This window comes from Devosia sp. Soil_C_22 (genome assembly GCF_057657195.1).
Genome location: NZ_JBDGIY010000001.1, coordinates 1,625,943 through 1,682,547, shown reverse-complemented (window position 1 = coordinate 1,682,547; position 56,605 = coordinate 1,625,943). Strand labels below are relative to the sequence as shown.

Genomic DNA, 56,605 nt, shown 5'->3' with positions numbered 1-56,605 from the left:
CGCCGCCTCCTCGTTCTTGCCGATGGCGAACAGGTAGCGCCCGAACACCGAGCGATGCAGCACCACCCAGGCGATGACGCCGACGATCACCAGCAAATAGAGCGATACCGGCACGCCGAAGATGCGGGCGACGAAGAAGTCGAGGCCCGGATATTCCGAACCGAACGGGAAGCCGGCGGTGGCATCCGCGGTGTAGCCGCGCGCCACGCCGCGATAGATCAACAGGCCGCACAGGGTCACAACGAACGGTTGCAGCTTCAGCCGGGTGATCAGCAGCCCGTGGATCAGCCCGAGCGCGAGGCCCAGCACCATGACGATGGCAAAAGCGATCGGCCACGGCACGCCCTTGTTGCCGACGAGGTCGACGAACAGCACGCCGAGCAGCGCGATCATCGAGCCGGCGCTGAGGTCGATGCCACCGGTAATGATCACAAAGCCCTGGGCGATCGAGAACAGCCCGAACAGGCCGATCAGGTTGGCCGTGTTGGCGAGGTTGTTGGGGCTGAGAAAGGCCGGATTGCGCAGGTAGACGAACAGGCCAACGACGACGATGAGGACCAGAAGGCCCAAGTCCTTCTTATTCATGGCTCTCTTTCTTGTTCACAATTCCCCCTACCCGGCTTTCCTGAGCGGCTGGCCGATGGCCAGCGTCAGCACGTTTTCTTCACTGAACTCGGGGCGCGCCAGCAGGCCCGAAATCCGGCCCTCGTGCATCACGGCGATGCGGTCGGAGACGCCGATCACCTCCTCCATATCCGAGGAAATCATCAGCACGGCGACGCCGGCATCGGCGAGGCCGCGCATCAGCCGATAAATCTCGGACTTGGCGCCGACATCGATGCCGCGCGTCGGCTCGTCGAAGATCAGCACTTTCGGCTTCATCGCCAACCACTTGGCCAGCACCACCTTTTGCTGGTTGCCGCCCGACAGGCTGCCGGCGCGCGTCGCCACGGTGGGCGCGCGGATGGCCAGCTCGCGCTTGGATAGCTCGGCCCGCTCGCGCTCCCGCGCCGGCGCGACGATGCCACCTGGCGCGTAGGTCGCGAGGTCAGGCAGCGAGATGTTCTCGGCGATCGACATGTCGAGCAGGATGCCAGCGCCCTTGCGGTCCTCGGGCACGAGGAAGATGCCGGCAGCCACCGCGTCGGAGGCTGCCTTGAGTGCGATCGGCTTGCCGTCCAGCGTCACTGTGCCGCCCGGGCTGTGATCGATACCGAAGAGCGCCCGCGCCAGCTCGGTGCGCCCCGAACCGACCAGCCCGGCGAGTCCGAGGATTTCCCCGGCATGGAGATCCACATCAACGGCATGGGTCGGGTAGGCCGTGGTACGCACGCCGCGCGCCGACAGCACCGCGCTGCCCCGCGCGGCCGCCGGCGGCGCGTAAGCCACCTTGAGGTCGCGGCCGATCATCAGCCGGACCATGCGGTCATGGGTGATCTCCGCCTTGTCGAGCGTGCCGACCAGCACGCCGTCGCGGAGCACCACCACGCGGTCGCAGGCCGCTTCGACTTCGGCCAGCCGGTGCGAAATGAAGATCACCGCGATGCCGTGCGCCTTCAGCCCCGCGACCACCTCGAGCAGCTTTTCGGTCTCGGCCAGCGGCAGCGACGAGGTCGGCTCGTCGAGGATGACCAGCCGGGCGTTGACGCTCAGCGCCTTGGCGATCTCGACCAGTTGCTGCTGCGCCAGCGACAGCCTGGACACGGGCGTATCCGCCGTGAAGCTCGCCCCCAGCTGCTTCAGGTAGGGCGCCACGTCGGCGCGCATCTTGCGCTCGTCGACCAGCACGCCGGCAATGCGCGGCTCGCGGCCGATATAGACGTTGGCGGCGACATCGAGATTTTCGAACAGGTTGAGTTCCTGGTGCACGAAGGCGATGCCGGCATCCATGGCGCCGCCGACGGTCAGTCCGTCATAGGCGGTCCCGTCGATCTCCACGGTGCCGCTATCGGGCCGGGTCACGCCGCCCAGGATCTTCATCAGCGTCGATTTGCCGGCGCCATTCTCTCCAACAAGGCCGATCACCTCGCCGGGGGCGATGCTCATGTCGAAGCCGGCCAGCGCCACGACGCCGGGATAGGTCTTGCGCACCCCGATCAGCCGCAGGAACGGGCGATCGGCTTCCTCCTCAGGCATCGAACCTCCCCAGTTCACTGCCGACCGGAACGGTAACACCGGCAGCAGGCCGGATTACAGAGGTTTCGGGCGGCAGGGCTCCCAAGCGCGCCGCCGCCCGCATTTGTGGATCAGCTGCCGCTGATCTTGGCCTTCAGGTCGGCCTCGAAGGCATCGACATTCGCCTTGTCGACCACCTTGGTCGGCACGATGATCAGCTTGTCCTCGGGAATGCCGGACTTGTCGCCCTCGAGGTACTTGGCCATCAGCAGCATGCCCTGGTAGCCCCATTCGAACGGCTGCTGCACGACGGTGGAGACGAACGAGCCTTCACGCACGGCGCCCAGCGTCACCGGATCCTCGTCGAAGGCGACGACGGTGATCGCGCCGAGCTTGCCTGCGGCCTGCAGGGCTTCGTAGATCTTGGGCGAGTTGTACGAATAGAACCCGACCATGCAGTTGATCTCGGGGTTGGCCACCAGCACGTCGTCGACATTGGTGCGGGCCTTGGTGAAGTCCACATCGTCGCCGCGCACGTCGACCAGTTCGATGCCTTTGCCCTCGATGGCGTTACGGAAGCCCTGGATGCGTTCCACGGCGTTATCGGCGCCCAGGAACCCGACAAAGCCCATGCACTTGCCTTCCTTGCCGGCCATGGCCTTGACCATTTCCTCACCGGCCTGCTCACCTGCCAGCGTGTTGGACGAGCCGAGATAGGCGATGCGGTCTGACTGCGGGGCGTCCGAGTCCGTGGTGAACAACGGCACCTGCGCGGCGATGCGGTTGAACGCATCGATCGAGTTCTTCGGGTCGGCCGACGAGATCATGATCGCGTCCGTGCCGGCGGCGACCAGGTCGTCCATCAACGCGTTCTGCAGCGCTGCGGTGCCCTGGGCGGGATAGCGGAACTGCAGCTCATAGTTCGGCAGCTCGGCCTGCGCCTTCTTCACGCCGGCCTCGGCCAGCTTCCAGAAGTCGGACGAAGCGTTCACGACGAAGGCCAGTTGCTGTTTGTCCTGTGCGACGGCGCCGCCGACGAGCGCAAGCCCGGCGACGGCAAGAGCCGCGAAGCTGACTACGATCTTCTTCATACTCTTCCTCCTCATGATCCACCCTCGTGGGCGGTTTCCTCCACACCGCGCGCGCCGGCCTCCTCCCGAAGCCGGCCGGTGCGAACTCAAACTCTCCTCAGTCGCCGATCTCGCGGTTGCGCAGCCGCTCGAAGGCTACCGCGAGGATGATGAAGGCGCCGACGAACGTGCCCTGCCAGAAGGTCGAGATCCCCAGCAGCGTCAGCGAGTTGCGGATGATCTCGATCAGCAATGCGCCGATCACCGCGCCGAGCGCCGTGCCCGAGCCGCCGGCGAGGTTGGCGCCACCGATCACCGCCGCGGCGATCACCGTGAGCTCGAGCCCGGTGCCGAGGCCGGTGGTCACCGAGCCGAGCCAGCCGGTCATCAGGAATCCGGTCACGCCGGCGCAGAAGGCGACGAACATGTAGACCGAGATCTTGATCGCCTTGACCGGCACGCCGGTCAGCACCGCCGCCTTCTCGTTGCCGCCGATGGCGTAGAGGTGCCGGCCCCAGCGGGTCGAGCGCAGCGCAAAGCCGGTGATCAGCGCCAGGACGATCATCACGATCAGCGGATTGGGAATGGGCGGCAGCCCTGGAATGGTCACCGAGCCGCCCCCGATCGAGAACAGGATCGGCTGGTCCGGCCCGAACTCGTAGATCAGCGCATTGTTCGACAGCACCATGCCGATCGAACGTGCTACCGACATCATGCCGAGCGTCACGACGAAGGCCGGCATTCCGGCCACAGCGATCAGCACGCCGTTGATGAGGCCAACCAGCAGCGAGGCGCCGATGGCGGCCGGCAGGGCGAGCCCGATCGGCAGCCCGGCGTGCATGATCAGCGTCGTCACCATGGCCGAGATCAGCACCGTGGCGCCGACCGACAGGTCGATGCCGCCGGAGATGATCACCGCCGTCATGCCCAGCCCGACAATGCCGACAAAGGCGAAGTTGCGGGTCACATTGAACAGGTTGTTCGGCGTCGCAAAGGTCGTGGTCAGCAGCGACATGGCGACGATCGCCGCAATCACCGCGCAGACGATCCAGAACGTCTGCTGGCTGACGATGGCGCTCAGCCAGTTGCCGTGGGTGCGCTGCTCGATGGCGTCCTTGAGGGAAGTATCGGTGGTCATCGCATTCTCCCTCAGGCGGTCTGCAGCGCGCCGGTGATCAGGCCCGTGACTTCCTCGGGCGAGGAGTTGGCCACCAGCTTGTCGGCCACCTTGCGGCCGCGCCGCAGCACCACCAGCCGGTCGCACACCGCGAACACGTCGGGGATACGATGGCTGATCAGCACCACCGCGATGCCCTGCTCCTTGAGCCGGCGGATGAGGTTCAGCACCTCGGCCACCTGGCGGACACTGATCGCTGCCGTCGGCTCATCCATCAGCACGATCTTGGGGTTGGACAGCCGCGTACGGGCGATGGCGACGGCCTGCCGCTGCCCGCCCGACATCTTGCGCACGACGTCACGCGGGCGGGTCTCGGACTTCAGTTCGGCGAACAGCTCGCCCGCCCGCTTGTACATGGCGCGATAATCGAGAATCTCCGGCATCAGCCATTGCAGCCCGCGCCGGCGCCGGCTGGCCGGCAGTTCCGCCTGCTGCGGCGTCCTGGCGATATTGGTGAGTTCGCGGCCGAGGAAGATGTTGGCCGCCGCCGTCAGGTTATCGGCCAGCGCCAGGTCCTGGTAGACGATCTCGATGCCCTTGGAGCGCGCATCCTTGGGGCCGTGCAACTGCACGGGCTTGCCGTCGAGGCTGATCGTGCCCTCCGACGGATGGAAGTTGCCGGCGATGATCTTGACCAGGGTCGATTTGCCCGCCCCGTTGTCCCCGACCAGGCCAACCACCTCGCCGCTGTTGAGCGTCAGCGAAATATCGGTAAGCGCAGTGATCGCGCCATAGTGCTTGGCGATCCCCGCCAGTTCCAGAACCGCCATCCAAGCCCCTCCCAAGGCCGGGAGCCCCCTCGCTCCCGCCAGATGTTGCGGCAATTCTATGGGCCACAGCCGCCGCGCCGTCAATCTAGGCTTCGATCATCGGCGAATGACGATAAATGGCGAGGGCAATCATTCGAACTGATCGGGAAACTCTACTGTTTCCCCACTTGTCATACAACATTGTCGCCATAGTTGCTGCACGTACATCAGGAGATTGACTACTGCGGATCGCGCTCATTAATATCGACCGATGAGGGAGAAATCGCCGGACATGGGCGCCGGCGACGCTTGTTTGCTTTACGCCGCGAGGACCGATGCCGTAACAGACGGCCGGCTTTTCGTGCGCGAACGGATCGACGGAGCTTCGGCTGGCCGACGGGGTGAGGGACCTCCCGGCCGCAACGCCGAAGCCCGGCGAAGCAGCCGGTCGAGGGACCGGCTTGTGCACAACGGGAGGACTTGAATGCGTAAGAACATGCTGATGCTCGCCGGAGCGACCCTCGCGGTCGTCTTTGCGGGTAGCGCCGTGGCCCAGGACAAGAAGATCCTGGCCGTGGTGGTGAAGGGGCTCGACAATCCGTTCTTCACGGTAATGGGCCAGGGTTGCGCCGACTGGAACGCGGCCCACGCCGACAGCGAGTATGAATGCCTCTATACCGGTCCGGCGCTCAGCTCGGACGAAGCCGGTGAAGTGCAGATCGTGCAGGATCTGATCAGCCGCGGCGTGGCCGGCATCGCAATCTCGCCGTCCAACGCCCCGGCCATGGCCAACATGCTGCGCACCGCGGCGCCGACCATGCCGATCATCACCGTCGACGCCGACCTGCTGCCGGCCGACGCCTCGCTGCGCAAGACCTATTTCGGCACCAACAACTACGACATGGGCGTGGGCATGGCCCAGGAAGCCATGAAATTGAAGCCCGAGGGCGGCACTGTCTGCCTGCAGCTCGGCAACGTCGCCGCAGCCAACATCAACGAACGCGCCGCCGGCTTCCGCGACACCATTGCCGGCGCCAAGGGCACCGAGCGGCTCAACGACTCGAACGGCTGGACCGAGATCGAGGGCTGCCCGACCTACACCAATGACGATATCCCGACGGCCAACCAGCAGATGGCCGACGTGTTCACCGCCAACCCTGATCTCGACGCCTTCGTCCTCGTCGGCGGCTGGGCCCAGTTCGGCCCGCAGGCCTATGCCCAGAACACCGACCTCGTGAAGGCCAAGCTCGACAGCAAGGAGCTGATCATCATCGCCGGCGACACGCTGCCCCCGCAGACCCAGGCGTTCCGCGAGGGCCGCAGCCACTTCCAGATCGGCCAGCGTCCCTACCAGATGGGCAACGAGGCGCCCGATATCCTGATCAGCCTGATCAACGGCGAAACGGTCGAAGACCCGAAGTTCACCGGCCTCGACCTGTGCACGCTGGAAGACCCCGGCATCTGCGCCCAGTAACGGCGCACCAGCACGAACAAGGAAGGGCGGCCCAGTGCCGCCCTTCTGCTTTTGTGCCCCGGAACCGCGCTCCAGAGGCAGCGCATCACCCCTCGCCACACCCACGGTGTCACCCCGGCGCAGGCCGGGGCCCATCCTGAGATGCGGCCCTGAGGGCACAACCCCACCTCCCCACCAGCTGTCACTCCTGCGAAAGCAGGGGTCCAACTCTCAGCTCCGCACCGGCCGCCCCATGGATCCCTGCTTTCGCAGGGATGACATCCTGTGGAGGCTGCAACCATCGGGGTCCGCCAACGCTCACCCCAGCGCCAGCCCCGGCTCATTCAGCATCAACCCATCCACCCCGACCGCGCGCAGCGCGGCGACGCCGCCCCGATCAATGTCCCCAACGGCCCGACCCGTCCCATTGCCCCCCACCATCGCCAGCACCGGCGCGCCCAGCGCCTGGATGGCCTCGACCCGCGCCGCTGAAGCATCGCGCTCCCATAGCCGCACCCAGCGCCCGCCGGCCGCAACGAACTGTGCATTATCGGCGGGGTCCTCGAGCAAGCCGAGCTGCACCATCCCGGGAGCGAGCCGGCCGACCAATTGCTGAGCCGCCAGCGACCGCACGCCAATGGCGACGGTGTCGTCCGCGCCGAAGCCCCCGAGCACGTCCATCAGCGCCACGAGGTCAGCCTCGGCGCCCAGCTTCACATCGAGCAGCAAATTGATGCGACCGCGCAGGCCATCGAGCACATCGGCAAGCGGCAGCGTCGCGCCGGGCGCGAGCCGCCGCAGTTCGGCAAAACTCACATCCGCTATGGCCTGCTCCACACCAGCCGTGCGCTGCAGCGTCTCGTCATGGTGGCAGACGAACACCCCGTCGGCCGTGCGCCGCACATCGGTCTCGCTCGCCGACGCCCCCGCGGCAATCGCCGCCTCGAACGCCGCCGTGGAATTCTCGCTGTGCTCGGACGACGCGCCGCGATGCGCCACCACCCAGGTCGTGCCGCCCCGCTCAAAGCTCGCCCAGCTTTCCCTTCGCATCGCGAATCTCCTTCGTGCGGCAGAACGATAGCGCGGCGCGCCGGCCTCACGACCACCCATTTCCACCGCGCCCAAATGCTCGTAAACCTCGCCCCAACGTGAAGTGCAGGCAGAACCGCCTGGCCCGGTTCGGCCTTGCCCACCGCGCCTCGATCGTGAAAAGCCTACGTCGACGGGCGAGTCCCCCTGCCCCCGCGCCAGCCAGTTCGAGTTCCTGCCCCGTGCCAGACACCGTGATCAGCGTCGAAGACCTGCATGCCAGCTACGGCGCCAATACCGTGCTGGACCAGGTGAGCCTGAACATCGAGCGCGGCTCGAGCTTTGCGCTGCTCGGCCCCAATGGCGCCGGCAAGACCACCCTGCTCTCGATTCTCAGCACGCTGCGCCGCCCCGATGGCGGCCGCGCCACCGTGGCCGGCGCCGATGTGGTGCGCGAGTCGAGCAAGGCGCGCCGTTCGCTGGGCGTCGTGTTCCAGGATTCGAGCCTCGACGACCGGCTGAGCGCCGCCGAAAATCTCGAGTTCCACGGCCTCGTCTATGGCCTCGCCCCGCGCGTCCGGCGCGAGCGCAGTGCCGCCGTGCTGGCGCTGGTCGAGCTCGAGGAGTGGCGCGACGAGATCGTGCGCTCGTTCTCGGGCGGCATGCGCCGTCGCCTCGAGATCGCCCGCGCCCTGCTGCACGAGCCGCAGATCCTGTTCCTCGACGAGCCCACCGCCGGCCTCGACGCGCAGACCCGGCAGCGCATCTGGACCTATCTCGACGAGCTGCGCCGCGAGCGCCAGCTCACCATCCTCACCACCACCCACTACATCGAGGAGGTCGAGAGTGCCGACACGGTGTGCATCATCGACCATGGCAGGATCATCGCCCAGGGCACGCCGGAGGCGCTCAAGGCTGAGCATGGCAGCCGCTGGCTGCACGTCGTCCCGCGCGACGAGGCCGCGGCTGCGGCGATCCGCCTGAGGCGGCCCGACGCTCAGCCGCTCGGCACGCACAGCCTCGCGCTTCCCGCCGACAACGGCGCCGCCACCGACGTTTTCCTCGCCGAGTTCCGCGACCGGCTCACCGAGGTGCGCTTCCAGGATCCCACGCTCGAAAGCGTCTTCCTCGCCCTCACCGGCCGCGAGCTGCGCGACCGGGCCGACGGTCAGCGCGACGCCGAAAAAGCCGCCGGACGGCGGGGAGGCCGGCGATGAACAGCTTCGTCGTGGCCATGCGTGGTCTCTACGGCGTCTGGCTGCGCGAAATCACCCGCGCCACCCGCGACCGGGCCCAGCTGATCGGCGGCATCAGCCGCCCGTTGATCTGGCTGCTCATCCTCGGCGTCGGGCTCAACCCCTATTTCCGCGGCGAGGTGTATGGCGAGGTCCGCTACGTCATCCCCTACACCTACCTGCAGTTCCTGTTCCCCGCTGTCATCGTCCTCAACATCATGTACACCTCGATCCAGTTCGCGGTGTCGGTGATCTGGGACCGCGAGTTCGGCTTTCTGCGCGAAGTGCTGGTCTCGCCCATGCCGCGCTGGCTGATCCTGCTTGGCAAGGTGCTGGGCGGCGCGACCGTCGCCACGCTCCACGGTGCGCTGGTCCTCATCCTCGCCCGCTTCGCCGACGTGACCATGAGCATCGAGCAGATGGCCGTGGCGCTGCTGCTGATGTTCATCCTCGCCTTCGGGCTCACCAGCTTCGGCGTCATCCTCGCCGCCCGCGTCCGCAGCTTCGAGGGCTTTGGCGTGTTCTCGAACACGGTGATCCTGCCGCTCTATTTCACCTCGTCCTCGATCTTCCCGCTCGATCCCGCGCTCACCCGGGCGCAGCAGGCGGTGACCTATCCCGAGTGGCTGGTCTTCCTCGTCCAGATCAACCCGATCACCTATGCGGTCGATGCGCTGCGCGGCGTCTTGATCAACTTCAACCAGTTCACGCCCTACTGGGGTCCCACCATCATCGCGGCGATGGCGGTGGTGTTCTTCGTCATCGCCATGATCGACTTCAGCCGGCAATGACGCTCCGCACAAAGCGCTGGCTGCAGGTGGCGATCAACCTCGTGGTCGTCGTCGTGCTGCTGTTCGCGGTGAGCTTTTTGCCGCCCGATACCTCGCTCGCCGACCGCCGCCGCGCCGGGGTACTGAAGCTGTGCGTGCCACCGAGCTATCCGCCGCTGGTCACCGGCGATCCGGCCAAACCCGGCTTCGATGTCGAGCTCGTCTCCGCCATCGCGGCGCAGATGGGGCTGAGGCTGCTGGTCAACACCGTCGCCTCGATCGGCTCGGACTTCAATCCGCGTAACTGGGCGCTTACGCGTGGCCAGTGCGATGTTGTCGCCGGCGGGGTGGCCGACACGGTGCAGACCCGCAGCTTCCTCGAAACCATCCCGACTCCGGCGCAGACCGGCTGGGTCGGGGTTTCGGCAACAGGGCGGTTACCGGAGGCAGGCGGGTCGGTCGCGGTGCTCCCGGGCACCAGCGGGCTCGACCGGCTGCAGCTCTCGAGCTGGTTGCGCGAACAGTCGCTGCGCGTGGTGCCGGCTCGCACGCCGCAGCAATTCGCCGATGCGGTGGCGAGCGGGCGCGCCGATGCCGGCATCACCGAGCGATTTGTTGCAGCGACGCTGAGCCTCGGCACCGGCCTGACCCTGTTCTGGCTGCCCGAGGATCGCTTCGCCCACTACACGATGGCGCTCGGCCTGTGGAAGGGCGACCAGACGCTGAAGCGGGCGATGGAGACCGCGCTCGCCGCACTGGACGCTTCGGGCGAGCTCGCCGCGCTCACTGGTCGATACGGGCTCGATGACGCGATAAACTCGTATCCGTAGTACGGATGTTCGCGGCCGCGCATAGCGGAATACCCTGATCCCGTACTCGTTCACCGCGCCCGGCAGGACCGCCGCGAGCAGATTTCTGTCCTTCAGACTAAAGTTTGATCACGCCAACTGGACGTTTTGAGCGAGAGTGGCATTGAGCCTTCTCGACCAACGTGCCACTGAGAGCTCCTGCGGCCGCCGACAGAGTCCCTGCCCGAGGCGCCCGCCAATCTTCCATACTCGGGAGGAGAACGTGCCCCTGAAACCTCTATCGCTAGCAGCCGTGACGGCGCTGGCCGCGATCGCTGTTGCCCCCGCCCATGCGGGCGGGTTCACAGCCGATCAGGCCACCGCCGGCGAAGCGGCCTACAACACCAATTGCGCCCAGTGCCATGGCCGCCAGCTCGAAGGTCCCGACGCTCCGGGCCTTGCCGGGCAGGACGTCATGCAGAACTGGGCCACGGCAGGTGGTCTGTTCGACTTCATCCACGTGGCCATGCCGCCGACGGCGCCGGGCCAGCTGGGTGACGAAACCTATCTGAACATCATCGCCTACATCATGAAGTTCAACGGCGCCCAGCCGGGCGACCAACCTCTCACCACCGACCCGGACCTTCTGGCCTCGATCTCACTGCCGGCCGAAACGGCTGCCGGTGCCGCCAGCATGGCGGCCGCCCAGGCCGATGCCGGCGGTGCACCTGCCGCCGATGCGGCCGCCACCGCCACCGCGGTGCCGCAGGCCTTCACCTGGGGCAAGCAGCTGCCGGGTGGTCCCGCCCCCGCAGATCAGACCGGAGCCGCCGCGGCGCCTGCCGCATCCGGGGTTCCGCAGGCATTCACCTGGGGCAAGCAGCTCCCGACGGTCGCAGGCGCCGCCGCCAACTGATGTCAGTTTAGGCGCACGGATGTGTGCCGGTATTAGGAGACCTCGATGAGAATCGATCTTTTGAAGTCCATGATGGTCGCAACGACCGCGCTGGCGCTGATCGCGACGCCCGCATTCGCACAGGGCGTGCGGGAGAATTATGCTCCCGTCACCGACGAGATGCTGCTGAACCCGCCGGCCGGTGACTGGCTGTTCTTCCGCGGCAACTACAACAACCAGGGCTACAGCCAGCTCGACAAGATCAACAAGGATACTGTCGGCGGACTGCAGCTCGCCTGGGCCTGGCCGATGGCCGAGGCCGGCATCCAGGAAACCGCCCCGCTCGTCCATGACGGCGTGATGTTCCTGCAGACCAACAACAACATCGTCGAAGCGCTCGACGCCAAGACCGGTGATCTGATCTGGACCTACCGGCACGCGCTCACCGAGCTGCCCGCCACCTGGAGCTACCAGCTCAACCAGGCGCGCCGGCAGAAGAACTCGATCGCGCTCTACGACGACAAGGTCATCCTCACCGCCGCCGACGCCAAGATCGTCGTGCTGAACGCCAAGGACGGCAAGGTGGTGTGGGAGAAGCAGGTTCTCGATACCCAGAAGGGCTACAGCTACACCGTTGGCCCGCTGATCGCCGACGGCAAGATCATCTCGGCCATTTCGGGCTGCTCGATCGCCGGCACGGCGGGCGGCTGCTTCATCATGGCGCACGATATCAACAGTGGCGAAGAGCTGTGGCGCTTCAACACTATCGACGACCCCGACAATCCGGCACAGGGCGCCAGCTGGGGCGACGTTCCGCCCGAGAACCGCTGGGGCGGCACGCCGTGGACCACCGGCGCGTATGACCCGGAAACCAAGACCACGTTCTGGGGCATCGGCATGCCTGGCCCCTATTCCGAGCTCATCCGCGGCTCGGGCGAAGGCAACGTGCTCTACACCAACTCGACGCTCGCGCTCGACGTCGAGACCGGCAAGCTCAAGTGGTACTACCAGCACCTGCCGCGCGATAACTGGGACCTGGACAGCCCGTTCGAGCGTATCCTCGTCGACGAGGAAGTCGACGGCCAGACCCAGAAGCTGCTGGTCACCGCGGCCGGCAAGAACGGCATCGTGTTCGCCCTCGATCGCGATACCGGCAAGTATCTGTGGTCCAAGGAGACGGTGAAGCAGAACGTCGTCAGCTCCATCGCCGAGGACGGTACCGTCAACATCAACACCGACCTCATCTCGCAGGCCGTTGGTGAAGAGCACCTGGTGTGCGCCTCGGTGTCGGGCGGCAAGCTCTGGATGGCCGGCGCCTACAGCCCGCAGACCAAGTCCTACTACGTGCCGCTGACCGAGGCCTGCAACACCACGGCCCCGACGCAGACCGAGTTCACCGCCGGCAACGCGGTGGGCGCCATGAAGTTCGGCCCGCGCGTGCTGCCCGAGGGCATCACCGAGGCCGGCCTGCTCGACGCCATCGACGTCTCCAAGGGTGACCACAAGTGGCAGTATCGCAGCCGTCCGTCGATGACGAGCTCGGTGCTCACCACTGCCGGCGGCCTGGTGTTCGGCGGCGACGCTGCCCGTAACATCAACGCCTGGGATCAGGAGACGGGCGACGTCGTCTGGTCGCAGCGCCTGAACGCCCCGGTGGGTGGCTATCCGATGACCTACGAGATCGACGGCGAGCAGTACCTGGTCGTGCCGACCGGCTACTCGAACGCGGCGAGCTCGATCTCCTCGGCCTTCCCGGAGATCCCGCTCCCGACCGGCTCGGGCAACTCGATCTTCGTGTTCAAGCTGCCCGCAGCGACGAACTGAGCCTGCCATACTATCGGACGGGAAAGGGGCTACGGCCCCTTTCTCTGTTTTAGGAGCGCTTCCGGACGGTTTGCCGGCTCGGAGCGCGACCAAAGGAAGATACAGAGCACCACATTGTTCTCCTGGAACAGTCGGGTGCTCCAGGAGACAACCATGTTGCGTTTCATCGTCCCGGCGCTGCTGCTGTTCACCACCGGCGCGGCCATGGCGCAGAGTTCCGGCATTCCGCCCGAAGAGCTGAACAACACCCGCCGCCAGGCGGGCGATGCCATCAACGTGTGCTTCGACCGCACCAGTCTCGGCCGCCCGTTCGACGAGGCCGTGGCCAAGGCGCTGGGCGACGCGCTGTTCCTCGAGGTCAACGTCATCGAGGGCTTTGGCGGCTTCCCGCTCAATGGCGATGGCTTCATGGACGAGCTCAACCTCGCCATGAACAATACCTGCGACATGTTCATGGGCGTCTCGGTCTCCGAGAACACGCCGGTATCCGAGGCCTTCTCGATCACCCGGCCCTACGCCACCATTCCGTTCGTGCTCGCGGTCAAGAACCCCGACTGGCAGAGCCTCGGCGACATCCCGCTCGACCAGCGGCTGGGCACGGCCATGGCCTCGATGGGCGAGATGAACTACATCACCTGGGCCCAGCAGCGGCCCAAGCCCGAGCGCTGGATCCGCCTGCCCTATGCCGATCCCAACCTCATGGCGACGCGTGTGCTCGATGGCACCATTGCCGGCATGATCCTGTGGCAGCCGGTGCTGGCGCGCCTCAAGCAGGAACGGCCGGAAGCCGCCGAACTCCACGTCATCGCCAACGCGCCGATCCCGGAATCCGAGACCCGCGTCGGCGCCATCGTCTCGTCCCGCAACAGCTTCCTGCGCAGCCAGATCGACCAGGCCATCGACGCACTGGTCGCCGACGGCACCGTCGACGATCTGATGACGCAGTATGGCTATGAGGGCCGGGCGGGCGGCTAGGCCCCGACCAGCGTCACATAGGGCAGCACCGCGGCGCCGAGGCTGGGCACCAGTCCTGCGACCACCGCCGCGGTGACGATGGCGAGCCCGATGGCCTCGTAACGTCCGAGCCGCTTACCCTGATCCTGCCGCACCGCCTGCCAGATGGCGCCGGCAGCGAGTCCGGGGATCGGCAGCAGGTTGAGCAGCACCGAACCGGCCGTCACCAGCTGGAACTGGTTGATCGAATAGAGCACGGCATAGCCGCCGGTCCGCGGTAGCATCAGCGCCAGCGGCCGCAGCAGGTCGGCCAGCGGCACCAGCAGCGCCATCGCCACGAGCCCGGCCAGCACGACCAGCACCACGCCCCAGGCGCCGAACCGGTTCGTCGCCGGGTCGTAGCGCAGCGGCCGCACCCAGCTCATGGCGAACAGCACGCCGACGGCCATGCCCCAGACCGAGACCTGGGCGAAGGGATTGACGGTCAGCCGCCCCTCATATTGCGGCCGGCGGTCGCCGAGCAGGCGCGCGAACGCGGCAAACAGCAGCCCCTGCAGCCAGGCATAGACCAGCACCGCGCCGATGCGCGACACGATCTCGCTCATGCTCAGGTCCCGAAGCAGTGCCATATGCCGTGACTGCCATGCTTTGCCGGCGACGCCAAGGCGGAACGGGGCACGCGGGTCCATCCGGCCGATGAAATCTCCGCTATGCCCCGGCCACGCAGTCGGGACTCCCTCCCCCTTGTGGGGAGGGGGGACCCGCAAAGCGGGTGGGTGGGGGTGGCCCCACCCACCGGCGAGTGTGGCCACCCCCACCCAGCTTCGCTACGGCTTCGCCTAGCTACGCTACCCTCCCCACAAGGGGGAGGGAGACCCGACTGAGAGATGGAGCGGTATGAGACACAAGCGTCCCACCAGCTGTCACCCTGTGTTCGCGTCACCCCGCCCCATCCTTGCCCAAATCCCCCCACCCTGCTCTTCTCCCCCATCACCCGCGACTCCGGAACCACGCCCTTGCCTACGCCCCTCCCTGTCTTTGACGGCCATAACGACGCCCTGCTCCGCCTGATGAAGGACACTTCGCCCGACCCGGTGGCGAAATTCCTCGAAGGCGGCGGCCCCGGCCATATCGATCTGCCTAAGGCGCGCGCGGGCGGGTTCGCCGGCGGCATGTTCGCGGTGTTCTGTCCCTCGCCCAACGAGCGCACCGATTTCACCACCGCGCGCGACATGTCGAACACCCCGCTGCCGCCCGAGCTCCCCATGGACCTCGCCCGCCGCATGACAGTGCATCAGGTCGCCCTGCTCCTCCGGCTCGAAGCCGCCTCGAACGGCCAGTTCGCCGTGTGCCGCTCGGCCGCCGACATCCGTGCCGCGATGGCGCGCAATGCCATCGCCGCGGTCCTCCATATCGAAGGCGCCGAGGCGATCGACGAGGAGCTCTACTTCCTCGACGTGCTCTACGCCGCGGGCCTCCGCTCGATCGGCCCGGTCTGGAGTCGCACCAACATTTTTGGCCACGGTGTACCGTTCCGCTTCCCGCACTCGCCCGATCTCGGCCCTGGCCTCACCGAGGCCGGCAAGCGCTTGGTCAAAGCCTGCAACGACAAGCGCATCCTCATCGACCTGTCGCACATCACCGAGCGCGGCTTCTGGGACGTCGCCGAGCTGTCGACCGCGCCGTTGGTCGCCACCCACTCGAACGTCCACGCGCTGACGCCGAGCCCGCGCAACCTCACGGCCGAACAGCTCAAGGCCATCCGCGACAGCGACGGCATGGTCGGACTCAACTTCGCCACCGGCTTCCTCCGCCCCGACGGCCAGATGCGCGCCGACACCGAGATCGAGCTGATGGTCCGCCATCTCGACGCGCTGATCGAAGCGCTCGGCGAAACCCGCGTCGGCCTCGGCTCCGATTTCGACGGCGCCCTGATTCCCGCCCCCATCGCCGACGCCACCGGCCTCCCCCGCCTGTTCGACGCCCTCAGCGCCCGCGGCTACGACCAGCCGTTGCTCGAAAAGATCGCCCACGGAAATTGGCTATCGCTGCTGGAACGGACGATCGGGTAAGGGGCACCGTCCCTCCCTCCCACAGGGTCACCCCGGCGCAGGGCCCATCCTGAGGTCGAGGGCCAGGGGCAAAACGTTGCCACATCAACAGGCTGTCACCCCCCTGCGAAAGCAGGGGTCCACCTCACAGCCCGCGCCTGCTGCCCGTTGGATCTCTGCTTTCGCAGGGATGACAACTGTGAAAATTGGCACTGTCCGCGCCCACGCGGCACGACTTCCCTCCCCCTTGTGGGGAGGGGGGACCGGCGAAGCCGGTGGGTGGGGGCGTCACACGCACCGAGGCCCCATCCCGCCATCCATCCGCCCACCCGCCCCCCTGCGCCACACTCATGCCCGACGCGCGACGCCCCGGTGTCCGCCCGTCCCTCATCGTGACAGTGGAATGAATTTGCCATGCGCTCGACGCATGTCGGCACTGTATTTTGCTCCCATGCGGAGGGACGCAAATCAGCGCATGATACTTTGGCCGTGACCGCAAAGGGGTGACGCCCATGTTTGTCCGTGCCGTATGGCGCTCCAGGCGCCTCATCGACCCCAGGCAGGGCTCGAAGGAAACCGAAGCTCCCTCGACGCGCGATGGGCTGGGGCTTTCAGCCAGCGACTTCAGGAAAATGACGCAGGGCCTGTTCGAATGCAGGGCGTTCATTCCGCGCTAACCATGCGCGTTGGCGAGTTCGCCGCGTCGCCGCCACCATCCTGCCGCCAAGCTGAATCGGCGATGAACACAATCCGCCGAACCCATGCGCTGCACGCATAACGGTTCTGATGCTTTTCGCTCTGCTCGTCCGATCGGAACTGACCTATCTACAGACTGCAAACGAAAGGAGACTAACAAATGGGCATCCGCACCACGCTGAAGAAGTGGGCCGCTTATCAGCAGACCGTCCGTGAGCTCGCCGCTCTCGACAACCGTCAGCTGAACGACCTGGGTATCACCCGCACTGACATCACGCGTATCGCTCGCGACCATGCGCGCACCATCTAACGGTCCGCGCTCCGTCTACAGCATCGCTTGGGCATCCTAGAACGCTCGCTTCCTGATAGAAGCGGGCGTTCAGCCTTTTCAGGGCCCCGTTCCTAGAACGTCAGCCGCCCGACCAGCTCGTCATAGGGCACGTTCACGGCCTTCCGGAACGCCGCCCGCTGGTTGAGCCGCTCCTGCCAGGCCGCCACATGCGGCAGCTCCGGCCGCTCGATCGCCATGGTCGTCCAGCGGTAGAGCGACACCCCCGCCACGATATCGGCGTAGGAAAAGCTCCGCCCGCCGAGATAGGGTGCATCGGCCAGCCGCCGCTCCAACAGCTCGAAGCACCGCGCCGTCGCCGCCAGCGACCTTTCGATTGTCGCCTCATCCTGCTGCGCCACCGGCGTGCGCACCTTGCTCCAGAACAGTCCGATCCAGGCCGGCTGGAAGGTCGTCGCCGTCCAGTCGGTCCACTGGTCCACCGCTGCCCGGTCGCGCGCCTCCATCGGGAACAGCAGCCCGCTGCCATATTCGGCGCTCAGATAACGCACCACGGCGTGGCTCTCCCACACCACCAGGTGCTCGTCGCGCAGCGTCGGCACGAGGCCGTTGGGGTTGAGCGCCCGATAATCCGGATCATCGGTGCCGCCGAACTGACCGCCCAGCGGCACGTGCTCATAGGGCAGCTCGAGCTCCTCGAGCGCCCACACCGCCTTTTGCACGTTGCACGAGCTCAACCGTCCCCAGAGCGTGATCGTCAATACATGTCCCCCGCGGGTTGGCGCGGCGACCGGCCGCGAGCGAGCATACCCCGCCGGCACCGGCTGACAACCCGGCTCGGCCATTGCCCGCGCGCGCCCCGCTTGCTATCTGGCGCGCCATGCAAAAGAACCCCATTCACGTCATCGGCGGCGGGCTCGCCGGGTCCGAAGCCGCATGGCAGGCCGCCGAAGCCGGCGCCAAGGTCGTGCTCCACGAAATGCGCCCGGTGCAAAAGACCGACGCGCACGAGACCGAGAACTTCGCCGAGCTCGTCTGCTCGAACTCGTTCCGCTCCGACGACCATCATCACAATGCCGTAGGCCTGCTGCATGAAGAGATGCGCCGCTGCGGCTCGCTGATCATGCGGGCCGCCGATGCGCACAAGCTGCCGGCCGGTGGCGCGCTCGCGGTCGATCGCGTGCAGTTTTCCGACATGGTCACTGCGGCGCTGCACAACCACCCCAACGTCACCATCGAGCGCGGCGAGATCGCCGGCCTACCGCCCGAGGACTGGGACAATGTCGTGGTCGCCACCGGCCCGCTGACTTCCCCTGCCCTTGCGAGCGCCATCCAGCAGCTCACCGGCGAGGACTCGCTTGCCTTCTTCGATGCCATCGCGCCGATCGTCCATAAGGACTCTATCGACATGGACATCGTCTGGGCCCAGTCGCGCTACGACAAGGTCGGGCCGATGGGCGACGGGCGCGACTATCTCAACTGCCCGATGGACGAAGCCCAGTACAACCGCTTCGTCGATGCGCTGCTGTCGGCCCCGCTGCACGCCTTCAAGGACTGGGAACACGTCCCCTATTTCGACGGGTGCCTCCCCATCGAAGTCATGGCCGAACGCGGCCGCGACACGCTGCGCTGGGGCCCGATGAAGCCGGTCGGCCTCACCAACCCGCGCAACCCCACGGTCAAGGCGCACGCCATCGTCCAGCTGCGGCAGGACAATGCGCTGGGGACGCTCTGGAACATGGTCGGCTTCCAGACCAAGATGCGCTACGGCGTCCAGACCGAGATCTTCCGGCTCATCCCCGGCCTCAAGAACGCCCAGTTCGCCCGGCTCGGCGGCCTCCACCGCAACACCTTCCTCAACTCGCCCAAGGTGCTGGGCCCGGACCTCAAGCTCAAGGCCATGCCGCGCCTGCGCTTTGCCGGCCAAGTCACCGGCGTCGAGGGCTATGTTGAAAGCGCCGCCGTCGGCCTCATGGCCGGCCGCCTCGCCGCCGCCGACGCGCGCGGCGAAACCCTCGCTATCCCGCCCGCCACCACGGCCATGGGCGCGCTGATCAACCACATCACCGGCGGCCACCTCGAAGCCGAAGCCTATTCGGGCGCCCGCAGCTTCCAGCCCATGAACGTCAATTTTGGGCTGTTCCCCCCGGTGTCGATCAAGAAGCCCGAGGGCCATGTCGGCCGCTGGAAGAGCACCGAAAAAACCATCGCCAAGAAAGAAGCGATCACTTCGCGGGCGCTGACCGACATCGCCACCTGGGCCTGAGGCCGACGGGGGCCTGCGAGTTTGCCCATCTAACCTCCCCACCCACAGGGTCACCCCGGCGCAGGCCGGGGCCCATCCTGAGGTAGCCGGCCACAGGCACGCGGTCCCCCAACCCACCAGCGTCGTTGCGCTACACCCCGCTCCGCACTCCCACATCCCCGTCATCCTCACGTCACCGTGTTGTCACGGCGCCGCGCAATACCTCCGCCGTCGATATCCGATCTGCGAGGGTGTTCGAGTGACCGAGCGTGTCTACCGCGTATTGTTCCTCTCCCGCCGGAACTCGGCGCGGAGCGTGATGGCCGAGGCGATCCTCAACAAGATCGGCAAGGGCCGTTTCGAAGCCCTGAGCGCCGCCGTCGAGCCGGCCGCCGCCATCGACCTGATGGTCGCCGATCTGCTGAAGACCGGCGAGTATCCGTTCGTGCAGCAGAAGCCGCGCCACTACAGCGCGTTCGCCGGCGAAGGCGCGCAGAACCTCGATTTCGTCTTCACCCTGTCCGATACCGCCGCCGGCGAGCCGCTGCCGCAATGGCCGGGCATGCCCGTCTCGGCGCACTGGAGCAGCCCCGATCCGGCCCATATCGAGGGCCAGGACTGGGAAAAGGAACAGGGCCTCAGCCGCATCATGGCCGAGCTCGAGCGCCGGCTGGGCATCTTCGTCAACCTGCCCTTCGAATCGCTCGACCGCATGAGCCTGCAGCGCAGCGTCGACGATATCGCGCGCTAGCGCGCAGCGTCCGAGAACAGCTGCCCCTCGAGGCTGTTTAGCACCACCGGCCCGGCATTGTTGTCGCCTCGGTCGATGGTGATCGATTGCACCACCAGCCGGTAGTTGCGACCGTTCACCGCGAAGTCGATCCACGGATCGGTGATGAAGGCCCCGGTCTGCCGCGCCATCCAGGCCGAAAGCTCCAGCGGGGTCAGCTCCGGGTCCGGCGTGAGCGCCGGGCCGACACGCATGCCGCCGTCCTGCAGCCAGAAGCGCAGCGGCGGCACATCGATGGCGGTATTGCCATACAACCCGACCGGCCGGATGAGATAGGGCATCGCGGCGACATCCACCGGAACACCGTCAAAGTCGCGGAACAACGTCGCGTAACGCTGCACGCCGTCCGGCGAAGGCACGCTGACGCCAAGCGCCTCCAGCACGACGTAAGATCCATCCTGCCCCGGATCCCACGTTACCCCGTACTTCCCCAGCACCTCGCGCACGCCCTGCCGCCCCTCCGGCGTGCCGACGAGGAAATCGATGATTCCGCGCGCCTCGGCAATCTCCTCGCCGCTCCAGTCACCACGCGGCGGGCTCGCCGAGCGGTCGGCGCCGGCATTCATCACCAGCGCATCGAGCCGCACCAATTGCTGGCTCGTCGGCAGGTGCGCGACATTCCACGGCCCCACCGAGAGCAGCAGCAGGATGATGCCGGCCAGCGCCGGGATCAGGCGGATATCGCCGCGCCGGACGAGGAAGATCAGCGCCAGCAGGCTCGCCCACAGGCCGCCGGCCAGCAGCAGCATGCGCTCGGGCGTGAGTCCGTAGGCGTCGACCCGCACCCATACGGCGAGGAAGAACAGCGTCAGCGGCACCAGCGTCAGCCAGAACCACAGCCGGCGGAACAACCGCACCAGCGGCTTTTCGCGCATGAAGCGCGGGTGCAGCACCAGCCAGGTGCCGGCGCCGATGACGACGAAGCCGAGCACCATCCAGCCGATCATCCCCTGCGGCAGCGCCCGCGTGATGACGATCTGCACGGTATAGGCGAGCAGGATCGCCGCGTAGATCAGCAGCAGCGGCACGAGGATGAACTGGCCGAGAAAGCCGATCGCGGTCGAGGTGAAGTCGGCATTCTCGGTTTCGCTCGGCGGCACGTTGGCCACACGCGGCAAGGTCGAGAGCCAGTAGACCGGGGTCAGGAACAGCCCGGTAAACGGCAGCACCCAGCGATAGAACAGGTCGCTCGCCTCGAGCCCGAACAGCACCGACAGCGAGCGTTCGATGGCGACCATCCCAACGGCGATGATGCCGAACGCCGCCGCCGCAATCGCCGCCGTCGCCACCGACTGATGGTTCACCCACCAGAACACGTTCTGCTGCGCCTCGCGCTCCGGCCCGCGCCCCACCCAGGTGAACGGCGACACCGACAGCCAGAGAATGGCGACGGCGGGCAGCAGCCAGGGAAACACCCAGAACGTGCTGGTGACCTCGAACAGCCCCAGGGCCGCGAGCGGCAGCAGATATTTCAGCACGAAAGCGGTCCTCGTCGCTTCCGGCCGGCTTTCCGCGAAAAACACGCCGGCCACCGCCAGCACCGCTCCGGTCGCGAGCCCCGCCGCCGCCCGTATCCATGGCTCGAGCCCATCGACGAAACCCGGGGCATTGATCGTGAACAGCGCGACCGCTGTCATCGCCGCCGCCAGCAGGATCGCAAACGGAAACCGCCGCCCCGTCGCGAAAAAATCCGGCGCCAGTCTGTTCAGCCAAGCCCCGAAGCTCATCCCGAATCCCCTACGGTCCGATCATGAGGCGCAACCAAGGCCGTGGCAAATCCGCGCCGCCAGGAAGCACGCTCTCTCCGTGATCCTCCCCCGTTTACGGGGGAGGGGGACCAGCGCAGCTGGTGGAGGGGGCGGTCACGGGCACCGGCGTTTTCCGTCGCCCCCTCCACCGCCTGCGGTGTTCCCCCTCCCCAGCTTCGCGGGGACTGTTCACATTGGACTCAGCCATCCACCGGGTCATCCCCGCGAAAGCGGGGATCTCTGTTTGCGGCGCTTCAAGAAAAACAGAGGTTCCCGCTTTCGCGGGAATGACGCCGTGCCCAAGAGCGCCGACGCCGAGCAGTCCAATGTGAACGCTCCCCGCGAAACGAGGGAGGATCGCGGAGAGATCGTGCCCGCCTAACGAGCCACCCACCACCACATCGCCAGCAGCTTCCGCCAATCCGCCAGATCAGGCGCCTCAGCGAATGGCGCGCGCATCCGTGCCGCCAATTCCGCCTGCCGGCCGACGATGGCCACCGGTGCGAAGACCGGCCGCAGCGGCTTGGGCAGCGCGCGGATTGCCGTCCGCGCCTTCTCCACATGCTCCTGCGCCAGGTCGTTGAGCTGGCCGAGCGCGGCGAACAGCCCTTCGCTCTCGGTGCCCGACAGGATCTCCCCATCGGTCACGCCATTGGCGACAAAAATGTTCATCGGCAGGAAGATGCGCCCCTTCGATGCATTGTAGCCGAAGGCCCGCAGGTGGCCGGCAAAGGCGTGCGCCACGCCGAGATGTCCGGCGGCGTCGCCGGTCTCCACTTCGTTACCGCCGTTCAGCACCATGGCTGCGAGCTGGTAGAGCACCGACACGGTCTCGCCGGCATAGCCTTCGAAGCTCGCAACGTCCGGCATCGGGTCCTGGTAGAGGTCGAAGCGGCGTGCCGCCAGCAGCCGCACCAGCGGTCCGGCGGGCAGTTGGTAGGCCTCGATGGCGTCGAGCAGCGCCGCCGCCAGCGGGTTCTGGCGCACATTGCCGTGGCCGGTGCCCTTCAGCGCGTCGTTCCACCATTGCAGCCGGATCTCGCCGGCCGCCGGTTCGCGGGCCCGGTCGCGGATCGTCGCCACGTCGGCGGCAAAGGCGTAGAGCGCCTGCACGGCGGCCTGCTCGGGCGCCTTCAGCAGCAGCGTGGCAAAGTAACGGTCGCGGTCGGCGTCGCGCAGGAACTGGGCGACATAGCCGCCCTCCCCGCTCATTTGGCGTTCTCCACCGCGATCAGCGCGGCGCCTACGGCGCGGTCCTCGGCCAGCAGCACGTTGTAGGTGCGCACGGCGCTGCCGGTGGCAATGGCCTCGACGATCACCCGCCGCTCGCGCAACGCGTCCCGGACGGCGGGGTCGAGCGGAGCGATATCGGGGCCTATGCCGAGCAGCAGCACGTCGAGCGTTTCGGCCGCGGCGAACACCGGCGCCAGCGCCTCGAGCGTTACCTCCGCCGGCGCCGTCACCGGCCAGGCGTGCATGCCGGATGGCAGGCAGAGCAGCGAGCCGCGATGGCTCACGCCGGCGAAGCGAAAGCCGCCATTACCGTAGGCGTCGATGCCGACCTGCTGGGGGTAGAACCCCGCCAGCTCAGCCATCGGATCAGACCACCGCGCCGTCGGAACGCTTGGCGGCCTTGGCCTTCTCCTTGGCGGCTTCCTCGGCCTCGCTGCGCGGCTTCAGCCCGAAATGGATGAGGATCGGGCCGCCGATGAAGATCGAGGAATACATGCCGAAGATCGAGCCGAAGGTCATGGCGATGGTGAAACCGCGGATCGACTCGCCGCCGAAGAACACCAGCGGGAACAGCGCCAGCAGCACCGTGAACTGGGTGAGCGAGGTACGCACGATGGTCTGGTTGATCGACAGGTTGATGATCTCGGAGACCGACATCTTCTTGTATTTTCGCAGGTTCTCGCGAACGCGGTCGGAAATCACCACCGTTTCGTTCAGCGACAGGCCGACCAGTGTCAGCACCGCCGCGATCGAACTGAGATTGAACTCCAGCCCCGTTATCGAGAACAGGCCCACCGTCATGATCACGTCGTGCGCTGTCGTGGTCACGGCGGCAAGGCCGAACTGCCACTCGAAGCGGAACCACACATAGATCAGGATGGCGACCAGCGAGACGAGCACGGCGATGGTGCCGTTGAAGGCGAGCTCGCCCGACACCGTGCCCGACACGGCCTCGGTGCGGCGCACCTCGTAATTGTCGGAGGCGAGCGTCGAGCGCACCTGCTCCACCGCTGCGTTCTGGGCGGCGTCACCGCCCGGCTGCAGCTGGATGCGGACCAAGAGGTCCTCGGGCGTGCCGAAACTCTGCACCTGTACTTCGCCCAGGTTCAGCCCTTCGAGCAGCTCGCGCACCCGCGCGGGATCGGCAGGGCCGTCCTGGGTGTGCTGTACCTCGATGGCCGAGCCACCGACGAAGTCGATGCCCAGGTTGAAGCCCTTGAAGAAGGCGGTGCCGATGGCGCCGACGGTGAGCAGGATCGAGACCACGATCGCCACCCGCGACATCTTCATGAAGTCGATCTTGGTGCCGTCCGGGATGAAGCGGAAGTGCTGGATGCGCAGCGTCTTGGGACGCTTCCAACGGAACCAGAGCGAGATGAAGAAGCGCGTCACCGTGTAGGCGGTGAACAGCGAGGTGAGGATGCCGAGGCCCAGCGTCACCGCAAAACCCTGGATCGGGCCGGAGCCGAGGAAATAGAGCACGATGGCCGCGATCAGCTGGGTCAGGTGGGAGTCGATGATCGTGTCCCAGGCGCGGTGGAAGCCGGCGTCGAGCGAGGCGATGATCGATTTGCCCGATCGCTGCTCCTCGCGCATGCGCTCGTAGATGAGCACGTTGGCGTCCACCGCCATGCCGATGGTCAGCACGATACCGGCGATGCCGGGCAGTGTGAGCGTTGCGCCGAGCGCCGAGAGCGAGCCCAGGATCAGCACGATGTTGAGGATCAGCGCCACGTTGGCGAAGAGGCCGAACAGGCCGTAGGCAATGACCATGAAAGTCAGCACCAGGATGGCCGCCACGGCGCCGGCGGTGATGCCGGCGCGGATCGAGTCGGCGCCGAGCGAGGGGCCGACCGAGCGCTCCTCGACCACGTCGAGGGTCGCGGGCAGCGCGCCGGCGCGCAGCAGCACGGCGAGGTCGTTGGCGGTCTGCGGCGTGAAGGTGCCCGAAATCTGGCCCGAACCACCGGTGATCGGCTGCTGGATCACCGGCGCGGTGATCACCTGGTCGTCGAGCACGATGGCGAAGCGCTTGCCCACATTGGCCGAGGTGATCTGGCCGAAGGTGATGGCGCCGCGCGTATCGAACTGGAAGCTGACCACCGAGCGGCCGGTCTGCTGGTCGAACGCGGGCTGCGCGTTGGTCAGCGATTCACCGCCGAGCTCGACATTCTCGTTGATCAGTTCGTTGCCGCCGTCCTGGCTCGGCACCAGCATGTAGCCGGCCGGCACGCCCTGCACCTCGGCCTGCGCCGCCGACATGCTCGGGTGCACCAGGTGGAAGGTCAGGCGCGCCGTGCGCGAAATCAGTTCCTTCAGTCGGCCCGAATCCTCGAAGCCCGGCACCTGCACGAGCACGCGGTCCTCGCCCTGGCGCTGGATCAGCGGCTCGGTGGTGCCCACCTCGTCGACGCGGTTGCGGATCACTTCCATCGACTGGGCGACGAGCGCCGACATGCGCGCCGTCACGCCCTCGGGGGTCAGCGCCACGCTGATCTTGCCGTCCGGGGTTTCGGTGAAGGCCAGTTCCGCCACGCCGCCGACACCGAAGGTCGACGAGATATTGTTCTGCAGCGCCTGCACCGCCGTCATCGCGGCCGCCTTCTGGGTGGCATCTGTCAGTTCGACGGTGATGGCGTTGTCGCCGGCCGTGATCAGGTTGCCGATGCCCTGGTTGGTGAGCGTCGTGCGCACGTCGCGCCGCAGCGACTTGATGCGCTCCTCGATGATCGAGTCGCGATTGACCTGCAGCAGCAGGTGCGAGCCGCCCTGCAGGTCGAGCCCCAGCACCACCGTCGGCTTGGGCAGGAAGCCCGGATAGCCGTTGTCGAGGAAGTCCTTGGGCAGGAAGCTCGGGATGGTGAACAGGATGCCGAGCACCGCAACGATGGTGATGATGGCTGTGCGGAGGGGCGAGAACTGCATGAACGGCTCGGATCCTGTGGACGCCACTTAGATGGCGTAACGGAGCCCGTTGAGGCTCCGCATCTGTGTCAGAAGTAGGTCAGCCGGCCCACATTGCGGTGAACCGGCTGGCAAGAGGCCCGATCAGGCCTTGTTGTCGTTGACCGGGGTCGATTTCGACCGCACGTCGGTGATGCCGCCGCGCGTGACCTTCACCCGGGTGCCCTGGGCGATCTCGACCTCGAGGTCCTCGCCGTCCACGGCCTTGGTCACCTTGCCGACGAGACCGCCGCTCGTGACGACGGTGTCGCCGCGACTGATCGCCGACAGCATCGCCTGGTGGGCCTTCATGCGCTTCTGCTGCGGACGGAAGATCAGCAGCCAGAAGATGAGGACCAGCAGGATGATGGGGGCGAACTGGATCAGCAGATCCGCGCCACCCATGCCGCCGGCGGGCGGGGCTCCTGCGGCCTGTGCGAAGGCGGGGGTCACGAACATTAAGGAAGCTCCTTGCTTGATGGCAGCCGGCGTCGGATGGCCGTTCTTGCCCCATATGGGGCGGGTCTCCGGCGCTGGACAGTCCAACCCGGCAAAAATCGCGCGGAATATAGTGTTGGCGGCAAGGATTGCAAAGCCTTTCCGGCTGCGTCACAAACGGAGGCGTACCCGGGAGTTCTGCCCTCAATGACTGACGACAATTCGGCCGCCATCCTCGCGGCCCTCACCCGCATTGCCGATACGCTCGACCGGCTCAGCCCGGACGCCGCCGCTTCCGGCCCCGTTCTCACCGCCGCCGATGCCTATCACTGGGACGCGACGGCCAGCGCCCTGCTGCCCGTGCCGAAGGTTTCGCGCGTGCCGCTGGACATGCTCAAGGGCATCGACGACGTGCGCGATATCCTGCTGCAGAACTCGCTGCAGTTCGCCCGCGGCTATGCGGCCAACAACGCGCTGCTGTGGGGCGCGCGCGGCATGGGCAAGAGCTCGCTGGTCAAAGCCGTGCACGGCCATATCAACGCGCTCGGCGAGACGGGCCTCAAGCGCCTCATCCTCATCGAGATCGCGCGCGAGGACATCGAGGCGCTGCCCAAGCTGATGCGCCTGATCGCGAAGGAAGACGCGCGCTTCATCGTCTTCTGCGACGATCTCAGCTTCGACAAGGACGAGACCAGCTACAAGTCGCTGAAGACCATACTCGACGGCGGCCTCGAGGGCCGGCCGGAGAACGTGCTGTTCTACGCCACCTCCAACCGCCGCCATCTGATGCCGCGCGACATGGTGGAAAACGAGCGCTCCACCGCCATCACGCCCGGCGAAGCGGTAGACGAAAAGGTCTCGCTGAGCGACCGCTTCGGCCTTTGGTTGGGCTTCCACAATTGCGACCAGCCGACCTACCTTGCCATGATCCGCGGCTATTGCGACGAGTACGGCCTCGAGATCGACGACGACACCTTGCGCGCCCGCGCCGTCGAGTGGTCCATGACCCGCGGCGCCCGCTCCGGCCGCGTCGCGATCCAGTTCGTGCGCGCCCTGGCGGGGGAGCAGGGCAAGGCGATTTGAGGTTTGGGCACTGGCATCGCCTACCCACAGGATGTCATCCCAGCGAAAGCTGGGATCCATCGCGCCGCCAGCGCGGGAGGAGAGTTGGACCCCAGCTTTCGCTGGGGTGACAATCTGTGGTGATAGCCAGATCGAGGCACGCTTTCCCTCCCCCTTGTGGGGAGGGGGGACCGGCGCAGCCGGTGGGTGGGGGTGCCACACGCACCGCCGTCTCAGCTACACTCGCCTCACGTAACAATCAAATTACGAATCAATCCAGTTCCTTAGAGGGGATAATGTCAGCATCACATCAACTGCGCTGGTCGCATGGCGAGGCCACGGTCGTCGCCACCGCCGCCACCGTCACCGACCTCACCTTCAAGCTGCCCAACGGCCCGTTCCAGCCGTTCGCCCGCGCGCCCTGGGTCGGCACGGTCGATGATCCCGCGATCACCGGGCACCTGCGCGTGCTGTCGGGCGATTTCGTCGGCGTGCCCTTCGGCACCGGCGGCCGGCAGGCGCCGAACCTGCCCGAATGGTCCAGGCTGATGACGCAGCAGCCGAACGGCACCATCCACGGCCCTTCCGCGCACTATGACTGGGATATCGTCTCGGGCGACGAGCGCAGCGTCACGCTGGCGCTGGACTATGAGCCGCATTCGGCCGTCCGCCGCCTCGAGCGCACCATCACGGCCCGCGACGGCGCCCCTGCCCTCGATTTCACGCTGAAAATCTTCGCCCGCCACAAGGGCCCGATCTCCGCTGGTGTGCACCCCAACTTCCGCATGCCGGAAACCCCCGGCCGGCTGGAACTGAAGGTCGATTTCGCCTTTGGCCTCACCCATCCGGGCCGCACCCCGTCGCCCGACCAGCACGAGTTCTCGAGCCTGAGCTCGGTGCCCAAGGATGGCGGCCGCGTCGACTTCTCGCATATCCCACTCAGCCCGCGCAGCGACTACAATGTGCAGCTCTGCGGTGTCACCAGCCCGCTCACCGGCACCTATCTCGATGAAGGCGCCGGGTTCGAGCTCGACTGGGACCGCACGCTGCTGCCCACGCTGATGTTCTGGCACACCGATGGCGGTATCGGCGGCGCGCCGTGGAACAACCAGTTCCGCGCGCTGGGCTGCGAGCCGCTGGCCTCGGCCTTCGACTTCCACACCGACGTCTCTACCGGCCCCAACCCGATCAACGCCCGCGGCGTCAAGACCTGGATCGACCTCGACCCGGCCCAGCCCGTCCTCATCAAGCACGCGGTGCGCGGCTTCAACACATAAATCTTGTTCGCCCTCGGAACGTCATCCGCCGAACTAAGTTCGCGCTGGGTAACTATCCGAGGGCATCTATGACCGAGCCGACGCGCCAGCGCTTCCGCCTCTCCGGCGGCAGCGAACTCTCATTCCTCGCCGCCGGCGATCCGGCCAATCCAGCCGTCCTCCTCATCCATGGCTTCCCGAGCTCCGCCCGCACGTTTCGTGGCGTGATCCCGGCGCTCGCGCAGGCCGCCTATGTCATCGCGCCCGACCTGCCCGGCTTCGGCGAGTCCGACATGCTGTCCGCCACGTCGTTCGCGGCCTTCGCCGCCGCCGTCACCGAGCTGCTCGAGCATCTGCGGGTCGGTCCGCGCTACATCTACCTGCACGATTTCGGCGCCCCGGTCGGCCTCGCCATCGCCATCGCGCAGCCCACGCAGGTGCTCGGCCTCATCATCCAGAACGGCAATGCCCACGAATCCGGCTTCGGCCCGGAATGGGCGGCAACCAAACGCTTCTGGTCGGACCCGAGCGACAAGAACGCCAGGGCCGCGACCGGCCATCTCACGCTCGAAGGCACGCGCGACCAGTACATCGCCGGCGTCCCCGGGGACATCGCTGCCCGCATCGCGCCCGCCGTCTGGGAGGAAGACTGGCGCGTCATGTCCCTGCCCGACCGCCTGGAAATGCATCGCGCGCTGATCGCCGACTACGGCAACTACGCTGCCGGCTTTCCCGCCATTGCCGACTATCTGGAGCGTCGCCAGCCGCCCGCCCTGCTCCTCTGGGGCCGCCACGACGCCTTCTTCGCGCTGGCGGAGGTGCTCAGCTGGCTCGAAACCCTGCCCGGCATGGAAGCCCACATTTTCGACGCCGGCCACTTCCTGCTGGAAACGCACGCGGAGCCGGCGGGGCGGCTGATGCTGGAGTTCATCAAGCGAACCACCCAGGCCGGTGCGTAGGCCCCACCCAGTTGCGCTAGCTCGCTACGCTCCCAAGCTCCACTACCCTCCCCATCAAGGGGAGGGAAATCCGAGGCGGAGGGATGGGGCACGATTTCCCTCCCCCTTGTGGGGAGGGGGGACCCGCGAAGCGGGTGGGTGGGGGTGGCCACACGCTCTGACCCCGCGAAAAAGCAAAAGGCCCCAGTCTCCCGGGGCCTTCCAGCTTCTAATTCCTACCTTCTACCCAGCTCAGCTCGCCAGCAGCGGCAGCGGATCGACCGGGGTCGCGCCCTTGCGCAGCTCGAAGTGCAGTTGGGCCTTGGACACCGAGCCGGTCTTGCCGGCCGCGCCGATGGTGTCGCCGCGATTCACCACGGTGCCCTTGGCGACGCTCATGTCCTTGAGGTGGGCGTAGGCCGAGACGTAGCCATTGGGGTGGCGGATCAGGATCAGGTTGCCGTAACCCTCGACGCCCGAGCCGGCATAGATCACCTGGCCATTCTCGGCGGCGCGGACGGCGGTGCCTTCCGGCGCCTCGATATTGATGCCGGTGCCCTTGGAATTGGCGAAATCGGTGATGACGCGGCCCGAGACCGGCCAGCGGAACTTGTCGGCGCCGGACAGCACCGGCTCGGATTTGGGCTGCTCCAGCGGCTTTGCCGTCGCGACCTGGGCCGGAGCAGCGGTCGGGGCCAGCGGCTTCACCGTGGCTTCGGGCGTGTTTGCCGCCGGAGCGTTGCCGAGCGAGGCGACCTGGGCCGGCTGCGGCGCGGGCTGCACGGCCGGGGCGAGGATCTGCGCCGGTTGCGCAGCGCTCGGCTTCGGCCCGAGGGCCGCCAACTGGCTCGCCTTGCCGGGGATCACGATCTTCTGGCCGACATAAATCTTGTCGGGCGACGAGAAGCCGTTGGCCGAGATGATCGACTGCGCCGTCACGTTGTAGCGGCGGGCGACGGTGTAGAGACTTTCACCACTTTCGATCACATGGACATAGGCGTCCGACGGGACGGAAACGAGCGTGTTGGACGGGGCAGAGAGGGGAGCCGGTGCCGAGGCGAGCATGGGTGTCGCCGGAACGGGGCTCAGGGGCTGGGCAGCGGGCATCATCGTGTTGCTTCCGTTGGCTGACGAGGTGAGCACAGGCAAGTCTTCGGTCGATACTGAGCCCAGCGGCTGGCCGCTGCTGATGGCAGCCGTCGCGCCGATCGCCGAGCCGGGACCGGAGCCGCCAATATCTGCAGGTGGAACGAAACGGCTTTCCGCCGACAGCGTCCGCGGCATCGACTGGTTCGATACCATCGGCGCGCTGGTGTTGACCGAGCTGGTGGTCGTCCGGTCGAAACCGCCGAGCCCTCCCAGCGAGCTGCATCCCGAAAGCGCCGTAGCGCCCACGAGAAGGCCCAAAATCGCGGCGGTCTTAAACGCCCTTCCGGTCACGCGATTACTCATCAGTCCACTCTACGCAGGTACTCAATGGAGGTGAGATTAGGCCGGTAAGGTAAAGAGTGATTTAAATGCGAAGCGTTTTGCGCCGAACCGGATCACGGATTCAGGAACCGGTAGGGTTAAGGCCGCTGGTGGTACCCAAGGGAGGAGCAGATGCCTGAGCTATCGGGCCAATGCCGGTGCGGCAGCGTGCGCTATCGCGTCGCCGGCGAAGTGCTGAACGCTGGCCACTGCCACTGCGAAAGCTGCCGCCGCACCACGTCCTCGCCGGTGACCACCTATTTCACCGCACACCGCTCGGCCGTCACCCTCACCGGCGACAGCCTTCGCCACTACGCCTCATCGCCCGGCGTCACCCGCAGCTTCTGCGGCACCTGCGGCTCGCCCATGTCCTACACCGGCCAAACCCGCCCCGACGAAATCGACCTCTTCGTCGCCACCCTCGACGCCGGCCAGTCGATCGAGATCAAGGAACACTGGTACTGGTCCGAACGCGTGCCATGGCTGCACGTGGAAGACGATCTCCCGAAAGAAGATTGAGCCCCCTGATCCTCCCCCGTTCACGGGGGAGGGGGACCAGCGAAGCTGGTGGAGGGGGCGACCCCACGCATCGATACCGACCAGACCGATCTTGAGCAGGCACCACCTTGCCCACCCACCGGGTCACCCCGGCGCAGGCCGGGGCCCATCCTGACGTCGACGCGAAGATCACCAATGTCCGACAAATCTCAGGATGGATTCCGGCCTACGCCGGAATGACACCGAGTATGTGGCGTCCAACCTGAACACCCCGTCAGAACCCATTCATGATCATGGTGGACAGGCGACCCGAGCATGGCAGCGCCCCTGCCCCAGCGATCCCGTGAAGCCGCCAACTCACCAGCTGTCACCCCAGCGAAAGCTGGGGCCCAACTCACAGCCCGCGCCTGCGGACGCTGGGATCCCGGCTTTCGCTGGGATGACACGCAGAGGACAGGGAACTATCCCCGCCCCACCCTACCCATGAGAAACTGCCCATCGAGAAACCCGATGGAGCACCCCAATTGTGGCACCGCCCAGTAGTCACCCCACCCTGAACGAACTGAACGCCTCCCGTTCAATCGTTCAAAGCCCCATCACGCCCTCGAGCCGACCCGCCAGCTCGTGGTGCGTGTGCTGCAGCATCAGCGGCGTCACGGTGATGGCATTGCCGTGCATCAGCAGCCCGAAATCGTGCTCGGGGTCGAGCGGCTTGGGCGTCTCGGGAATGGCGATGAAGAATTTTCCGGCATTGTCGCTGGGGTAATACGCCATCGGCGAGCGCGAAAAGCGCTGGAACGGCACCACGCGCACGCCGCTCACATCCTCGGGCGCGCAGAACGGCAGGTTCACGTTGAAATACGCGTCGCCGCGCGATTTTACGTTTTCGATCAACGACTTGATCACTCGCACGCTATAGGTGCGCGAGTTCGTCCAGTCGATATCGGTGCCGCGCTCGTAGTTGACGCCCTGGCTGATGCCGATGCCGAGCGCGCCATGCAGCGCGCCCTCGCGCGCCCCGGCCACCGTGCCCGAGCAGTTGAGGATATCGCCGAGGTTCTGGCCGTTATTGACGCCGGACAGCACCAGGTCCGGCTTCAAGTCCTTGCAGACAAAGGTCATTCCGGCGACAACGCAGTCGGCCGGCGATCCGCCGACGACGGCGAAAACCCGGTCCTCGCGCTCCTCCAGCCCGAGTTCGCGCCCGAAAGTGAAGCGGTGCGCGGCGCCCGACTGGTTGCCGTCCGGCGCCACCACCCACACGTCGTCGCTCAGTTCCGCCGCGATCTCGCGCATGATGGCGATACCCGGCGCGTCGACCCCGTCGTCATTGGTGATCAGGATTCTCACGACCGCGCACCGATGGTCTTGAGCCCCTTCATGTAAGGCTGCAGCACGTCCGGCACGAGGATCGAGCCATCCTCCTGCTGGTAATTCTCCATCACCGCGATCAGCGCGCGTCCGACCGCCACGCCGGAGCCGTTCAGCGTATGCACGTGCCGGATCTTGCCGTCCTTGCCCTTGAACCGCGCATCCATGCGCCGGGCCTGGAAGTCGCCGCACACCGACACCGACGAAATCTCGCGGTAGGTGTCCTGCCCCGGCAGCCACACCTCGAGATCGTAGGTCTTCTGCGCCCCAAAGCCCATGTCGCCGGTCGACAGCAGCATCACCCGGTAATGCAGGCCCAGCCGCTTCAGCACATCCTCGGCGTCCGACAGCATGCGCTCATGCTCGTCGCCCGACGCCTCGGGCGTGGTGATCGCCACCATCTCGACCTTGTTGAACTGATGCTGCCGCAGCATCCCCCGCGTATCGCGCCCCGCCGACCCGGCTTCCGAGCGGAAGCACGGCGTCAGCGCGGTGAAGCGGAGGGGGAGTTCTTCCTCGGAGAGCACCGACTCGCGGACGAGATTGGTGAGCGGAACTTCGGCGGTGGGGATGAGCCAAAGCCTATCGGGGCTCCGAAGGAACTCGAACTCCTCAGTCCGGTTCGCGCGCGCCCTTTCAATCCCCAAGCGCTCTACGTCCATTATCGTCTGCGCGCGCTCCAGATTGTGTTCGTTGCGCAGCCGATCCTCAAACATCGGCTCAGTCCAGACGACGTAGAGATCGTCTTTGAATTTCGGCAGCTGATTTGTCCCGTAAAGTGCGTCGTCACGGACAAGGTAGGGAGGCTCCACCTCGGTGTAGCCGTGATCGTCGACGTGCAGGTCCAGCATGAACTGGCCGATGGCGCGCTCGAGTCGGGCTAGTTGACTTTTCAAGACCACGAAGCGACTGCCCGAAAGCTTTGTCGCGATCTCGAAGTCCATCATTCCCAGCGTTTCGCCGGTCTCGAAGTGCTCTTTCGGCGCAAAGTTGTAGCTTGGCTTAGGCGGCCGATTCCGGGCCGCAGTCTCCAGCGAGCCGTTACGCCCGAAGTACTCCTGGTTGTCAGCCTCGTCGTCACCACGAGGAACCTCATCCAGCGGCAGGTTTGGGATCACGCCTAGGGCGTCATACAGCCTGTCCTCAGCTTCCCTGCGGCTAGCTTCACCCGACTGGATAACGTCCTTGAGATGCGCGACCTCATCCAGCAGCGCCTGGGCCTTGGCCTCATCCTTCTGCGCCTTGGCCTGGCCGATCTGCTTCGACAGCGCATTGCGCTGGGCCTGCGCCTCCTCGACGGTGCCGATGGCGGCGCGGCGGGAATCGTCCATCTCGATCAGCTGAGCCGCGGAAAACGGCACGTTCTTGCGGCGCGACAGCGCGGCGTCGAACGCGGCGGGATTGGCTTTGATCCAGTTGATATCGAGCATGGAGAACCTGCTAGGAGCGGGGAGCGCCCTGCTTTACCGGATTGGCTAGGCGGATCAAGCCCACCGAGCGAGACGGCCCCCTCCCGGCCTCCCCCATGAAGGGGGAGGTGCCCGACCGGTGTGTTGGGCACCATCCCGGCAAAAGCCTCGACTCTTCACCTCCCCCTTCATGGGGGAGGCCGGGAGGGGGCCGTCTGCTTCGGCTCTTTCACCTACGCGCACGCCGCCTTGTACTTCCGCACCGTCTCGGCCATCCCGTAAATCCACGCATCGGCCGCGATCGCATGCCCGATCGACACTTCCGCCAGGTCCGGGATCGCCTGCTTCAGCGGCGGCAGGTTGTCGAGGTTGAGATCGTGCCCGGCATTGACCTTGAACCCGGCCCCACCCGGCCGGCGATTGGCCCCCGCGTCACGCGCCGCATCGGCCGTCGCCTTCAGCGCTGCCAGATGTACCGCCGCGATATCGGGCTGCATCGCCCCGCCATAGGGCCCGGTATAAAGCTCGATCCGGTCCGCCTCGACCATTGCCGCCGCTGACGCGGCATGCACCTCGGCATTGATGAACAGCGACACGCGGATGCCGGCGTCCTTCATCCGCGCGATGGCAGGCAGCAGCACCGCCTCGTTCGCCTCGATGTTCCAGCCATGGTCGGAGGTCGCCTGCATCGGATCGTCCGGCACGAAGGTCACCTGGTCCGGCGCCGCGCGCTCGACCAGCGTCAGGAAATCCTCGGACGGATAGCCCTCGATATTGTACTCGCGGCCCGGAAACTCCTCGCGCAGGAGCTTGGCCAGCTCGAACACGTCGCTGCGCCGGATATGCCGCTCGTCCGGCCGCGGATGCACCGTCAGCCCGTCGGCGCCGGCCTCGAGCGCGATGCGGCCAATGCCTGTGACGCTCGGCCACGGCACGCTGCGCCGGTTGCGCAGATAGGCGATGGCGTTGAGGTTGACGGAGAGATCAGTCATCGGGGCCTCCAGGCTGCGAGCTACCTAGCGCATCCCCCACCCCTCGGCCAATCGAACGTTTTGATGGACCCGATCAGCCGCCGCGATGGCGCAGCCAGCGTTCGCGCAGCACCACCAGCACGCCGCTGAGCAGGATCAGCCCCATGCGATACCCGGCCGCTCCGTCACGCCACCGGCGCCAGTCGGCGACGCCGTTCATCGAGCAGCACGATGGCGAGACCGCTCGTCACCACCAGCGCGATACCGGCGAGCGCCAGCGCATTGGGCAGCTGGCCGAACACCACCAGCCCGGAGATCACCGCCCAGAAGGTGAAGAAGTAATAGAACGGCGCCACCGCCCCGGTCGGCCCGATCCGGTAGGCAAGAAAGATGAACAGGTGCCCGAAAATCAGGAAGAAGCCGGCGCCGGCGAGCAGCATCAGGTGGTGCCCCTCCGGCATCACCCAGCGCTCCGTGATCAGGTGCATGCCCCCTGCCCCGACCAGCACCACCAGCACGGCCGAGATCGCGACGATCATCCCCGGCACATTGGCCGCCACCCGACGCCCGGCAATGTCGCGCACCGCGCACAGCACCGCGTTGGTCAGCGCCAGCAGCGCATAGATCGAAATCCCCCGCATGGTCGGCTGCGCCACCATCAGCGCGCCGACAAAGCCGAGCCCGATCAGCGCCATGCGCACCGCGCCGATCTTCTCGCCGAACAGGATCGAGACGCCGAGCAGCATCAGCAGCGGCGTGATCTGCCCCAGCGCCGAGGCATCGGCGATCGGCATGTTGGCGAGCGCCACCACGTAGCACAGCACGGCCGCCATCTCTGCGAAGTTGCGTGTCAGCACGCGCCGCTCGAACATCAGCCGCCATTGCGGCCCGTAACCCAGCACCAGCAGCAGCGGCAGCCCGATGATCGTGGCCGCGACGCCGCGCAGGAACAGCACCTCGTAGGGCGGCAGTCCCTCGGTCGCGACCTTCATCAGCGTGTCGTTGATCACATAGGAGCCCGTCGCGAGCACCATGAACAACGGCCCGCGGAACGGGTGATGGCCGGACGACACGCGAGATCCCCTCAAGAAAAAGGCCGGGATCGCTCCCGGCCCATCCGTCTTACATGCCCTCGGCGCCGCGCGAAATCGCCGCGAGCCCGGTCCGCACAACTTCCACCAGCCCGAGCGGCACCATCAGCGAGATGAAGCTGTCGATCTTGCTCGGCTTGCCGGTCACCTCGAACACGAAGCTCTCGGTGGTCGCATCGACGATCTGGGCCCGGAAGGCATCGGCCAGCCGCAGCGCCTCGGCGCGCGGCTCGCCCGAGCCCGCCACCTTGATCAGCGCCAGCTCGCGCTCCAGCGATTTGCCCTCGGCCGTCAGGTCATGGACCTTGTGCACCGGCACCAGCCGCTCGAGCTGCAGCTTGATCTGGCTCAGCACCTTGGGCGTCGCGACCGTCACCACGGTGATGCGCGAAAGCCCCTTCTCGTGCTCGGTCTCCGAGACCGTGAGGCTGTCGATATTATAGCCGCGCGCCGAGAACAGCCCGACCACGCGAGCAAGGATACCCGGCTCGTTGTCGACCAGCACGCTGAGCGTGTGCCGCTCCGGCGTCTGCGATTCCGGAGCCAGGAAATAGGCCGAACCACTCGGCTGAAGATGTGCGTTCATTCGTTTCGTTCCTCCAGTGCCCTGGGGCACCTTTCTGCCCTTCCCACCGGGTCATACCGGGGAAGGCCGGTATCCATCCCGAGGTCGCCGCAACCATCGCTGAAGGTTGCGGCATCCGAGGATCGACCCCGGCCTGCGCCGGGGTGACACCGTGGTTGGGGCGCGTTTCCTAGACCAGCTGGCGTCCCTTGGCGTCGATCACCGCGCCGATATCGTCCTCGAAATCGGGCAGGATCATCTCGTTGTGCGGCTTGCCCGACGGGATCATCGGCAGGCAGTTCTCATGCTTTTCGACCAGGCAGTCGAACAGCACCGGGCCGTCGTAATCGAGCATCTCGGCAATCGCCGCATCGAGCTTTGCCGGATCGTCGCACTTGATGCCCTTGGCGCCATAGGCCTCGGCCAGCTTGACGAAATCGGGCAGGCTCTCCGAATAGCTATGGGCGTAGCGGCCGCCATGCAGCAGGTCCTGCCACTGGCGGACCATGCCCATGCGCTCATTGTTGAGGATGAAGATCTTGATCGGCAGGCGATACTGCACCGCCGTCGAAATCTCCTGCATGGTCATCTGCACCGAGGCTTCGCCGGCAATGTCGATGACCAGCGCATCGGGATGGGCCACCTGCACGCCGACAGCGGCCGGCAGGCCATAGCCCATGGTGCCGAGGCCGCCCGAGGTCATCCAGCGGTTGGGCTGCTCGAAGTGGAAATGCTGGGCCGCCCACATCTGGTGCTGGCCGACTTCCGTCGTGATGTAGACGTCGCGATCCCTGGTCGCCGCATAGAGGCGCTGGATGGCGTGCTGCGGCTTGATCGTCGTGTCGGAGTTCTTGAAGCCCAGCGAGTTCTTTTGGCGCCACTCGTTGATCTGCCGCCACCACGGGGCGATCGCCTCGGTGCGCGGCTCGTTGGTCTTACTCCGCCAGATCCGCACCATTTCCTCGAGCACCAGCCCGCAATCGCCGACGATCGGCAGGTCGATGCGGACCGTCTTGTTGATCGAGGACGGGTCGATATCGACGTGGATCTTGGTCGAGCCCGGCGAGAAGGCATCGATGCGCCCGGTGATGCGGTCGTCGAACCGCGCCCCGATATTGATCATCAGGTCGCAGTCATGCATCGCCATGTTGGCTTCGTAGGTGCCGTGCATGCCCAGCATGCCCATCCACTGCGGGTTGGAGCCCGGGAACGAGCCCAGCCCCATCAGCGTCGAGGTCACGGGGAAGCCGGTCAGCTCGGCCAGCTCGCGCAGCTTTTCGCTCGCTTCCGGGCCGGAATTCACCACGCCGCCGCCGGTATAGAAGATCGGGCGCTCGGCGCGCAGCATCAGGTCGACCGCGGCCGCGATGGCCGAGGCGTCGCCGGCCGTCGCCGGGTGGTAGCTCTTGTGGCGCGTCGCCGCGATCTCGTCGGGCCCGTAATAGGTGCCCATGGCGAACTGCACGTCCTTGGGAATATCCACCAGCACCGGGCCGGGCCGGCCGGTATTGGCGATATGGAAGGCCTCGTGCATGACGCGGCTCAGGTCGGCGACGTTCTTGACCAGGTAATTGTGCTTGGTCGACGAGCGGGTGATGCCGACCGTGTCGCATTCCTGGAAGCCGTCGGTGCCGATCAGCGTCGTCGGCACCTGAGCCGAGATCACGACGATGGGGATCGAATCCATCAGCGCATCGGTCAGCGGGGTCACGACATTGGTCGCGCCCGGACCGGACGTCACCAGCACCACGCCGACCTTGCCGGTCGAGCGGGCATAGCCCTCGGCCATGTGGCCGGCGCCCTGCTCGTGCCGCACGAGGATGTGCTGCACCTTGTCCTGCTGGAACATCGCGTCGTAGATCGGCAGCGCCGCGCCACCCGGATATCCGAAGATGTGCTCCACGCCCTGATCGACCAGGGCCTGGATCACCATCTCCGCGCCCGTCATCTGCTCGCCCATTTTTGAACTCCCACCCGGCTCTCCCGCCGGCTTTCTATCTGCACTTGCCGCCTCGCGGCGGAAAATCGGCAACAAAAAAGGCCCCGTCAGGGACCTTGGCTTGAGCGCACCGAACCGTCGCGGGGATTGTTACCCCACGTGCCCGATGCGCCCCACTACTACGATAAGCTTGTGCACGGATGTGCTCCGAAAATTCGTGGGGCTTTATGGGCGGGGTTTGGGGGAGGTGTCAAGGGGTGGACGATCTTCAGCGTTTGCTTCCAAACGCTGACACTCACGTTGACACGTCGAAACTACTTTGCAAGCTATTGATCAACAACAAATCAACGCGGCTCTTTAGCCGCAGCGTCCTTGATCGACTGCAAATCCGAATCTGAGAGAATATATGGCCCCCGACGAGTATCTGGCCTGTCAAGAACATGCTGAACTGCATCGCGCATTATCTGCATTAGTTCTGACTGTCGCGTTGGAGCAGGATTTCGACCAGCGTTCCACGAGACATCCGACATCGCCCGTTCCTCCAAGCTGCCCATTCAACATACCCGTTCAATGAGTCGACACAACTCACAATCGTTCCGACGTCGTTAAGTTCACCCTAAGGACCTCTATTTTGGCCAGCACAGCCGAGATCGTCGACGACCCCGAAATCATCATTGGCCTCGTGGGTCCCATAGGCGTCGACATGGATTTCGTGATCCAGTCGCTTGAAAAGTCGCTCAACTCGGTGAGCTATCAAGCGTCGGTCATCCACCTCACCACCGTGCTGGGCGATCTTGCGCCCTCTCTCAAGCCTGAGGCCACCACTTACCTTGATCGATACAAGGGCCTAATCGCCAGCGCTGATAAGGTGCGTCGTTACACCGACAACAACGCTGCGTTCTCGTGCCTGGCTATCAGCGAGATCCGTCGCCTTCGCCAACTGTCGCGTGACAACCTTGCCGCCCAGACGGCAGCAAACACGCCGAGGCTCGGTACCGCGTACATTATCCGCCAATTTAAGCGCCCTGAGGAGATCACGCTGCTTCGCCAGGTGTATGGTCGGAAGTTCATTCAGGTATCTGTGTACTTGGACAAGGAGGAGCGAAAGCAGGTTCTAATCGAGAAGATAAAATCATATGACACACAGATCGTAGATGACGCCAAGGCCGAGGCACAGGCATTGGAGCTGATCGAGATTGACTACAGCGAGGTCAGCGACACTTATGGCCAACGCGTCTCCGACGTCTTCCATCTTGGCGATGTATTTGTCCGCGGAGAGCACAAACCTACGACGGCGGATACGATCGATAGATTCATTCAAGCATTCTTCGGTCATAACGGCATTTCGCCGACGAAGGCAGAGTACGGAATGTACGCAGCAGCGGGCGCTTCACTGCGGTCGCTTGACCTGTCGAGACAAGTCGGCGCGGCCATATTCTCGCAAGCCGGCGAGGTCATCTCAATGGGATGCAACGAAGTGCCTAAGGCCTTTGGAGGTACCTATTGGTCCGACGCAGCGGGAGACAAGTACCGGGATTTTGAGAAGGGCGCCGACGGCAATCACGTCCGCAAGCTTCGGATCGTTCACGACTTGGTAGAGCGGATGGGAAAGCTCGGCTACCTGTCCACGGCTCTGACATCAACAGGCGATACCAGCGCTCAGGTTCGGTCGCTAATGAATACGCCTTCGATAGCCGAGTCCCGGGTGATGGACATAATCGAGTTCGGGCGAATAATTCACGCAGAGATGTCAGCAATCACTGACGCAGCCCGATTGGGAAAGCCCGTAAGCGGCAGCATCCTGTTCTGCACCACTTTCCCCTGCCACATGTGCGCAAAACACATCGTGGCTGCCGGCATACGCAGAGTGGTTTTTCTTGAGCCTTATCCCAAGAGCCACGCCAAGGACATGCACTCCGACTCGATTACCTTCAGCGCCCTTGAACAGGAGACTCACGTCTTGTTCGAGCCCTTCATCGGAATATCCCCCCGTCGCTATCGAGATATTTTCGAGAAGGGGAAGCGGAAGGATGCCACGGGAAAGGCAGTGGACTGGTACGCTGGCAAACCAGTACCACGTATTGAGGATCGAAGCAGCGTCTATATAGACAATGAAGAGCCCGCAATTGTTCAGGTTACAGCCAAGCTGATGGAGTTAGCTAAGCAGTAGCGCGGCAGGCGCGCCCGCCCCCCTCAAAACACCACCACCGACCGAATGCTCTCGCCCGCGTGCATGAGCTCGAACCCCTTGTTGATCTCCTCGAGCGTCAGCACGTGGGTGATCATCGGGTCGATCTCGATCTTGCCGTTCATGTACCAGTCGACGATCTTGGGCACATCCGTCCGCCCTTTGGCGCCGCCGAAGGCCGAGCCTTTCCAGACGCGGCCGGTGACCAGCTGGAACGGGCGGGTCGAGATTTCCTTGCCGGCTTCGGCCACCCCGATCACCGTCGAAACGCCCCAGCCACGGTGGCAGGCCTCGAGCGCTGTGCGCATCACGTCGGTGTTGCCGGTGCAGTCGAAGGTGTAGTCGGCGCCGCCATCGGTCAGCTCGACCAGGTGCTGGACGATCGGGCCTTCCACCTTCCTGGGGTTGACGAAATGGGTCATGCCGAAGCGCGTGCCCCACTCGGCCTTGCCATCATTGATGTCGACCCCGACGATCTTGTCGGCCCCCACCATGCGGGCCGCCTGGATCACGTTGAGCCCGATGCCGCCCAGCCCGAACACGATGACATTGGAGCCCGGCGTCACCTTGGCGGTGTTGATCACCGCGCCCACGCCCGTGGTCACGCCGCAGCCGCAATAGCAGGCCGACTGGAACGGTGCGTCCTGCCGGATCTTTGCCACCGCGATCTCGGGTAGCACGGTGTAGTTCGAAAAGGTCGAGCAGCCCATGTAGTGGTGGATGAGCTGGCCCTTGTAGGAAAAGCGCGAGGTGCCGTCCGGCATCAGCCCCTTGCCCTGCGTGGCGCGGATGGCGGTGCAGAGGTTGGTCTTGCCCGAAAGGCACGATTTGCACTGCCGGCATTCCGGCGTGTAGAGCGGGATGACGTGGTCGCCCGGCTTCACCGAGGTCACCCCGCGACCGACTTCGCGCACGACGCCGGCGCCTTCATGCCCGAGGATCGAGGGGAACAGCCCCTCGCTGTCGAGCCCGTCGAGCGTATAGGCGTCGGTATGGCAGATGCCGGTGGCCTTGATCTCGATGAGGACTTCGCCGTCCCTGGGGCCTTCAAGGTCCAGCTCGACGATTTCGAGCGGCTTCTTGGCTTCGAAGGCGACGGCGGCACGGGTCTTCATCGGGCAAACTCCAGCTTCGCGTGCGGCCAAATCGGCCTCTGCGCTGGGTATGCCAATGTGCTGGAGAGATGTCCACGTTCGTGGCGGGAAGATGCGTTTCGCCCTCTCCCATACTGATATGTAGCGCAGAACGGGCTTGCTTCAAGGCCCCGGCCATGCCGTAAAACGCTCGACCCAAGCCATAGCTGCCGAGGTCGAACCATGCCTGTCACCACCGATCATCCCGTCGTCATCGCCGGCGCCGGCCCGACCGGAATGATGCTCGCCGCCGAGCTGAAACTCGCCGGCATCGATGCGCTGGTGCTCGAGCGCCGCGCGCACCAGGACGTGCTCGGCACCCGCGCCCGCGGCCTTCACGCCCGCACCATCGAACTGCTCGACCAGCGCGGCATCGCCGACCGCTTCCTTGCCGAAGGCAAGCCGGCGCAGGTCGCGGGCTTCGGCCACGTCCGGCTCGACATCAGCGATTTCCCGACCCGCCACCCCTATGGCCTCGCCCTGTTCCAGCAGCATGTCGAGCGCATCCTCCTCGGCTGGGTCGAAGAGCTTGGCGTCACCATCCGGCGCGGCGCCGAGGTCACCGGTCTCGTGCAGGACGAGGACGGCGTCACCATCGGCCTCGCCGACGACCCGCCGCTGCGGGCGCAGTATCTCGTCGGCTGCGACGGCGGCCGCAGTTTTGTGCGCAAGGCCGCCGGCATCGGCTTTCCCGGCTGGGACGCCAGCGTCAGCCACCTGATCGCCGAGGTCGAACTCACAACGCAACCGCCCGAATGGGGCATGCGGCAGGGCGAGCATGGACTTTCCGGCCTCAGCCCAGCCGAAGACGGCACGGTCGGCGTGCTGGTCACCGAGCCCACAGTAGGCCGCACGGACGAGCCCACCCTCGCCGATCTCAGCGCCGCGCTTATCGCGGTTTACGGCACCGACTACGGCGTTAAGAACCCGGTCTCGCTGTCGCGCTTCACCGACATGGCCCGGCAGGCCGAGCACTACCGGCGCGGCCGGGTGCTGCTCGCCGGCGATGCGGCGCATGTCCACTACCCGGCCGGCGGACAGGGCCTGAATATCGGCATGCAGGATGCCGCCAATCTCGGCTGGAAGCTCGCGCAGGTGGTGAAAGGCATCTCGCCCGACGCCCTGCTCGACAGCTACCACGACGAGCGCCACCCGGTCGCCGCGGCCGTGCTGCGCGACACCATGGCCGCCGTCGCCATCGGCCGGCAGGACGATCGCAGCAAGGCGCTGCACGGCTTCGTCGCGGACCTCCTCGGCGTCGATGCAGCGCGAAAGCACCTCGCCGGCCGGATGTCGGGGCTCGACCTCCACTACGATCTCGGAGACGGCCACCCGCTGCTCGGCCGCCGCGTGCCCGACCTCGACCTCGTCACCGCCAACGGCCCGCTCCGCGTCTACGCCTTGCTCCACGAAGCTCGTCCGGCGCTGATCAGCCTCGGCACATCGAACGCAACCGCCGCCCCATGGGCCGACCGCGTCCAGCTCATCGAAGCCACCACCACCGGCCCGTGGGAACTGCCGGTCATTGGCGAGGTCCCTACCCCAACCGCCGTCCTCCTCCGCCCCGACGGCCACGTCGCCTAGGTCGGCCAGGGCAGTGATGCCGGCCTCGTCGAAGCGCTGATCCGCTGGTTCGGTCCGGCCTAACCCGACTCGGGCGGCTGCGGCACAGCCCGCAGCCGTTCGGCAATCCGGGCCCGGTTCACCGCCATCGCGAGCTCCGTCGGCTCCCAGTCGGCGAGCCACTCCTCGGCAATACCCTCGATCAGGTGATCCACCTCGACAAAGCTCGGCCGATAACCGCGGGTCTGCATCTCGGCGATTAGCAGCCGCTGCCGCCGCACCACAAAGCCCAGCCGCGGATAGAAGAAGCGGATATGCCCGGCCCCCAGCGTGTACTCGAGCGGGTTGCGCCGGTCCCCCGGCCGCTCGCCGCGCGCGATGGCCTCGCGCACCAGCGCGAAGATGCGCGGCAGCTCGCGATATTCGGCAACGAGGTGCTGGCGGACCAGTTCGGCGGGCGGAATGCAGTTGATGCGAGTCATGCCCCGCCTTTAGCGCAAAATTCGCCCTTCGCCCAACTTGCCTCCGCGGCGCCGCTTGCGCATGTTCCGCCCATTGCGTCGACGCGGCCCCATACTCGGCCGCACAAATCACCACAGGGAAGAGATGACCAAGATCACCGGGATCGAGACAATTCGCACGCGCGCGAACGGGGCGTGGCTGTTCGTGAAAGTGCTCACCGACCAACCCGGGCTCTATGGCATCGGCTCGGCCAGCGACATGTACCGCGCCCGCGTGGTCGAGGCGGCGGTCGAAACCGTGGCGCCGCTGATCATCGGCCGCGATGTCAGCCGCATCGAGGACATCTGGCAGTCGATCTACACTTCGACCTACTGGCGCAACGACGCCATCGGCAACACCGTCATCGCCGGCATCGACATGGCCCTTTGGGACATCAAGGGCAAGGAAGCCGGCATGCCGGTCTACCAGCTGCTCGGCGGCAAGACGCGCAGCGCGGTGGCCGCCTACGCCCACGCCTCGGGCGAGACGATCACCGAGCTCGAGGACGATGTCCGCCGCTATTGGGAGGAAGGCTACACCGTCATCCGCTGCCAGCTCGGCAATTATGGCGGCGGCGGCTTCCTCGATCGCGCCAACGCCCGTGGTCCCAAGAACCACTGGCCGCAGGAAAAGGCCTTCGACGACGACGCCTACCTCGAGTCGATCCCGAAAATGTTCGAGCACCTGCGCGAAAAACTCGGCTGGGGTCCGAAATTCACCCACGACGTGCACGAGCACCTCGCGCCCACCAACGCCGTGCAACTGGCCAAGCTCCTCGAGCCCTACCGGCTCTACTTCCTCGAGGATCTGCTCTCGCCCGAGCAGGTGCACTGGTACCGCCAGGTCCGCCAGCAATGCGCCACGCCGCAAGCGATGGGCGAGCTGTTCATCAACCCGCACGAGTACCTGCCGCTGATCACCGAGCGGCTGATCGATTTCGTGCGCGTGCGCGTGAGCAAGGGCGGCGGCATCACCCAGGCCCGCAAGATCGCGACGCTGTGCGAGTGGTTCGGCGTGCAGACCGCCTGGCAGGAAGGCGGCGACAACGACCCGGTCAACCAGATGGCCGCCATGCATGTCGACCTGGCGTCCACCGCCTTCGGCATCCAGGAAGAGAACCACTTCAAGCCCGAGGAATATGACCTGTTCGAGGGCCACGCCATCCTCGAAGGCGGCTATCTCTACGGCAACGACAAGCCGGGTCTCGGCATCGACATCGACGAGAAGAAGGCCGCCGCCCTGCTCGATCCGGAGCTGTCGAAGAAATCCTACTACATGGCCGAAGACCGCCGCCGCGACGGCGGCATCGTGAGGCCGTAACTACTTGCTCGGTAGCACCCCATCGCCTCCCTCCCCCTTGAGGGAGGGATAGTTCGGCGATCATCGGGCGCCCCTGCCTCCACGGGTCATCCCCGCGAAAGCGGGGATCTCCGTTTGGCTCGCGCGCTGAAAATAGAGGTTCCCGCTTTCGCGGGAATGACTCCGAGTTCAGCTACGCCCACAGAGCCGGGCCAGCAGCCCCACGTATCAGCGCCCCCCGCTCACACCGCCGCCATCACCTTGCGCATGAAGTCGCGCACCAGCGTCTCGATCTCGGCGGCGGGCAGCCCGTAACGCACGCCGGCGTCGTGGATGCCCATATTGCCCGAGATCACGAAGGCCCGGAGCCCGGCCTTGGCCAGGCCCTTGGCCTGCTCGATGCTGAGCCCGCCGACCACCTGCACCGAGGCCACCTTGCCGACCCGTTCGAACACGGCCTGTGCAACATCGGCGAGATAGCTCGAAGCCCACAGGTTCGGGTCGGCGCGGCGCGCGTCGAGTTGCAGATGCAGCCCCACGCCATCCACCCCGGCCTCGACCATGCTGTCGGCGACCTCGACGGCCTTGGCCGCCGGGCCCTGCAGCGGCAGCAGGATGTCGGCGAAGGCGAGCCGCGGGATCTCGGCGTTCTTGGCGCGATACTCGTCACGCACGGTACAGGCGGCCTTGGCGCTCGGTACGCCGGCCGCGGCGAGGAAATCGATGATGTTGCCGCCGCCCTCATAGACCGTGCGGGCTTCGAACGCGCCGCCATCCATGGTCTTCATGTCGGCCAGCAGCAGCGCCTTGGGGAAACGTTGGCGGAACACCGGCACCACGTTGCGCACGCCTTCGTACTTGCAAAGCGGCGTGCCGATCTCGACCAGCGTGATCCCGGCATTCAACGCCGCCTGCGCCACCACCAGTCCCTGCGGAATATTGTCGACATCCACCGAGATCTGGAACGTGAACTCGGTGCGCAATTGCTCGAGAACGCGCGCGGACGCAGCGTGCAATGTAGTCATGAAAGCTTCTCCCACGCCCGGCAAAGCTTGGCGTTGTTATGCGTCGGGCGCCAGGACGGTGCGAGGGAACGGCAAGGCGGTCAAGTGGGACGAAAGACGGGCTACCGCCCAGCCTGTTTTACCAGCGTTGGCGCCATCCCGAACTGGGCCTTGAACGCCCGGCTGAAGGCCGCATCGGAATCGTAGCCGACCCGCCGCGCCACGTCGCTGACCCGCGTATCGGGCGCCTTCAGCATCTCGTTGGCCAGCAGCAGCCGCCAGCGCGTCTGATAGTGCAGCGGCGCTGCACCGATCAGACTGGTGAACCGGTCCGCGAAGCTCGAGCGCGACATGCCGGCCAGCCCCGCCAGTTCGGCCACCGTGCGTCGCCGGAACGGCTCGTCGTGGATGGCCTTCAGCGCCCGACTGATGCGGGCATCGGCCAGCGCGCCGAGCCAGCCCTTGTTCTCGGGCGGCGCGGTCTGCACCCACACGCGCATGGCGCGGATCACCAGCACGTCGATCAGCCGCGAGATCATCAGCGCCGCGCCCGGATGCGGCTCACGCGCCTCGGCCAGCAGGAAATAGGTCAGGCCCTCGAGCCAGCCCGCTTCCTCGGTGCGCGCCGCGCGCGACAGGTGGATCACCGAGGGCAGCACGGCCAGCATCGAGGGCATGTTGTCGCCTTCGAAGCGGAACACCCCGGTCACCAGCTGCGTCAGCGGTCCATTGCCGCCCAGCCGGATGGCGAGGCTCCGCTCGCGCACCTGTTCGTCCAGCACATCCTGCGCCCGTACCGGCGTCGCGGCATCGGTGCCGATCACATGCCCTCGCCCCTGTGGCAGCACGACGAGATCGCCCGCCACCGCCTTCAGCCGCCGCCCATCACTCGCCTCGATCTGCATCTCGCCTTCCGACACGAAGTGGAAATAGGCCGAACCGGGTTCGAAGCGCAGCGCCCAGGGCGCGGTGAGGTCGGCGGAAAAGATCAGTTCGCCGCGCAGCCGGATCAGCGTCAGCACCTGCGACAGCAGGTCAACGCGCGACGCCATCATCGGAAACTGGGCATCGGATTCTGGAGCATGAAGTCTGGAGGCGCGATCATGGTTGTTCATGGGGCGAAGCGCTATCTCATGACCATCGAACGGCGGGGAAGTTCAGCAATCTCCGGCCGAAACGCAAGATCCAGATTACCGAGCTCGGCGTCAAGCCAGCGGCAAAGGACTTTGCCGATCGTCCAACCTCGCCCCGAAACATGGAGATGAAAATGAAGACCGCCCTTTCCGCCCTCGTCCTCGGCGCCGTCGCGCTGACCGCTGTCAACCCCACCATTGCCCAGGAGGCAAACATGGAAGCCAAGAATATCGTCCTCGTGCACGGCGCCTTCGCCGATGAAACCAGCTGGGACAAGGTCGCCAATATCCTTTCGGCCAAGGGCTACAACGTCACCCAGGTCGCCAACCCGCTGACCTCGCTGGCCGACGACGTCGCCGCCACCAAGGCCACGCTTGAGGCACATGACGGCCCGACCGTACTGGTCGGCCATAGCTGGGGTGGCGTCGTGATCGGCGAGGCCGGCAATGACAAGAAGGTCAAGGCGCTGGTCTATGTCTCGGCCTTCGCGCCGGACAAGGGCGAGACGCTGACCAAGCTGCTCGAAGGCGGCCAGCCCAGCGAAGGCGTCAAGACCATCCGCCCGGTCGAAGGCGGCCTGATCCTCGACCCCGCCACCTTCCCGCAGTTCTTTGCCGGTGACGTGCCGGTGGCCGAAGCCGAAGCCATGGCCACCCACCAGCTGCCCTCCAGCCCCGCCAACTTCGACGCGGTCACCGAGGTCGCGGCCTGGCACGACAAGCCCAACTTCTACATCGTCACCACCGAAGACCTGATGATCCCGCCCCAGGCCCAGCAGTTCTTCGCCGGCCGCATCGGCGCCCAGATCACCGAACTCAAGGCCAGCCACTCGGGCCTCGTCTCCCAGCCGGAGGCGGTCGCCGAAGTGATCGAGGCTGCGGCTCGCTAAGGCAGCAGCCGTCCGTCGAACGAATGGGGCCGCTACTCCCGTAGCGGCCCCATTTGCTTCAGCCGACCTGGGCCAGCGCCTGCTCCACATCGGCGATGATGTCGTCGATGTGCTCGATGCCGACCGAAATGCGCACCAGGTCCTCCGACACGCCCGCCTTGGCCAGTTCCTCGGGACCGAGCTGCCTATGGGTGGTCGAAGCCGGATGGCAGGCGAGCGACTTGGCATCGCCGATATTCACCAGGCGGAAGATCATCTGCAGCGCGTCGATGAACTGCGCACCGGCGGCCGCGCCACCCTTGATGCCGAAGCTGACAATACCCGAAGCCTTGCCCTTGGTGATCTTGTCCGCTGTCGCCTTGTACTTGCTGTCGGGCAGCGTGGCGTAGTTCACCCAGTTGATCTTTGGGTGCTTCTTGAGCCACGCGGCCAGCGCCTCGGCATTCTCGCAATGCCGCTCCATGCGCAGGCCCAGCGTCTCGAGCCCCATCAGGAACAGGAAGGCACTATTGGGCGAGAGCGCCGCGCCAGTGTTGCGCAACGGTACGACGCGGGCGCGGCCAATGAAGGCAGCAGGCCCGAGCGCCTCGGTATAGACAACGCCATGGTAGGACGGGTCGGGTTCGTTGAGCAGCGGGAAGCGATCCTTGTGGGCCGCCCAGTCGAACTTGCCGCTGTCGACGATGATGCCGCCGATCGAGTTGCCGTGGCCGCCGATATACTTAGTCAGCGCATGCACCACGATATCGGCGCCGAAGTCGATGGGGCGGCAGAGGTAGGGGGTCGCCACCGTGTTGTCGACGATCAGCGGCACGCCATGCTTGTGGGCGATATCGGCAAGGCGCTGGATATCGACCACGTTGCCTGCGGGGTTACCGATCGACTCGCAGAACACGGCCTTGGTATTGGCGTCGATCAGCTTGTCGATGCCGTCGAAATCGCCCTGGTCGGCCAGGCGCACCTCGATCCCTTGCCGCGGAAAGGTGTGTACGAACAGGTTGTAGGTGCCGCCATAGAGCTGGCTCACCGAGACGATGTTGTCGCCCGCCTGGGCGATGGTCTGGATGGCATAGGTGATGGCCGCCATTCCCGAGGCGAGCGCCAGGCCGGCTATGCCGCCCTCCATCTCGGCGACGCGAGCCTCGAGCACCGCGGTCGTGGGGTTCATGATGCGGGTGTAGATGTTCCCCGGCACCGCGAGATTGAACAGGTCGGCGCCGTGCTGGGTGTCGTCGAAGGTGTAGGACGTGGTCTGGTAGATCGGCACCGCCGCCGACTTGGTTGTCGCCTCCGGCGTGTAGCCGTGGTGCAGCGCAATAGATTCGAGCTTCATGTTTCTTCCCTTGGTAAGTCTCCCGCAGCCAGAGTGCTAGCACTCCAAATGCAAAAAGCCACGCCCTGCATGGGGCGTGGCTTTGCAACTTAAGGCGTGGACGGAGAACGGGATTCCAGCCGCGCTACTGCACGCGCGGCTTCCACAGGAAGGCGTTGCGATCCGCCGATTTCACCCGCACCCAGTTTTCGCGCCCGTCGCGGACGATGCGCATTGGCACCTCCGCTCCGGCCGGGCCGATCTCCCACAGCTTGCGGTAGAAGTCGGCCAGTCCCGAGACAGCGCCGTCGCGCACGTCGGAGATGATGTCGCCGCGCTGGATGCCGGCCTTGTCGGCCGGGCCGCCATCGGAAACGGACATGACGATGACGTCGCCGTCGCTCTCGGCCGAGAACACGCCCAGCCATGGACGCGGCGCCATGTCGGGCGCGCCGCGAGTCTTCATATCATCGAGGATGGGCGGCAATAGGTCGATGGGCACGGCCATATTGATGTCCGACACCTCGCCATTGCGCGACATCTGCAGGCGCAGCGAGCCGATGCCGATCAGCTTGCCGTCCGAGCCGATCAGGCCGGCGCCGCCCCAGGAGGGGTGTGCCGGCGCGGTGAAAATGGCTTCGTCGAGCAGGTACTCCCAATAGCCGGCGAATTCCTGCTTGGCGACGATGGCGGTGCGGATCGAGCGGCCCTGCCCGTCGGCGAACACGCCGGAATCGCCGAGCTGGCTGCCCCTCGAGTCGCCGAGTTCGAGCGCCGGCAGGTCGAGCGGGGCCAACGCCTGCACAAGGCCGAAGCCGGTGACCTGGTCGTAACCGACCACATGGGCGGCGACGACGCGGTTGTCGTGGGTGGTGAGCCACACCTCCTCGGCCTCGGTGATGAGGTAGCCGATGGTGAGCACGAGGCCGTCCTCACCAATCACCACGCCGCTGCCTTCGCGCAGCGTGCCCAGCGTATCGGCGGTGAAGGCGTCATCGGGGATGTGCGCACGGAGTGCGACGATGGAGGCGATGGCAGGTTCGAGTGTCATGGTCTTGTCCCGCGGTAGGAGAGTGAACCCGCGTGCGGCGGGCGGACAAATCCGAACCGCTCAAGTATGCACCGATAGGACGATAAGCAACCCCGCGCGCGGGGTTGTGAGCCATGCGTCAGATGGCAGGTTGGCGCCTATTCACCGGGTCATCCCCCGAACGGGGGATCTCCGTTTGGCCGCCGGCGCAGAAAACAGAGGTTCCCGCTTTCGCGGGAATGACACGGTGCCCAATGGCACTTCCATCGCAGGGTCAATCCACCGCATAGCGGCGCAACACTTCGATCTCGACATATTTCAGCACGCTCTGGTGCGTCGCCTTCAGCACCACCTGCGGCGCCATCCCGGCCTCCAGCGCCTCGACCCAGCGCAGCGCCACAAGGCACCAGCGGTCGCCGGGCTTCAGGCCCGGAAAGGCATACTCGGGCATCGGGGTCGACAGGTCGTTGCCGCGCGATTTCGAGAACGCGAGGAACGCATCGGTCATCACCGCGCACACGGTGTGCCGGCCCTCATCGAGCGGGCCGGTGAGGCAGTTGCCGTTGCGGAAGAATCCGGTCAGCGGGTTCATCGAGCATAATTCGAGCCGTCCGCCGAGGACGTTCAGCTCGCCGTCGTGCTCGAAGAACGGCTTATTCAACCGTGACGCTCTTCGCCAGGTTGCGCGGCTGGTCGACGTCGGTGCCCATGAAGGTCGCGGTGTGGTAAGCGAGCAGTTGTACCGGGATGGTCGCGAGAATTGGTGCGACGAACGACGAGACCTTGGGCAGAACAAGCAGGTCCTGCACGCCATGGCCCACGGTTCGGGCGCCCTCCTCATCGGTAATGAGGATGATCTTGCCGCCGCGCGCCGCCACCTCCTGCATGTTGGAAATGGTCTTTTCCATCAGCTCGTCCGACGGGGCGACGACGATCACCGGCATCAGTTCGTCGACCAGCGCGATGGGGCCGTGCTTCAGCTCACCCGCCGCATAAGCTTCGGCGTGGATATAGCTGATTTCCTTGAGCTTCAGCGCGCCCTCGAGCGCGATCGGGAACATCTGGCCGCGGCCGAGATAGAGCACGTCCTTGGCCTTGCTCAGCCGCTTGGCAATATCCTCGACCTGCCCTTCAAGCGCCAGCGCCGCTGAAATCGCCGCTGGCAGCGCCGTCAGGCTCCGCACCAGTTCGGCTTCCTGCTCGCTCCCGATCTTGCCGCGCGCCACGCCCGCGGCGATGGCGAGGCTGGCCAGCGCCGTCAGCTGGGCGGTGAACGCCTTGGTCGAGGCGACGCCGATCTCCGGGCCGCACAGGGTCGGGAACACCACTTGGCTTTCACGCGCCATGGTCGATTCCGGCGAGTTCAGCAGCGAGGCGACGTGCTGGCCTTCGCGGGCGCAGTAGCGCAGGGCGGCCAGCGTGTCGGCGGTCTCGCCCGACTGCGAGATGAACAAGCTCAGGCCGCCCTGCTCCAGCGGCGGCTCGCGATAGCGGAACTCGGAGGCCACATCGACATCCACCGGCAGGCGCGCATAGCGCTCGAACCAGTATTTTGCGACGATGCCGGCATAGGATGCGGTGCCGCAGGCCGAGATGGTCAGCCGCGAGAGGCTGGCGAAGTCGAAAGGCAGCTTTTCGCGCAGCGCCACGGTCTCGGCACCCATGTCCACGTAGTGGCTGAGCGTGTGCGACACGGTTTCGGGCTGCTCGTAGATTTCCTTGGCCATGAAATGGCGGTGGTTGCCCTTGTCGACCAGCAGCGCTGAGGCGGCCGAAACCATCATCTCGCGCTGGACGATCGCGTCGGAGCCGTCACGGATGGTGACGCCATTCTTGGTCAGCACGGCCCAGTCGCCGTCGAGCAGGTAGCTCAGCCGCGAGGTGAACGGCGCGAGCGCCATGGCGTCCGAGCCGAGATACATCTCGGTCGCGCCATAGCCGATGGCCAGTGGCGCGCCGGAGCGGGCGGCGATCAGCAGCGCCTCCTCGCCCTTGAACATGAAGGCCAGAGCGAAGGCGCCGCGGAGCTGTTTCAGCGTGCGGGCCACGGCCATCTCGGGGTCGAGCCCGCGATCCATTTCGCGCGTGACCCACAGCGCGACCGACTCCGTGTCGGTCTGCGTCTTGGGCAGATAGCCGTCCTTGGCGAGATCAGCGAGCAGCTCGCGGAAATTCTCGATGATGCCGTTGTGGACCACGGCGACCTTGTCGGTTGCGTGCGGATGGGCGTTGCCCTCGGTCGGCGCGCCATGCGTCGCCCAGCGTGTGTGGCCGATGCCGATATTGCCGCTTAGCGGCTCGAAGCTCAGCTTCTGCGCCAGGTTGCCGAGCTTGCCCTCGGCGCGGCGGCGGTTGATCTGGCCGGACTCGAGCGTCGCGACGCCGGCACTGTCATAGCCGCGATATTCGAGCCGCTTCAGTGCATCGACCAGCCGCGGCGCGACCGGCTCCACCCCGATGATCCCGACGATACCGCACATGGCTGAGGCCCTCTTCCTACTTGCCCGATTTGGCGTTCTTGATGGCCAGGGCGCGCGCCTTCAACTTCGGCGCATAGCCCGGCTTGTTCTCCTGCCGGGAGCGGGCAATCGCCATCGCTTCCGGCTCGACATTCTTGTTGATGGTGCTGCCCGAGGCCGTGTAGGCGCGGTCACCCACGGTCACCGGCGCCACCAGCGAGGTGTGCGAGCCGATGAACACGTCCTCGCCCACGATGGTCTTGGACTTGTTCACCCCGTCATAGTTCGAGGTGATCGTGCCCGCGCCGATATTGGTGCGCGCGCCGATCTCGGCATCGCCGAGATAGCTCAGGTGCCCGGCCTTCACGCCGTCACCCAGCACGGATTTCTTCACCTCGACGAAATTGCCCAGGTGCACGTCCTTGCCCAGTTCGGCCCCGCCGCGGATGCGGGCGAACGGCCCGATCGTCGCGCCCTCGCCGATCTTCACGTCCTCGATGTCGCAGAAGGCCCGAATCTCGACGCCGTCGCCAATCTTCACCCCCGGTCCGAACACCACGTTCGGGAAGATCGTCACGTCGCGGCCGATCTCCGTGTCGTAGCTGAAATACACCGTAGAGGGGTCGCGCAGCGTCACGCCGGCCTTCATGAAGTCGTCGCGGCGCAGCTCCTGGAACTGCGCCTCGGCCCGCGCCAGCTGGGCCCGGTCGTTGACGCCCATCACATCCGACTCGGGGGCGACGCCATAGCCGACCTTGTAGCCGGCCTCATTGGCGAGCTGGACGAGATCGGTGACGTAGAGTTCCTTCTGCGCGTTGTTGGGCCGCACCTTGTCGATCAGTTCACGGAACACCGAGGCCTTGAAGGTGAGGATGCAGGCGTTGCACAGCCCGATCCGGCGCTCCTCGTCCGAGGCATCCCTGTGCTCGCGGATGGCCAGCAGCCGCTCGCCATCGGTGATGAAACGGCCGTAGCCGGTCGGGTCCTTGGGCTGGAAGCCGAGGATCGCCGCGTCGAACCCCGCCTCGAGCCGGTCAAGCACGGCGGAGAAATTCAGACCGCGCAGCAGCGGGTGATCGGCATAGACCACTGCGACATAGCCCTCGGCATCCTCCCATAGCGGCCGCGCCATCGAGGCAGCATGGGCGGTGCCCTTGCGCTCGGTCTGCTCGAAGAATTGCACCTCGGGAGCAAAGCCGTTCACTGCCTTGCGCACCGCGTCGTGGCCGGGCCCGGTGATCACCGCCACCCTGGTCGAGCCAGCCGCCACCGCGGCGTTCACCACGTGCCCGACGATCGGCAGTCCGCCGACCTCGTGCAGCACCTTGGGTATGGCCGAACGCATGCGGGTGCCTTCGCCCGCGGCCAGGATGATCGACAGCAGTTCAGTCATTAGGGCCCCTGAAGAAGAGGTCGTGATTTCCCCCTCGTTTATGGCAGCAAGTTGTTGGCAATCCGATAACGCAGTTAGGAAGTGGTAAACTACGCGGGCAGCCCCGATTCGTGGGGCTTTCGGGGATCGCTTTGGCCAAGGCAGCAGACCAGTTCCGGCAATCAGACGTCACGCTATGGGGTGTCGTCGCGCTCGCGGCCTGGGTGGTCGCGATCCTGGGTGCCAACCTTTCCGGCTTAGTGCCGCCGAGCATCTACGGCGCGCTGCACGCCTCCCGGCTTGAGGGCTCGACGCTCAACCAGCTGCGCAGCGAAGTCGCGACGCTCGAGGAGGAGACCAACCGCGCCCGCCGCGAGGCCTCCGAACTCAGCCAGCGGCTGGCGCTGAGCGAGGATTCCTCCGGCCTCGTCGCCAAGCGCGTCGGCGCGCTCGAAATCAGCGTGCCCAAGCTCATCGAGGAATCACAGGCCAAGGCCGTGGCGCGCATCGACAGCATGTCGACCGCCTCGATCGGTGCCGGCAAGACCGTGACGTTCGAGACCGACGGAGGCACCGTCGCCGTACAGCAGCGGCCGCTGGCGCCCGGCTCGGACGAGATGAAACTCACCGCGGTGCCGCTCACCGCCGAAATCCCGCCTGCCCTGCCCGGCATCACGGCGCAGGGCGTCGCACTGGGCTTCCCGCTGGCCGCCGAGACAGCGGAAGCCGAATGGCAGGACATGCTCACCAATGTTGGCACGCTGCTGCTCGGCCTCTCCCCCATTCTCACCGACGGCGAGGGCGGCATGAAGCAGCTCGTCGCCGGCCCGGTGATCGACCGCGCCTCGGCGCTCGAACTGTGCGGCCGGCTCGATGCGGTCGGCGTGCCGTGCGAGCCCGCCCCATATTCGGGCAAGCCGCTGCCGCTGCTCAACTGAGCGGGTGCGCCCTGCTCCGTTTGCAATTGACAGGCCGGGCTTAATGCCTATGTTCCGCGCCGATCCTGAGGCTCAGGCGCCCGTAGCTCAGTGGTAGAGCATTCGACTTTTAATCGAATGGTCCTGGGTTCGAATCCCAGCGGGCGTACCACTTTTTTTGCAAGCAATTTCAGACAGTTAACGCGTCACGGCACTCTCATGAGCGTGTGCACGGAGCGCGGTGTGCCACTCCTGTGCCAAATGCTCGAATGCCTAGGTAAAACGCAGCCGCCGGTGTCATGACCAACAGGGCATGCGCATTGTTCCGGTGTACCGCGGCCCGTCCGTCGGCGTTGCGGCTGGATCGTGACCAACTATGTCGTGCCTACTGCGCCATCACGTAGTGGCTGTCCGATACCTGGGCGTAGGCGCGGGTTGGCGGGACGTATTCGGGCTGGCGCAGCGGGCTCCTGATGTCCTCGCTGCCGATGTTGCGGCGGCGCTGCCTTTGCGTGGGGTCGGCCACAGGGATCGCGGCCAGCAGCTTCCGCGTATAGGGGTGCTGCGGGTTCGAGAAGATTTCCGCGCGCGTGCCCATCTCGACGATCTCGCCCAGGAACATCACGGCCACGCGGTGGCTGACGCGCTCGACCACGGCCATGTCGTGCGAAATGAACAGGTAGCTCAGCCGCAGGCTCTCCTGCAGTTCGAGCATCAGGTTCACCACCTGCGCCTTGATCGA

General features: G+C 66.0%; 52 protein-coding genes and 1 tRNA gene (2 of these 53 only partly in view). 22 read left to right on the top strand and 31 right to left on the bottom strand.

Features of this window, described 5'->3' with window-relative positions; all coding sequences use genetic code 11:
• From AC3A6I_RS08020 to AC3A6I_RS08000, 5 genes are all read right to left on the bottom strand, one after another.
• A protein-coding gene (locus tag AC3A6I_RS08020; RefSeq protein ID WP_487543160.1) for an ABC transporter permease crosses the window boundary here: on the bottom strand, positions 1-585 show its 5' portion. Its footprint begins 423 nt before the window's first position; only the first 585 of its 1,008 coding nucleotides appear in the window; it begins with the start codon at positions 583-585; the stop codon falls past the left edge of the window.
• A gap of 27 nt (positions 586-612) precedes the next feature.
• Positions 613-2,136 carry a sugar ABC transporter ATP-binding protein gene (locus AC3A6I_RS08015; protein WP_487543159.1) on the bottom strand — a complete coding sequence of 508 codons (1,524 nt, stop codon included), beginning with the start codon at positions 2,134-2,136 and terminating at the stop codon, positions 613-615.
• Positions 2,137-2,246: 110 nt separating this feature from the next.
• On the bottom strand, positions 2,247-3,206 hold the full coding sequence (locus AC3A6I_RS08010; RefSeq protein ID WP_487543158.1) for a sugar-binding protein: 960 nt from the start codon (positions 3,204-3,206) through the stop codon (positions 2,247-2,249).
• A 97-nt stretch (positions 3,207-3,303) separates the two neighbouring features.
• Positions 3,304-4,323, bottom strand: a complete 1,020-nt coding sequence (locus AC3A6I_RS08005; RefSeq protein WP_487543157.1) for an ABC transporter permease — start codon at positions 4,321-4,323, stop codon at positions 3,304-3,306.
• Positions 4,324-4,334: 11 nt separating this feature from the next.
• Positions 4,335-5,132 carry an ATP-binding cassette domain-containing protein gene (locus tag AC3A6I_RS08000; RefSeq protein WP_487543156.1) on the bottom strand — a complete coding sequence of 266 codons (798 nt, stop codon included), beginning with the start codon at positions 5,130-5,132 and terminating at the stop codon, positions 4,335-4,337.
• Between the two features lie 463 nt (positions 5,133-5,595).
• Here AC3A6I_RS08000 and AC3A6I_RS07995 point away from each other — a divergent pair, with 463 nt between their 5' ends.
• Complete coding sequence (locus AC3A6I_RS07995) at positions 5,596-6,585, top strand: substrate-binding domain-containing protein (RefSeq protein ID WP_487543155.1); 990 nt, start codon at positions 5,596-5,598, stop codon at positions 6,583-6,585.
• A gap of 297 nt (positions 6,586-6,882) precedes the next feature.
• On the opposite strand, the gene AC3A6I_RS07990 is transcribed toward AC3A6I_RS07995, so the two are convergent.
• A complete protein-coding gene (locus tag AC3A6I_RS07990) occupies positions 6,883-7,614 on the bottom strand; it encodes a glycerophosphodiester phosphodiesterase (RefSeq protein WP_487543154.1) in 732 nt (243 codons plus the stop codon).
• A 221-nt stretch (positions 7,615-7,835) separates the two neighbouring features.
• On the opposite strand from AC3A6I_RS07990, the gene AC3A6I_RS07985 reads away from it, so the two are divergent.
• The 6 genes from AC3A6I_RS07985 to AC3A6I_RS07960 all read left to right on the top strand — a co-directional run bounded on the left by AC3A6I_RS07985 (position 7,836) and on the right by AC3A6I_RS07960 (position 14,080).
• A complete protein-coding gene (locus AC3A6I_RS07985) occupies positions 7,836-8,810 on the top strand; it encodes an ABC transporter ATP-binding protein (RefSeq protein WP_487543153.1) in 975 nt (324 codons plus the stop codon).
• Entirely contained in the window at positions 8,807-9,619 is an 813-nt protein-coding gene (locus AC3A6I_RS07980) for an ABC transporter permease (protein WP_487543152.1), read from the top strand. Before AC3A6I_RS07985 ends, AC3A6I_RS07980 begins: the two co-directional genes overlap by 4 nt.
• Entirely contained in the window at positions 9,616-10,428 is an 813-nt protein-coding gene (locus tag AC3A6I_RS07975; protein WP_487543151.1) for a substrate-binding periplasmic protein, read from the top strand. Before AC3A6I_RS07980 ends, AC3A6I_RS07975 begins: the two co-directional genes overlap by 4 nt.
• Positions 10,429-10,669: 241 nt before the next feature.
• On the top strand, positions 10,670-11,302 hold the full coding sequence (locus AC3A6I_RS07970) for a c-type cytochrome (RefSeq protein ID WP_487543150.1): 633 nt from the start codon (positions 10,670-10,672) through the stop codon (positions 11,300-11,302).
• 45 nt (positions 11,303-11,347) lie between these two features.
• Positions 11,348-13,105: an outer membrane protein assembly factor BamB family protein gene (locus AC3A6I_RS07965; RefSeq protein WP_487543149.1), complete on the top strand. Its 1,758-nt coding sequence runs from the start codon at positions 11,348-11,350 to the stop codon at positions 13,103-13,105.
• A gap of 153 nt (positions 13,106-13,258) precedes the next feature.
• Positions 13,259-14,080 carry a substrate-binding periplasmic protein gene (locus tag AC3A6I_RS07960; RefSeq protein WP_487543148.1) on the top strand — a complete coding sequence of 274 codons (822 nt, stop codon included), beginning with the start codon at positions 13,259-13,261 and terminating at the stop codon, positions 14,078-14,080.
• Here the strand turns inward: AC3A6I_RS07960 and AC3A6I_RS07955 are convergent.
• Positions 14,077-14,664, bottom strand: coding sequence for a zinc metalloprotease (locus AC3A6I_RS07955; RefSeq protein ID WP_487543147.1), 588 nt, complete (start codon positions 14,662-14,664; stop codon positions 14,077-14,079). The two genes, AC3A6I_RS07960 and AC3A6I_RS07955, sit on opposite strands and share 4 nt — an antisense overlap.
• Positions 14,665-15,075: 411 nt before the next feature.
• Between AC3A6I_RS07955 and AC3A6I_RS07950 the strand changes: the two genes are divergently transcribed.
• A complete protein-coding gene (locus AC3A6I_RS07950; protein ID WP_487543146.1) occupies positions 15,076-16,131 on the top strand; it encodes a dipeptidase in 1,056 nt (351 codons plus the stop codon).
• Positions 16,132-16,966: 835 nt separating this feature from the next.
• On the top strand, positions 16,967-17,116 hold the full coding sequence (locus tag AC3A6I_RS07945; RefSeq protein ID WP_487543145.1) for a DUF1127 domain-containing protein: 150 nt from the start codon (positions 16,967-16,969) through the stop codon (positions 17,114-17,116).
• A gap of 92 nt (positions 17,117-17,208) precedes the next feature.
• On the opposite strand, the gene AC3A6I_RS07940 is transcribed toward AC3A6I_RS07945, so the two are convergent.
• A complete protein-coding gene (locus AC3A6I_RS07940; RefSeq protein ID WP_487543144.1) occupies positions 17,209-17,856 on the bottom strand; it encodes a glutathione S-transferase family protein in 648 nt (215 codons plus the stop codon).
• Between the two features lie 119 nt (positions 17,857-17,975).
• Here AC3A6I_RS07940 and trmFO point away from each other — a divergent pair, with 119 nt between their 5' ends.
• Positions 17,976-19,361: a methylenetetrahydrofolate--tRNA-(uracil(54)-C(5))-methyltransferase (FADH(2)-oxidizing) TrmFO gene (gene trmFO / locus AC3A6I_RS07935; protein ID WP_487543143.1), complete on the top strand. Its 1,386-nt coding sequence runs from the start codon at positions 17,976-17,978 to the stop codon at positions 19,359-19,361.
• 238 nt (positions 19,362-19,599) lie between these two features.
• Positions 19,600-20,091: an arsenate reductase/protein-tyrosine-phosphatase family protein gene (locus tag AC3A6I_RS07930; protein WP_487543142.1), complete on the top strand. Its 492-nt coding sequence runs from the start codon at positions 19,600-19,602 to the stop codon at positions 20,089-20,091.
• Here the strand turns inward: AC3A6I_RS07930 and AC3A6I_RS07925 are convergent.
• The 5 genes from AC3A6I_RS07925 to yajC all read right to left on the bottom strand — a co-directional run bounded on the left by AC3A6I_RS07925 (position 20,088) and on the right by yajC (position 26,513).
• A complete protein-coding gene (locus tag AC3A6I_RS07925) occupies positions 20,088-21,857 on the bottom strand; it encodes a DUF4153 domain-containing protein (RefSeq protein WP_487543141.1) in 1,770 nt (589 codons plus the stop codon). The genes AC3A6I_RS07930 and AC3A6I_RS07925 overlap by 4 nt on opposite strands.
• A gap of 399 nt (positions 21,858-22,256) precedes the next feature.
• Positions 22,257-23,090, bottom strand: a complete 834-nt coding sequence (locus AC3A6I_RS07920; RefSeq protein ID WP_487543140.1) for a phytoene/squalene synthase family protein — start codon at positions 23,088-23,090, stop codon at positions 22,257-22,259.
• Positions 23,087-23,473 carry an Mth938-like domain-containing protein gene (locus AC3A6I_RS07915; RefSeq protein WP_487543139.1) on the bottom strand — a complete coding sequence of 129 codons (387 nt, stop codon included), beginning with the start codon at positions 23,471-23,473 and terminating at the stop codon, positions 23,087-23,089. The genes AC3A6I_RS07920 and AC3A6I_RS07915 overlap by 4 nt, the downstream gene beginning before the upstream one ends.
• A 4-nt stretch (positions 23,474-23,477) precedes the next feature.
• Positions 23,478-26,036 carry a protein translocase subunit SecD gene (gene secD, locus AC3A6I_RS07910; protein WP_487543138.1) on the bottom strand — a complete coding sequence of 853 codons (2,559 nt, stop codon included), beginning with the start codon at positions 26,034-26,036 and terminating at the stop codon, positions 23,478-23,480.
• Positions 26,037-26,159: 123 nt separating this feature from the next.
• Positions 26,160-26,513, bottom strand: a complete 354-nt coding sequence (gene yajC / locus AC3A6I_RS07905; RefSeq protein WP_487543137.1) for a preprotein translocase subunit YajC — start codon at positions 26,511-26,513, stop codon at positions 26,160-26,162.
• A gap of 186 nt (positions 26,514-26,699) precedes the next feature.
• On the opposite strand from yajC, the gene AC3A6I_RS07900 reads away from it, so the two are divergent.
• The 3 genes from AC3A6I_RS07900 (at position 26,700) to AC3A6I_RS07890 (ending at position 29,769) form a co-directional block, all read left to right on the top strand.
• Complete coding sequence (locus tag AC3A6I_RS07900; protein WP_487543136.1) at positions 26,700-27,575, top strand: ATP-binding protein; 876 nt, start codon at positions 26,700-26,702, stop codon at positions 27,573-27,575.
• Positions 27,576-27,850: 275 nt separating this feature from the next.
• Positions 27,851-28,831, top strand: coding sequence for an aldose epimerase family protein (locus tag AC3A6I_RS07895; RefSeq protein ID WP_487543135.1), 981 nt, complete (start codon positions 27,851-27,853; stop codon positions 28,829-28,831).
• A gap of 68 nt (positions 28,832-28,899) precedes the next feature.
• Entirely contained in the window at positions 28,900-29,769 is an 870-nt protein-coding gene (locus AC3A6I_RS07890) for an alpha/beta fold hydrolase (RefSeq protein WP_487543134.1), read from the top strand.
• 231 nt (positions 29,770-30,000) lie between these two features.
• Here the strand turns inward: AC3A6I_RS07890 and AC3A6I_RS07885 are convergent, their stop codons facing one another.
• Positions 30,001-30,813, bottom strand: coding sequence for a peptidoglycan DD-metalloendopeptidase family protein (locus tag AC3A6I_RS07885; protein WP_487543133.1), 813 nt, complete (start codon positions 30,811-30,813; stop codon positions 30,001-30,003).
• On the opposite strand from AC3A6I_RS07885, the gene AC3A6I_RS07880 reads away from it, so the two are divergent.
• Positions 30,812-31,234 (top strand): hypothetical protein, encoded by a 423-nt coding sequence (locus AC3A6I_RS07880; RefSeq protein ID WP_487543132.1) that lies wholly within the window; start codon positions 30,812-30,814, stop codon positions 31,232-31,234. The genes AC3A6I_RS07885 and AC3A6I_RS07880 overlap by 2 nt on opposite strands.
• 116 nt (positions 31,235-31,350) lie before the next feature.
• The gene (locus AC3A6I_RS07875; RefSeq protein WP_487543131.1) at positions 31,351-31,737 is read left to right on the top strand and encodes a GFA family protein; all 387 of its coding nucleotides are present in this window, start codon (positions 31,351-31,353) and stop codon (positions 31,735-31,737) included.
• A gap of 564 nt (positions 31,738-32,301) precedes the next feature.
• On the opposite strand, the gene surE is transcribed toward AC3A6I_RS07875, so the two are convergent.
• The 7 genes from surE to AC3A6I_RS07840 form a co-directional block, all read right to left on the bottom strand.
• Positions 32,302-33,066 (bottom strand): 5'/3'-nucleotidase SurE, encoded by a 765-nt coding sequence (surE, locus tag AC3A6I_RS07870; RefSeq protein WP_487543130.1) that lies wholly within the window; start codon positions 33,064-33,066, stop codon positions 32,302-32,304.
• Positions 33,063-34,517, bottom strand: a complete 1,455-nt coding sequence (gene serS / locus AC3A6I_RS07865; protein WP_487543129.1) for a serine--tRNA ligase — start codon at positions 34,515-34,517, stop codon at positions 33,063-33,065. Before serS ends, surE begins: the two co-directional genes overlap by 4 nt.
• Before the next feature lie 212 nt (positions 34,518-34,729).
• A complete protein-coding gene (locus AC3A6I_RS07860) occupies positions 34,730-35,488 on the bottom strand; it encodes a pyridoxine 5'-phosphate synthase (RefSeq protein WP_487543128.1) in 759 nt (252 codons plus the stop codon).
• 73 nt (positions 35,489-35,561) lie between these two features.
• The gene (locus AC3A6I_RS07855; protein ID WP_487543127.1) at positions 35,562-35,687 is read right to left on the bottom strand and encodes a hypothetical protein; all 126 of its coding nucleotides are present in this window, start codon (positions 35,685-35,687) and stop codon (positions 35,562-35,564) included.
• The gene (locus tag AC3A6I_RS07850) at positions 35,653-36,540 is read right to left on the bottom strand and encodes a DMT family transporter (RefSeq protein ID WP_487543126.1); all 888 of its coding nucleotides are present in this window, start codon (positions 36,538-36,540) and stop codon (positions 35,653-35,655) included. Before AC3A6I_RS07850 ends, AC3A6I_RS07855 begins: the two co-directional genes overlap by 35 nt.
• 49 nt (positions 36,541-36,589) lie before the next feature.
• Entirely contained in the window at positions 36,590-37,144 is a 555-nt protein-coding gene (gene ilvN / locus AC3A6I_RS07845; RefSeq protein ID WP_487543125.1) for an acetolactate synthase small subunit, read from the bottom strand.
• A gap of 169 nt (positions 37,145-37,313) precedes the next feature.
• Positions 37,314-39,083, bottom strand: a complete 1,770-nt coding sequence (locus AC3A6I_RS07840; RefSeq protein WP_487543124.1) for an acetolactate synthase 3 large subunit — start codon at positions 39,081-39,083, stop codon at positions 37,314-37,316.
• A 610-nt stretch (positions 39,084-39,693) separates the two neighbouring features.
• On the opposite strand from AC3A6I_RS07840, the gene AC3A6I_RS07835 reads away from it, so the two are divergent.
• Positions 39,694-41,232 carry an anti-phage dCTP deaminase gene (locus AC3A6I_RS07835; RefSeq protein ID WP_487543123.1) on the top strand — a complete coding sequence of 513 codons (1,539 nt, stop codon included), beginning with the start codon at positions 39,694-39,696 and terminating at the stop codon, positions 41,230-41,232.
• A 23-nt stretch (positions 41,233-41,255) separates the two neighbouring features.
• On the opposite strand, the gene AC3A6I_RS07830 is transcribed toward AC3A6I_RS07835, so the two are convergent.
• Positions 41,256-42,365: an S-(hydroxymethyl)glutathione dehydrogenase/class III alcohol dehydrogenase gene (locus AC3A6I_RS07830; protein ID WP_487543122.1), complete on the bottom strand. Its 1,110-nt coding sequence runs from the start codon at positions 42,363-42,365 to the stop codon at positions 41,256-41,258.
• 201 nt (positions 42,366-42,566) lie between these two features.
• Here AC3A6I_RS07830 and AC3A6I_RS07825 point away from each other — a divergent pair, with 201 nt between their 5' ends.
• Complete coding sequence (locus tag AC3A6I_RS07825) at positions 42,567-43,967, top strand: FAD-dependent monooxygenase (protein WP_487543121.1); 1,401 nt, start codon at positions 42,567-42,569, stop codon at positions 43,965-43,967.
• A 59-nt stretch (positions 43,968-44,026) separates the two neighbouring features.
• On the opposite strand, the gene AC3A6I_RS07820 is transcribed toward AC3A6I_RS07825, so the two are convergent.
• Positions 44,027-44,428 carry a pyrimidine dimer DNA glycosylase/endonuclease V gene (locus tag AC3A6I_RS07820; RefSeq protein ID WP_487543120.1) on the bottom strand — a complete coding sequence of 134 codons (402 nt, stop codon included), beginning with the start codon at positions 44,426-44,428 and terminating at the stop codon, positions 44,027-44,029.
• Positions 44,429-44,552: 124 nt separating this feature from the next.
• Here AC3A6I_RS07820 and AC3A6I_RS07815 point away from each other — a divergent pair, with 124 nt between their 5' ends.
• A complete protein-coding gene (locus AC3A6I_RS07815) occupies positions 44,553-45,767 on the top strand; it encodes an enolase C-terminal domain-like protein (RefSeq protein ID WP_487543119.1) in 1,215 nt (404 codons plus the stop codon).
• A gap of 221 nt (positions 45,768-45,988) precedes the next feature.
• Here AC3A6I_RS07815 and AC3A6I_RS07810 read toward each other — a convergent pair whose 3' ends face one another.
• A complete protein-coding gene (locus tag AC3A6I_RS07810) occupies positions 45,989-46,771 on the bottom strand; it encodes an orotidine 5'-phosphate decarboxylase / HUMPS family protein (RefSeq protein ID WP_487543118.1) in 783 nt (260 codons plus the stop codon).
• A 101-nt stretch (positions 46,772-46,872) separates the two neighbouring features.
• On the bottom strand, positions 46,873-47,802 hold the full coding sequence (locus tag AC3A6I_RS07805; protein ID WP_487543117.1) for an AraC family transcriptional regulator: 930 nt from the start codon (positions 47,800-47,802) through the stop codon (positions 46,873-46,875).
• Between the two features lie 215 nt (positions 47,803-48,017).
• Between AC3A6I_RS07805 and AC3A6I_RS07800 the strand changes: the two genes are divergently transcribed.
• Positions 48,018-48,773: an alpha/beta fold hydrolase gene (locus tag AC3A6I_RS07800; protein WP_487543116.1), complete on the top strand. Its 756-nt coding sequence runs from the start codon at positions 48,018-48,020 to the stop codon at positions 48,771-48,773.
• Positions 48,774-48,831: 58 nt separating this feature from the next.
• Here AC3A6I_RS07800 and AC3A6I_RS07795 read toward each other — a convergent pair whose 3' ends face one another.
• The 5 genes from AC3A6I_RS07795 to glmU form a co-directional block, all read right to left on the bottom strand.
• The gene (locus tag AC3A6I_RS07795) at positions 48,832-50,106 is read right to left on the bottom strand and encodes an O-acetylhomoserine aminocarboxypropyltransferase/cysteine synthase family protein (RefSeq protein WP_487543115.1); all 1,275 of its coding nucleotides are present in this window, start codon (positions 50,104-50,106) and stop codon (positions 48,832-48,834) included.
• A 124-nt stretch (positions 50,107-50,230) separates the two neighbouring features.
• Positions 50,231-51,136: a S1C family serine protease gene (locus AC3A6I_RS07790; RefSeq protein ID WP_487543114.1), complete on the bottom strand. Its 906-nt coding sequence runs from the start codon at positions 51,134-51,136 to the stop codon at positions 50,231-50,233.
• 253 nt (positions 51,137-51,389) lie between these two features.
• On the bottom strand, positions 51,390-51,776 hold the full coding sequence (locus AC3A6I_RS07785; protein WP_487543113.1) for a DUF2237 family protein: 387 nt from the start codon (positions 51,774-51,776) through the stop codon (positions 51,390-51,392).
• On the bottom strand, positions 51,769-53,595 hold the full coding sequence (gene glmS / locus AC3A6I_RS07780; RefSeq protein ID WP_487543112.1) for a glutamine--fructose-6-phosphate transaminase (isomerizing): 1,827 nt from the start codon (positions 53,593-53,595) through the stop codon (positions 51,769-51,771). Before glmS ends, AC3A6I_RS07785 begins: the two co-directional genes overlap by 8 nt.
• A 16-nt stretch (positions 53,596-53,611) precedes the next feature.
• Complete coding sequence (gene glmU / locus AC3A6I_RS07775) at positions 53,612-54,967, bottom strand: bifunctional UDP-N-acetylglucosamine diphosphorylase/glucosamine-1-phosphate N-acetyltransferase GlmU (protein WP_487543111.1); 1,356 nt, start codon at positions 54,965-54,967, stop codon at positions 53,612-53,614.
• Positions 54,968-55,098: 131 nt separating this feature from the next.
• Between glmU and AC3A6I_RS07770 the strand changes: the two genes are divergently transcribed.
• Both AC3A6I_RS07770 and AC3A6I_RS07765 read left to right on the top strand, forming a co-directional pair.
• Complete coding sequence (locus AC3A6I_RS07770; protein ID WP_487543110.1) at positions 55,099-55,884, top strand: hypothetical protein; 786 nt, start codon at positions 55,099-55,101, stop codon at positions 55,882-55,884.
• Between the two features lie 76 nt (positions 55,885-55,960).
• A tRNA-Lys gene (locus tag AC3A6I_RS07765) sits at positions 55,961-56,035 on the top strand.
• A gap of 213 nt (positions 56,036-56,248) precedes the next feature.
• On the opposite strand, the gene AC3A6I_RS07760 is transcribed toward AC3A6I_RS07765, so the two are convergent.
• On the bottom strand, positions 56,249-56,605 hold the 3' portion of the coding sequence (locus AC3A6I_RS07760) for an ABC transporter ATP-binding protein (protein ID WP_487543109.1). 1,452 nt of this gene lie beyond the right edge of the window; 357 of the gene's 1,809 nt are visible here — the last part of the coding sequence; the start codon falls outside the window, past its right edge — the gene reads right to left on this strand; the stop codon is at positions 56,249-56,251.

Bases quoted from the DNA above. Each gene is read 5' to 3' on its own strand.
- AC3A6I_RS08015 (WP_487543159.1), bottom strand. From the start codon at position 2,136: ATGCCTGAGGAGGAAGCCGATCGCCCGTTCCTGCGGCTGATCGGGGTG.
- AC3A6I_RS08010 (WP_487543158.1), bottom strand. From the start codon at position 3,206: ATGAAGAAGATCGTAGTCAGCTTCGCGGCTCTTGCCGTCGCCGGGCTT.
- AC3A6I_RS08005 (WP_487543157.1), bottom strand. From the start codon at position 4,323: ATGACCACCGATACTTCCCTCAAGGACGCCATCGAGCAGCGCACCCAC.
- AC3A6I_RS08000 (WP_487543156.1), bottom strand. From the start codon at position 5,132: ATGGCGGTTCTGGAACTGGCGGGGATCGCCAAGCACTATGGCGCGATC.
- AC3A6I_RS07995 (WP_487543155.1), top strand. From the start codon at position 5,596: ATGCGTAAGAACATGCTGATGCTCGCCGGAGCGACCCTCGCGGTCGTC.
- AC3A6I_RS07990 (WP_487543154.1), bottom strand. From the start codon at position 7,614: ATGCGAAGGGAAAGCTGGGCGAGCTTTGAGCGGGGCGGCACGACCTGG.
- AC3A6I_RS07980 (WP_487543152.1), top strand. From the start codon at position 8,807: ATGAACAGCTTCGTCGTGGCCATGCGTGGTCTCTACGGCGTCTGGCTG.
- AC3A6I_RS07975 (WP_487543151.1), top strand. From the start codon at position 9,616: ATGACGCTCCGCACAAAGCGCTGGCTGCAGGTGGCGATCAACCTCGTG.
- AC3A6I_RS07965 (WP_487543149.1), top strand. From the start codon at position 11,348: ATGAGAATCGATCTTTTGAAGTCCATGATGGTCGCAACGACCGCGCTG.
- AC3A6I_RS07960 (WP_487543148.1), top strand. From the start codon at position 13,259: ATGTTGCGTTTCATCGTCCCGGCGCTGCTGCTGTTCACCACCGGCGCG.
- AC3A6I_RS07955 (WP_487543147.1), bottom strand. From the start codon at position 14,664: ATGAGCGAGATCGTGTCGCGCATCGGCGCGGTGCTGGTCTATGCCTGG.
- AC3A6I_RS07945 (WP_487543145.1), top strand. From the start codon at position 16,967: ATGGGCATCCGCACCACGCTGAAGAAGTGGGCCGCTTATCAGCAGACC.
- trmFO (WP_487543143.1), top strand. From the start codon at position 17,976: ATGCAAAAGAACCCCATTCACGTCATCGGCGGCGGGCTCGCCGGGTCC.
- AC3A6I_RS07925 (WP_487543141.1), bottom strand. From the start codon at position 21,857: ATGAGCTTCGGGGCTTGGCTGAACAGACTGGCGCCGGATTTTTTCGCG.
- AC3A6I_RS07920 (WP_487543140.1), bottom strand. From the start codon at position 23,090: ATGAGCGGGGAGGGCGGCTATGTCGCCCAGTTCCTGCGCGACGCCGAC.
- AC3A6I_RS07915 (WP_487543139.1), bottom strand. From the start codon at position 23,473: ATGGCTGAGCTGGCGGGGTTCTACCCCCAGCAGGTCGGCATCGACGCC.
- secD (WP_487543138.1), bottom strand. From the start codon at position 26,036: ATGCAGTTCTCGCCCCTCCGCACAGCCATCATCACCATCGTTGCGGTG.
- yajC (WP_487543137.1), bottom strand. From the start codon at position 26,513: ATGTTCGTGACCCCCGCCTTCGCACAGGCCGCAGGAGCCCCGCCCGCC.
- AC3A6I_RS07900 (WP_487543136.1), top strand. From the start codon at position 26,700: ATGACTGACGACAATTCGGCCGCCATCCTCGCGGCCCTCACCCGCATT.
- AC3A6I_RS07895 (WP_487543135.1), top strand. From the start codon at position 27,851: ATGTCAGCATCACATCAACTGCGCTGGTCGCATGGCGAGGCCACGGTC.
- AC3A6I_RS07890 (WP_487543134.1), top strand. From the start codon at position 28,900: ATGACCGAGCCGACGCGCCAGCGCTTCCGCCTCTCCGGCGGCAGCGAA.
- AC3A6I_RS07880 (WP_487543132.1), top strand. From the start codon at position 30,812: ATGGGTGTCGCCGGAACGGGGCTCAGGGGCTGGGCAGCGGGCATCATC.
- AC3A6I_RS07885 (WP_487543133.1), bottom strand. From the start codon at position 30,813: ATGCTCGCCTCGGCACCGGCTCCCCTCTCTGCCCCGTCCAACACGCTC.
- AC3A6I_RS07875 (WP_487543131.1), top strand. From the start codon at position 31,351: ATGCCTGAGCTATCGGGCCAATGCCGGTGCGGCAGCGTGCGCTATCGC.
- serS (WP_487543129.1), bottom strand. From the start codon at position 34,517: ATGCTCGATATCAACTGGATCAAAGCCAATCCCGCCGCGTTCGACGCC.
- AC3A6I_RS07860 (WP_487543128.1), bottom strand. From the start codon at position 35,488: ATGACTGATCTCTCCGTCAACCTCAACGCCATCGCCTATCTGCGCAAC.
- AC3A6I_RS07855 (WP_487543127.1), bottom strand. From the start codon at position 35,687: ATGAACGGCGTCGCCGACTGGCGCCGGTGGCGTGACGGAGCGGCCGGG.
- ilvN (WP_487543125.1), bottom strand. From the start codon at position 37,144: ATGAACGCACATCTTCAGCCGAGTGGTTCGGCCTATTTCCTGGCTCCG.
- AC3A6I_RS07840 (WP_487543124.1), bottom strand. From the start codon at position 39,083: ATGGGCGAGCAGATGACGGGCGCGGAGATGGTGATCCAGGCCCTGGTC.
- AC3A6I_RS07830 (WP_487543122.1), bottom strand. From the start codon at position 42,365: ATGAAGACCCGTGCCGCCGTCGCCTTCGAAGCCAAGAAGCCGCTCGAA.
- AC3A6I_RS07825 (WP_487543121.1), top strand. From the start codon at position 42,567: ATGCCTGTCACCACCGATCATCCCGTCGTCATCGCCGGCGCCGGCCCG.
- AC3A6I_RS07820 (WP_487543120.1), bottom strand. From the start codon at position 44,428: ATGACTCGCATCAACTGCATTCCGCCCGCCGAACTGGTCCGCCAGCAC.
- AC3A6I_RS07815 (WP_487543119.1), top strand. From the start codon at position 44,553: ATGACCAAGATCACCGGGATCGAGACAATTCGCACGCGCGCGAACGGG.
- AC3A6I_RS07810 (WP_487543118.1), bottom strand. From the start codon at position 46,771: ATGACTACATTGCACGCTGCGTCCGCGCGCGTTCTCGAGCAATTGCGC.
- AC3A6I_RS07805 (WP_487543117.1), bottom strand. From the start codon at position 47,802: ATGGCGTCGCGCGTTGACCTGCTGTCGCAGGTGCTGACGCTGATCCGG.
- AC3A6I_RS07800 (WP_487543116.1), top strand. From the start codon at position 48,018: ATGAAGACCGCCCTTTCCGCCCTCGTCCTCGGCGCCGTCGCGCTGACC.
- AC3A6I_RS07795 (WP_487543115.1), bottom strand. From the start codon at position 50,106: ATGAAGCTCGAATCTATTGCGCTGCACCACGGCTACACGCCGGAGGCG.
- AC3A6I_RS07790 (WP_487543114.1), bottom strand. From the start codon at position 51,136: ATGACACTCGAACCTGCCATCGCCTCCATCGTCGCACTCCGTGCGCAC.
- glmS (WP_487543112.1), bottom strand. From the start codon at position 53,595: ATGTGCGGTATCGTCGGGATCATCGGGGTGGAGCCGGTCGCGCCGCGG.
- glmU (WP_487543111.1), bottom strand. From the start codon at position 54,967: ATGACTGAACTGCTGTCGATCATCCTGGCCGCGGGCGAAGGCACCCGC.